The sequence below is a fragment of the Flavihumibacter stibioxidans genome (assembly GCF_014332695.1).
In the GTDB taxonomy this organism is placed as follows: domain Bacteria; phylum Bacteroidota; class Bacteroidia; order Chitinophagales; family Chitinophagaceae; genus Flavihumibacter; species Flavihumibacter stibioxidans.
Genome location: NZ_MBUA01000028.1, coordinates 149542 through 207212 on the forward strand (window position 1 = coordinate 149542; position 57671 = coordinate 207212).

Sequence of the window (57671 nt, forward strand, 5' to 3'; positions counted from 1 at the left end):
TGCGGTAATACTGATCACCTATTTTCTCTACGATAAAATATTGCCTGGTCTCCGGATCATATTCCACTGTCTGCCGGATATTGGAAGGATCTTTCAGGTCGAAGGGATTGCGAACGGGCTGGCTGATGGCATCCCCCCTGCGGTCTTTAAGAGGAAAGCGCATGGTATCCGGCGCGACCGGGCTTGAAGTATCGGCAATAGCCAGCCTCAGGGCTTCGGTAGCCCGGCGACTGGTATCGGTGACGGCCCTGCGTGAGGTATCCTGCTGAAAGCCATTGGCGGCAAGCGGAACTATGCCGGCAAATAAAACAGACAGAATAAAATATGCCAACCGAAAATGCAGATTCAAATAATTGCCCACAGTCTTTTCCCTGGTAATTAGTTAGGTAGAGTTGCAGCTATAGGCTTAGAGGTTTTTTAGTGCTGATTTAATAATATCTTCCACTTTATCAGAACCAGGGTACAGGTTAATCGCTTTCCTTAAGGCCACTTCTGCAGCCGGACGGGCGATACCCAGAGCCAGCAGAGCATTTAACGCATCCGCTTCAACGGTATTGCCCGTTGACACTGAATTATTTATATCAAGAGACTGCCGGGTCATTTTATCCTTCAATTCAAGAATTATCCTCTCTGCAGATTTCTTGCCAATCCCTTTAACAGACTCAAGTTGCCTTGCATTTCCCTGGATAATGGCCTTTGCGATCTCATCCGGTTTCATAGAGGACAACATCATCCTGGCTGTGGCAGCGCCCACACCGTTAACCCCCAGCAAATGCAGGAACATTTCCTTTTCCGCCGGTTCAGCGAATCCATACAGAACATGGGCATCTTCCCTTATTTGAAGGTACGTATACAACTGGCCCTGGGGTTTACCCTGGATGGCCGCATATGTGTTCAATGAAATAAAAACTTCATATCCTACTCCCTGCACATCAATATGCACATAAGTAGGTGTGGTAAGGGCGAAATTACCCCTCAGAAAAGCGATCATGGCTGCAAAATAAACTATTACCCCTAAATTTGTGCCGCTTTTACAATTTAACGCATGATCAATAAAATTACCGCCGCCATCACTGCAGTTGGCGGTTTTGTTCCCGAAGACAGACTGACCAATTTTGACCTGGAGAAGATGGTGGATACTAACGATGAATGGATCAGGACCCGCACCGGCATTTCTGAAAGAAGAATTCTGAAAGGAGAAGGAAAGGGTGTTTCTGAAATGATCGTACCAGCCGTTCTTGAGCTCTGCAAAAAACGCGGCATGGACCCCGCGGAGATAGATTGTATGATTGTGGCAACGGTAACCCCCGACATGGTTTTCCCCGCCACCGCCAATATCGTTTGTGATAAAATAGGGGCAGTGAATGCCTGGGGATATGATATGAGTGCCGCCTGTTCCGGCTTTTTATTTGCCCTCACCACCGGAGCCACCTATATTGAAAGTGGCCGCTACAAAAAAGTGGTGGTGGTAGGAGCTGATAAAATGAGCGCCATCATCGACTATACAGACCGCAATACCTGTGTTATTTTCGGCGACGGTGCCGGTGCTGTTTTGCTCGAACCCAATACAGATGGGTACGGCGTACTGGATAGCATCCTGAAAACCGATGGCAGTGGTCGTCACTACCTGAACATGAAAGCAGGCGGATCTGCCCATCCGGCGAGTATTGAAACAGTTACCAACCGCGAACATTTCGCCTACCAGGAAGGAAAAACGGTATTCAAATTCGCCGTAAAGGGTATGGCTGATGTGAGCGCTGAATTACTGGAGAGAAATAACCTCAAGGGAGATGACATTGCCTGGCTTGTTCCGCACCAGGCTAACCTCCGCATCATTGATGCCACCGCCGAACGTATGGGATTACCTAAGGAAAAAGTGATGATCAATATCCAGCGTTTTGGAAATACTACCGCTGCCACGATTCCTCTCTGCCTTTGGGAGTGGGAAAAACAACTTAAAAAAGACGACAAGCTTGTACTTGCAGCCTTTGGCGGTGGGTTCACCTGGGGTGCAACCCTTATCAGGTGGGCTTATTGACAAAATCAGCCAAAGAAAATACTCATTAAATACCAGCGGGAGCAATGATTCATTCTCCCGCTGGTATTTAACTTTCTTCCTCGTAATAGAGTTTATAATACTTCTTACCGCTTTCTTCATCATATCCCCTCTCAATCAGGTCTCGCCTTCCATGGATATATACATGGAAATTTTTATCCAGCTTCAGCACTGTTTTAAAAACCTTTGCCTGCTTCTTCAGGGCAACCAGGTTGATATCAAAGGACTCATCGATGGCATAGTTGCGGTTGGCTTCATAATTTCTTTTATAATCCATGAACGTATCCACCACGTCCGGGTGATGAATTACCTCCTCAGTAAATTCCTGCAAATTGAATTGCTCTTTTGTCTTAAAATAGTCCATTGATTTATTCAGCAGGTCTATCTGGTCCGATTTTGATACGTCAAATTTCTCTGCGTATTCTTTCTCAATGAACAACTTACAGAGTCCCAGGGCCTGGTTCGTATGATGGTAACTGTCGGTATAGGGCTGTACCTGCAGAAAATCGTTCACCCAATACTGGGCATCCTGTTGTTTATTGGTATTGTCCACCACGCAAACCTTATACCCATCGGACTCATTGGTTCGGAATACCAGGCAACCCTTGTCCAGCTTGTTGATGTTGACACCGTCTTCAGCAGCCACCTCCCAGCCGGCACCATGCGGAAATACTTTCAGGAAGGTTTCCTTGGTTTCGGATTTAAAGATGCCGACCGCTTTTTTCTCTTCCCCTTCAAACGGCACTTTATCAAAGAGAACAACATACAGTTCACCTTCCTTCACCCTGGCGTGCGTCGATTTATTGTACAGCAACTGAGCCAGGAAAACCGACTCCCGGTGAAAATTGGCCGGATCCTCAAAAATATTCCTGACATAAGTATACACTTCATTCATATCAAGGTCGCTGATATGTGTAAAGTGATAACATTCATGTTCATTAAATGGCGCAAGAAAATAACGGGTAAGCAGGCCGCGAACGATCTCGTCATTGAGCGTTAGCGGATTGGCGGATAGTTTTAATTCTTCGCCGCGGGTAGGGTTTCCCACTTTATGTACAATGGCTTTTTCCAGTGATACAGCTTCGATTCCGGTCATGGCACGAAGATAGTCCCTTTGTGTTTTCGTTCCTGCAAAGGACGATGGGCCAGCAATTCCTTATACCGGTCGCGGAACCGGCCGATGGCATCCCACTCCCGGGAAAAGCCGGTTGGTGCCGGCGGCCTGCCCATTGTTATATATTGCCTCAATGAATTTCCCTGGAAAAAGCCGACCGTTCCCCATAAAATCCTGTCTTCCTCAAGTTGGGGATACAGGATTTGATATTGTTCCATGCAAACAACCTGGTCGCGGTCGAGATAATAAACTTCCTGGAATTCGGAAGAATCTATAAAATAGTGGATCTCAAAAATGATGACCCGCTCGTTATGGAGGGTATAATGCCAGGTTTCTCTCACGGGAAGATCATTCCTGATAAATTTATTAAGATAAAATGTCTGCTGGGAATGCATGGAAAGGCTGTCGGCCACCTGAACCAGGTCATCAATCCGGGTTCGCCAGTCATAGCGTTGTGAATAACCCGCGGAAGAAAAAAAGGCAACTACGGCTATCAGCAAAATCATCCGGTTGATATGGCCTGATATGGCAATCATTTTATGTAAGCTTCGCTTCCCCCACTTTTCTTTCAATTTACGAAAATTACACCACTTTGCATCCACACTCCGCCTCCCGGAATGTTCATTCTTTACCACCCTCCACTCTTATCCAGTGCACAAAATCCGTCTGCGGAATGTTTTCTGCGCCCAATGTCCGCATCATGGTTACCAGCTGGCCACGATGATAGGTTCCGTGGTTGACAACATGCATTAAAATATGGCGGCAGGATGTTTGAAAAGCCTGCCCTTTCGAGTTGCTGTAAGAGATGATACGATCAAATCCGTCTGGGGCAGTTTCCTTCGCCCATCTTAACCAGCGTTCATTCTGTTCCAGTAAAAGCTTCACCAGTTCGGGTGTGTCAGTGTTGGAGTCAGGCGGCGCAAAGGGCATGGCCTCATCCTGCACCCGCTGCCACCAGGCGCTGTCCGCCATTTCCATATGCCTGAGTGTCTGGTGAAGGGAAGGAAAACTGCTGACCACTTCTTTGGTCCACCATGCAGGATCAAGTTCAAGGATGCGCGAACAGATCATCCGGTTCGCCCAAAAATGATATTCTGTATACTCCACGAAGGTCTGCTTTATCTATTTACGTTAAATTTGACAATACCCTACTAATTTAAAAGTTGTTAATCGAATGGCGAATAAAAATTTCCACTTAAAAGGCAAGGGCACAGTAGCAGTTCACGGCGGTAACGAACCCGATCCGCAATATGCGCACCTTACGCCTATTTATGCAAGTTCAACTTTTTATTTTGACACGGCACAGCAGGGCATGGAGCGCTTTGCGGGGGCTGATAAAACGAAAATATATTCACGCTGGGGCAATCCAACCCATACGGTGGCGGAACAAAAAATTGCCGCCCTTGAAGCCCATGGACTGACTGATGAAGATGGTTCGCCGCTGCAGTTGAAAGCCTTATTACATTCCAGCGGACAGGCAGCCATGACCACACTATTCATGAGCAATCTTTCTGCCGGCGATAAAATCCTGACGCATTATTCCCTTTATGGCGGCACACAGGAACTGCTGACCAAAGTGCTGGCAGAAAATGGCATCCAAACCATCATTACGGATCTGCGGGACCGTGAACTTGCAGTTGCTGCCATTAAGAACAACCCGGAAATTAAAATGGTGCACATTGAAACACCGGCCAATCCGACTCTGCAATGTGTGGACCTGGAAATGATCACGGTCCTTGCAAAACAACATCGCCTGGTTGTTTCGGTGGACAATACATTTGCCACGCCCTACCTGCAACAACCATTCAGGTATGGGGTAGATTTTGTTTTCCACTCAACCACAAAATTCCTGAATGGGCATGGAACATCCATCGGCGGTGTCCTGCTGGGGCGCGACCTTCAGTTTATGTCCACCAAAGCCTGGAAATGGTATGTGTTACTGGGCGGAAATGCCAATCCATTTGATGCTTTTTTGCTTACCCAGGGAATGCGGACACTTGAATTAAGGATGGACCGTCATTGCAGTAATGCCATGGCTGTAGCCAGGTATCTGGAAAATCACCCTGCCATTGCAAAAGTGATGTATACAGGGCTGGAAAGTCATCCTGATTTTGAAGTGGCAAAGAAACAGATGAAGCACCCGGGAGGCATGCTCAGTTTTGAATTGAAGGGAGGTGTTGAAACCGGCAAGCAATTCATCGACCGCCTGCAGATGTGTACGCGTGCGGTTTCCCTGGGAACGGTTGACACGCTTATTTCTCACCCGGCTTCCATGTCGCATGCCAGCATCCCAAAAGCAGAACGTGAGGGATATGGCATCACTGACGGACTGATCCGCATGAGTGTAGGCATCGAAAACATAGAGGATATCCTCGCCGACCTTACCCAGGCCCTCGCAGAATAAACATTCACCATTCACCATTCACCATTCACTATCTATGTCCCTCCGACGCGCCACCGCCACCGACTGTCCCCGCCTGCTCGAACTGATCAGGGAACTCGCCGAATATGAGAAAGCACCAGAGGAAGTTACCGTTACGCTTGAACATTTTACCAATAGCGGCTTTGGGCCCAATCCGGTATGGTGGGCATTTGTAGCCGAAGTGGATGGCATAGTGCAGGGCTTCGCGCTCTACTATATCCGGTACAGCACCTGGAAGGGGCAGCGTATGTATCTCGAAGACATAATAGTAACAGATGCCATGAGGGGCAAGGGGTTGGGTAAGCAACTTCTGGACCGTCTGATTGAGGAGGCAAAAGAAAAGAACTTCTGCGGTATCACCTGGCAGGTCCTTGAATGGAATGAACCTGCGATTAATTTCTATAAAAAATACAATGCGAAAATGGATCCGGAATGGATCAACTGTTCCATTGAGATCAAAAATCCTTAATCAGAATCCGGCAGCCCCGGCCTAGCTGGCTCCGTTAACAGTTACCGACTTATCAATTTTTGCCACAAGGCCCTGCAAAACTTTACCTGGACCCACTTCGGTGAAGGTAGAAGCGCCGTCCCGTATCATTGATTGAACACTTTGTGTCCAGCGAACTGCACCGGTAAGTTGTTCAATCAGGTTATGCTTGATCTCGTCCTTATCAAGAACAGCCCTTGCCACAACGTTCTGGTAAACCGCACAAACAGGCTGCTGGAATTTCATGCCGTTTATGGCGGCCTTCAATTCTTCGCGTGCAGGTGCCATCAAAGGTGAATGGAATGCCCCGCCCACAGGCAGAACAAGGGCCCTCTTGGCTCCTGCTGCCTTCATCTGTTCACAGGCGATCTCAATTCCCTTTACTGAACCACTGATCACCAGCTGACCGGGACAGTTATAGTTAGCAGGAACAACCACCTCACCGGATTCAGCCTGTACAAGAGCGCAAATTTCTTCCACTTTTGCATCGTCCAGGGCAAGCACAGCGGCCATGGTGGATGGCTGCATTTCGCATGCTTTCTGCATTGCCCGGGCCCTTATAAAAACAAGTTTCAGCGCATCTTCAAAACTAAGCACCCCATTGGCAACCAAAGCGGAGAATTCACCCAGTGAATGGCCAGCGACCATATCGGGATGTGCATGTTCAATGCTTTTATAGGCAATAACGGAATGAAGGAAAACTGCCGGCTGGGTTACATTCGTCTGACGGAGATCTTCGTCGGTTCCCGTAAACATGATATCAGAAATCCTGAAACCTAATATCTCATTTGCCTGTTCGAAAAGTTTTTTCGCAAAGGCACTGTTTTCATAATGGTTTTTACCCATTCCCGGAAACTGGGATCCCTGCCCGGGAAACACATAGGCATGCTTCATATATGCAATTGTATTTACGGGCAAAAATAATCAGATCAACTGAGTTTGGAGGAAATCAATTTTGTAAACTCACTTCTGGTCTCAGCTTTTTCAAACTCTCCCCAGAAAGCAGATGTAGTGGTAACCGAATTCTGTTTCTGCACCCCCCTCATCATCATGCAGAGATGCCTGGCTTCTATGACAACCGCCACACCTATCGGATTCAGCGATTCCTTAATGGCATTTAATATCTGCGTTGTCATACGTTCCTGCACCTGCAAACGGCGACTGAACACATCCACCACACGGGCAATTTTACTTAACCCGGTGATATAACCGTTAGGGATATAGGCTATATGGGCTTTACCAAAAAACGGCAGCATGTGATGTTCACACATACTGTAAAGTTCAATATCCTTCACAAGGATCATTTCACTGACATCCTCGTGAAATTTGGCTGACTCAAGTATGGCTTTGGCATCCATCTGGTACCCCTGTGTAAGGTATTGCATGGCTTTCGCCACCCGCTCAGGAGTTTTCAACAATCCTTCCCTATCCGGATCCTCACCCAGTAAGGCTAGTGTGTCTCGGTAGTTATCAATCAAACCGGAAGTAATCTTGTCTTCATACTGTTCAACCTTATGATATGCCATCTATTTGATTTTAATACTGTTTTTAAAAAAATACCGATTTCCAGTTCACATTCCACCTACCCCTTCGCCATACTCAACAAAATTCCTTTCTGTTTCATACAGCCGTATGCTGAGTTCATGAGTTGGGTCAATATGCGGTCGCAGCAAATCAAAAATCACCACCACAATATTTTCAGCGGTAGGATTCAGATTTCTAAATTCGGCCAGGTCCAGGTTCAGGTTCCTGTGGTCAAAACGGCTGATCACATGGGTATGGATTATGTCCGACAGCTGCTTCATATCCATCACGAAACCGGTTTGCGGATTGGGTTCTCCCGTCACTTTCACCACCAGTTCATAATTATGACCATGGTAATGGGGATAGCTGCACTTTCCAAAAACCTCAAAATTGCGTGCATCATCCCAATCGGGGTGGTGCAAACGATGTGCGGCATTAAAATGCTCTTTCCTGAATACTGCTACTTTTTTTCCCATAATTGAATATTACCATAAACAACCGAAACGGAAGTGTGCCGTTCAAATTGTTTAGCATTTTGTATAAAAAACTTTAACAAGACTGCCGGCAAAAGGTTCAATAAAAGTTAAAAACAGTTTACCAGATCAATACAAAACTACTCAATCCCGATCATTTAACAGGATTGACGACATTTGTCCATAAACCATTTGAAAATGCATTGTTTACTGGTTGCTTCCACAGCGGCTGAAATCGCACCTTTTACCGACCATCTTGGCACCACCGAAAAACTGAACCATATTGATTTTGATGTAGATATACTGATAACCGGGGTTGGCAGCAATGCCGCAACCTATGCACTGACCAGGTACCTGCAGCACAAAAGACCCGAACTAATCATCCAGGCTGGTGTGGCCGGGGCGTTTGACCCGAAAACTGAACTGGGAACTGTATTCGTGGTAAAGCAGGATGTGCTGGCAGACCAGGGGGTCCAGGAAAAAAATGCCTTCCTGGATGTTTTTGACCTGAAGCTAAGCCGGTCCAATGAATTGCCCTATAAGAAAGGTGTTTTACCAAATCCATATCTCAACCTGATGAAGAGAAGCCGGCTGAAAAAAGCATCAGGCATCACTGTAAACGAGATCACCACTTCCAAAAAAAGAGCGGAACATTATGTTTCAAAATACCGTGCCACCCTCGAGTCCATGGAAGGGGCATCCCTGCATTATGTGGCGCTGATGGAAGAAATACCTTTCATGCAGTTGCGCAGTATTTCCAATCATGTGGGAGAAAGGAACAAGAAAAAATGGGACCTGCCCCTGGCCATCAACAGCCTGAACAAAAACCTCATCCGCCTCCTCGAATCCCTCTAACCCATTCACCATTCACCATTCACCATTCACCGTTTATGACCCTCGCTTTTTCCCCCTGCCCAAACGACACTTTCATATTCGACGCCCTCGTCAATGGAAAAATTGAAACGGGAGGGATGAATTTTTCAGTAAGTCTGGAAGATGTACAGACCCTGAACGAATGGGCGCTGGAAGGCAGGATGGATTGTACCAAAATAAGTTACGGCGTACTTCCGCTCATAACCGGCCAATATACTTTGCTCGATTCAGGAGGGGCGCTGGGCACAGGGGTCGGCCCATTGTTGATTGCAAAGAAACCGATACCACTTCCCGACATCAGCAATCTTCGGATAGCCATCCCCGGTAAAAACACCACGGCCCACCTGCTTTTTTCAATGGCTTTCCCGGAGGCAAAAAACAAATCCTTCATGGTCTTTCATGAAATTGAACAGGCAGTGCTGAACGGCTCAGTGGATGCAGGGGTCATCATCCATGAAAACAGGTTTACCTACCAGCAGAAAGGCCTGCACAAACTCATTGACCTCGGCGATTACTGGGAACATCAACTCCATTGCCCGGTACCTCTTGGCGGTATAGTTGTAAAGAAATCCATTCCAGTAGAAACGAGGGAAAAGCTGCAGGAACTCATCCGTAACAGCATTCGCTATAGTTGGTCAAACTACCCTGAACTGTCGGAATACATCCGCTGTAATGCACAGGAAATGAGTGAAGATGTGATGAGACAGCATATCAACCTCTATGTAAACGACTACTCATTGTCCCTGGGAAGCGCAGGCCGCAGAGCAGTTGATCAACTGCTGGAAATATATAACAGGATCAGCAACTGATCCGGGTTCAGCGTTTCAGGGCCGCCTGGTAAACTTCCAGGCACCTTTTTCTTGCCTGTTCATGGATTACTATCGGCGCCGCATAACCGAATCCATCAAATTCGGGTACCCACTTACGGATATATTCCCCCTGCGGGTCAAATTTTTCCGTTTGCAGGTAGGGGTTAAATATCCTGAAATAGGGAGCTGCATCACAACCACTTCCTGCCGCCCACTGCCATCCGCCGTTGTTGGCAGCAAAATCATAATCCAGTAATTTTTCAGCGAAATATGCTTCTCCCCAGCGCCAGTCTATCAGCAAATGTTTGGTCAGGAAGGACGCCACTATCATCCGAACCCTGTTGTGCATATAGCCGGTGGCATTTAGTTCCCGCATTCCCGCATCAACAATCGGATAACCGGTCATGCCTTCACACCAGCGTGTAAACTCCGCTTCATTATTACGCCATTGTATAAAATCGTATTCCGGCTTGAAAGCCCGTCCCCTGCCAACTTCCGGAAAATGCCACAGAATCATATGATAGAAATCCCGCCAGATTAATTCATTCAGAAAGGTTTCATTCAACCGGCTCCCCTTGCGGGCAAGTTCCCGGATGCTGATGGTGCCAAAACGCAGGTGGACCCCCAGCCTGGATGTGCCTGGAATTGCCGGAAAATCACGGTGCGCAGTATACGCTTTTGCCATTTCCTCATCCAGCTGGGCAGATGGGAATTCTGCACCGACAGCCTGAAACCCAAGTGATTCCAGCGAAGGGACCGGCCTTTCCTGCTGCCTGAAGAATCCATCGAAATATTTTTCAGTTGGATAAGACGACAGGTAAAAATCATTCAGCCTGGCCTTCCATCGTTTGCTGTAGGGAGTGAAAACAGTATAAGGTCTGCCGTCATCCTTAACGACCTCCTCCTTTTCAAATATCACCTGGTCCTTAAAGTCCGAAAAAACCGCGCCCTGCCTTTCTGCAAGCTTCCTGACCGCCGCATCCCTTTCAATGGCATAGGGCTCGTAATCATGGTTGGTGAAGATTTTTTCAACTTTGTATTCCTGCATCAGTTGCCTGAAGACCTCCTCCGGGTCTCCGTAGCGAACATCCATGCTACTCCCCATGCCTGCCAACTGGCGCTGCATCTGCTGTAAAGCCAGATGAATGAACTCCACCCGACGGTCTTCCTTAACCCGGAGGTCATCCAGGATATTCCGGTCAAAAACAAAAACAGGCACAACCGGCAATCCGCTCTTCAACGCATGGTAAAGGGCTGCATTGTCATGCAATCGGAGGTCACGGCGAAACCACATCAATGCTACCGGGGAGGGGGGCATGCTGAAAATTTGATTTATCTAACAATCCCCGGCCAACTTGGTTCACCGGGTTGAACAGGAACGGCAATTCCTGCAATGATCAGCGCGACATAAATAACGGGCGGATAATGTCCTCGTAGATAGCCCTGGTTTTTTCAGCCTTATACTTAACCCCGGCGATCATATTTACCCATTTCATACCATAAATGGAATTACTGAGAAAAACCTCATCGGCAGCCATTATTCTTTCAACGGACACAGGCTCTTCTGCAATATCAATTCTCTGCTCCGAAAGACGGGTGACAAGGAACCTGCGCATGATACCTGCAACAGGGCCTTCCTCCAGCGAGGGGGTAATGATCCTGCCGTTTTCAACCAGGAAAATATTGGCAATGGTGGCATCACAGATACGGTCCTCCGTATTCAGGATGATGGCATCATTCCATTTTTCCTTTTTAGCTTCCAGCGCCCCAAGTATGTAGGCGAGATAATTGTTGGTTTTATGGTTTGCCAGCACATCCGGGGCTTTGCGCGCGCCCTTGTGTATACCAACTACCAGGCCGTTTTCATTCCACTGGTGGTTGGTTTCAGGCAGGTTCCAGCTTTGGATAATATGATGGGGATAATGGTTTTCCGGATCGTACAGACCGCCATTCCCGCGGTGCACCATCAACCTGACCCGCGCAAGTTTTGAATGACCGTTACGGTGAACAAGCTGCTTCACCATGTCCAATAAATAACTAGGCGAAAAATAAGAAGGACAATCAAACTGAAGAAGTTTCAGGGCGGCAAATAATCTTTCCATATGCCAGTCGCCAAGTTGAACCTGGCCGGCATTTACCTTCATGGTTTCGAATGCGCCATCACCATAGCGAAGCCCCCGGTTATTGGCGCCAACCAATAATTTATCATCCCGGAAAAACTGTCCGTCCTGGAAAAGTAAATGCGACATCTGATAAGCTGGTTCTTCACCTAAACTTACAATGCATTTACCTCAATGCCCTCATTTTATTTTTAATGATGACAAATAAGATAACACCGATAATCAATAAAACCAGCATGGATAATAATACCGGAAAAATGAAATGCAGCTTTGAAGCCAGGTTTTGCGGAGTCAGCTGAATGAGTATCTGGGTAAACATACAATAAGGTTGAAATGCAAACATAGCACTCCAACTTTACCGTAATATGAAGATTTTCCACCTTCCCTACCCGTATTTTCCCCCTGAGCGGGGTAGGTGTCTGACATGTTTGAAAGGCGTCTGACGTTTAGTATCAACAAATACCGCGGACACAAACGTCTGACGCCTCAAACCCCGTGCAGGAAAGGCGTCTGACGTTTAGGATCAACGAATACCGCGGACGCAAACGTCTGACGCCTCAAACCCCGTGCAGGAAAGGCGTCTGACGTTTAGTATCAACAAATACCGCGGACGCAAACGTCTGACGCCTCAAACCCCGTGCAGGAAAGGCGTCTGACGTTTAGGATCAACGAATACCGCGGACGCAAACGTCAGACGCCCTATAAACATGTCAGACGCCTCCCCCTTAATCCTTAAATTTTTTCTTGAGTTCCATGAGTTTTGACTGGAAGGCATTCGCCGGTTCTGCCTTTTTGGGACCGGATTCACGCCTGGCTGGTCCCTGTTCCCTTTTGCCTTCCGGCTTCTTACCATGTTCCTTCATGGACAATCCTATCCGCTTGCGGGTTACATCCACTTCCGTAACGGTTACCGTTACTTTCTGCTGTAGTTTCACCACCTCTGCAGGATCGCTGACAAAAGTGTTGCTCAACTGCGAAATATGGATCAGACCATCCTGCTTAACACCTATGTCCACAAACACGCCGAACTTGGTAATATTGGTTATGACACCCGGCACCACCATGCCCACTTTCACGTCTTCAATACTTTTGATGGTATCGTCAAAGCGGAATTCTTCAATGGGACCCCGCGGATCGCGACCGGGTTTTTCCAGTTCTTTAAGGATATCCTCAATAGTGAACTCCCCTATCGTTTCTGAAATATATTTTTTCCGGTTGATCTGTTTACGCAGTTCCGCCTTTGCTATCAGGTCTTCCACCGAACAGCCCAGATCCTTAGCCATGGCTTCCACCACATGATAACTTTCCGGATGCACCGCACTGTTATCGAGCGGATTAACAGCGTCGCGTATCCGAAGAAATCCTGCACACTGCTCAAAGGTTTTGGGTCCCATCAGGCTTACTTTTTTCACGTCTTCACGCGACAGGAAGGCGCCGTTCTTAGCCCGGTATTCCACAATATTCTTTGCCAGGGTGGCACTGAGTCCAGACACATACATCAGCAGGTGTTTACTGGCCGTATTCAGATCAACCCCCACATGGTTTACACAGCTCTCAACCACCTTATCCAGGCTGTCCTTCAGTCTTGTCTGGTTAACATCGTGCTGGTATTGTCCAACCCCAATGGACTTGGCATCAATTTTTACCAGTTCACTCAGCGGATCCAGCAGCCGGCGGCCAATGCTCACAGCCCCCCTTACCGTAACATCCTGGTCGGGAAACTCTTCCCTCGCCACTTCCGATGCAGAGTAAATCGAAGCGCCGCTTTCATTCACCTGGAACACGCTTACAGGTTTTCCGAAATCAATGCTGCGCACCAATGTTTCAGTTTCGCGACCTGCGGTTCCATTACCCACGCCAATGGCTTCAATTTCATATTTCGCCACCAGTTGCTTAAGCGTATTCACACTTTGCTGCCAGTCATTCTGTGGCGGGTGCGGGTAGATGGCCGTATTATAGATGAGGTTGCCCTGCGCATCCAGGCAAACCAGTTTACATCCGGTCCGAAAGCCAGGATCCAGGGCCAGTACCCTCCGGTTACCCAGCGGGGACGCCAGCAATAACTGGCGCAGGTTTTCAGCAAATACATGGATGGCTTCCTCATCGGCAGACGTCTTGCTGCTCATGCGGAATTCATTTTCAATGGATGGCTTCAGCAAGCGATCAAAACTATCTGCAATGGCTGTTTTCACTTCAGTTGCCGCTGCTGATCCGTTCTTTATGAAAATCCTTTCCAGCGACTCAATCCCATCTGCTTTGTCTATATTGATATCCATGATCAGGAATCCTTCCTTCTCTCCCCGGCGGATGGCCAGGATCCGGTGCGAAGGGCATTTTTCCAGCGGCTCGCTGAATTCAAAATAATCCCGGTATTTCTGAGCGTCAGCTTCATCTTTTTTGGAACTTAATACCCTTGAAACCAATACCGATGATTCCTGGAATTGCTTCCGTACTGAATTTCTTGCCTGTTCATTTTCTGCCACCCATTCAGCAATGATATCCCTTGCACCCTGCAAGGCTTCTTTTACGTCCTTCACCTCCTCCTTCACAAAAGCCGCAGCTTCTGCTGCCGGATCCAGGCTGCCCTGCTCAAACAACATTTTAGCCAATGGCTCAAGGCCTTTTTCAATAGCCTGCGTGGCCCGGGTTTTACGCTTGGGTTTATAGGGCAGGTAGATATCTTCCAGTTCAGTGGCATCAATACAGTTATCGATACGCGATTTCAGCTCAGGCGTAAGTTTACCCAAACCTTCAATCGTTTTCAGCACAGTGTCCTTCCGTTTATCGAGTTCTGTATAGTACTTTACCTCTTCAACGATATTATTAATGGCCACCTCATCAAGGTTACCAGTCACCTCCTTTCTGTATCGCGCCATAAAAGGAACGGTTGCTCCTTCAGCCTGTAAGTCGTACACATTGTTCACCTGCTTCAGGGTCAATGATAGTTTCTGTGAAATTACCTGGATATACTTCGGTTCCATTTGCTTCAATTTTGGGAGCGCAAATGTAATATTTCCCCCAACACCCTGTTCACTTCTTCTGCACGGTTCATGACCATCAGATGTCCTCCCCCGTTAATCAGGTGTGTTGGGTAAACATATTTCACCGGCAACAAATGGTCTCCCGATCCGTGTATATGAAAAATTCCCGTAGCTGTTGCCATACTTTTCCAATTCAAAATCGCCCCTAAAGCCCACCTGATAAAACCAGGATCACTTTCTGAAATGATCCTGCGCAAAAGGTCCTTGTCTTCCGAAGTTTCTGTGGTAAAAATCCTCCTGGCCAGTGAAGCATTTTTAAAAATCCCTACCGGCAGTATTTTATGCAGGTTTAAAGGTGCCGCCAGTTTATAATATGTAGGTAATTGTGCGGGTGATGTAATACTGGCAATAACAATGGTTGTTTCCGGCTGGTATATGCGGCTGATTTCTGTTGCCAGCATGCCGCCAAATGATAATCCTACCAGGCTCCAGGGGGCTTCCCTGTCTATTTGCGCACCGAGGCGCTCTGCATAATGCGGAAGCGATTCATCCGGCTCGGGGCTAAGCCAGTCAAGATGAACTATTTCATAACCTTCGGGTAACCTGATATGGCTGAAAACCCTTTTATCCGCACCTAACCCGGGAATAAAGTACACTTTCATAATGCCCTCCTCTAAATTCTTACCTTAGCAGCGCTTTAAATGCTGCTATGGATATAAAAAACAACATTCTGGAAACCATCGGCAATACGCCGCTGATCAGACTCAACAAAATTACTAAAGACCTGCCGGGTACCATCCTGGCCAAAGTAGATTATTTTAATCCGGGTAACTCCATCAAGGACCGGATGGCACTCAAAATGGTGGAAGTTGCCGAAAAAGAGGGGAAAATCAAACCCGGGGGAACCATCATCGAATGTACCAGCGGCAATACCGGCATGGGACTGGCGCTGGCGGCTGTGGTGAAAGGGTATAAATGTATTTTCACCACCACCGACAAACAAAGCAAGGAGAAGATGGACATCCTCAAGGCCGTAGGCGCAGAAGTGATCGTATGCCCTACCAATGTGGAACCCGACGACCCGCGCTCCTATTATTCTGTTGCCCAGAGACTTGCCAGGGAAATCCCCAATTCCTATCACTTCAACCAGTACGACAACCTGGCCAACCGCCTGGCACATTATGAAACAACCGGACCTGAGATCTGGCGCCAGACCGATGGTAAAATCACTCACCTTGTTTGCACTGCCGGAACCGGTGGTACAGTTACCGGCACTGCCCAGTTCCTGAAGGAACAAAATCCCGATATCCAGGTATGGGCAATAGATGTATATGGCTCCTTACTCACTAAATTCTTCCGTACCGGCGTAGTTGATATGAATGAAGTACATCCATATATATCTGAAGGTTTCGGTGAAGACTTTGTTCCGAAGAATTATGACATGAGTGTTATTGACCATTTTGAACAGGTTACAGATAAGGATGGCGCCGTAATGGCGAGAAGACTTGCCAAAGAGGAAGGGCTGTTCTGCGGTTACAGCGCAGGATCCTGCATCCAGGGCCTGGTTCAACTGAAAGACAGGTTAAAACCCGATGACATGGTGGTTTGCATTTTCCACGACCATGGCAGCCGTTATGTGGGAAAGATCTACAACGACCAGTGGATGCTGGAGAGAGGATTCCTGGATGTTAAAAGTTTCAGGGACATTGTCAACGGCCGCGGCAGCCGCCAGAAACTGATCACCCTTTCCCCCGAGCAGACAGTGTCTGACGCGGTTGCACTGATGCGGAAATATGATATCGAACATATTCCCGTTATGCGCGGAGAGGAAATACTTGGTTCTATCTCAGAAGGAGGATTATTCCAGAAAGTATTTTCAGACCCCGATATCAAGCATGCGAAACTTGAAAAAGTACTGGAACCAGCTTTCCCGGTTGCTGACTTTATGACCCCGGTTGAAAAGTTAAGCACACTCATCAATAAGGAGAATGGCGCAGTGTTAAGTAAAGATGAAGCGGGAAATTACCACATCGTAACAAAGTATGATGTGATCCAGGCCATGGGAAAATAAACAGTTTAAAACCACCAAATACAGTCCGGTTGCTGCTTACAAGGCAACCGGACTTTTTTTTGCCGATATATTTTAGTAAAACTACGATAAGGAAACGCGTATACTCACGGCAGCCACCATGATAAGCTTACTAGTTTTGCAGTAAATACCGAACTGTTAAAATTGAGCAAATGCGCTCTTGCCCGCGAATGTTACGCCCCCTACTTTTGTATCAGAAGTTGATTGATAGTTCAATCGTTATCCAATATCCGAAAAACGCATCAAGAAATCCAAAATCCAGAAATCCAGAAAGAGGATCCAATACCTAAGAAAGAAACCAGCATCAGAAATCCAATATCAGTCAACTTCCTTTTTTTCCTAAATCCTAAAGAAAAACCAAGACCAGAAATCAGCACCAAATCCTTTGAAAAGCCAAGAGAAAATCTGAAACCTATGTCCAAACCAATGTCCAGTAACCAATCGTCCAAATCTAGTTGTTTACCAAGGTTTCAGAATCCAATTTCCTGGTGAGAGCCAACCAAGTCCTTTAAAACCACTTATCCAATCCTGGCGAATGCCATGTTTGAATCCGGTACCCTCCTGCCCTATTGCCCGTCCAAGCCGTAGTGCAGGAGGCCGAAAGTGGTCCTGGCATTTACTCCTTCAACATTCCTTTCCCTTTATTAGATTGCCGGCAAATTGCCATTATGCCATCCTTTACCGACCAGACCGGTAATACCATCCATCTTGATCATTTACCAAAACGAATTGTTTCACTGGTTCCTTCGCAAACAGAATTGCTGTATGCACTTGGACTGGAAGCAGAAGTCGTGGGTATAACCAAATTTTGTGTCCATCCCAACCACTGGTTCCGGACAAAAAAAAGGATTGGCGGCACCAAAAACATCCATATAGACCAGGTTCTTTCCCTGAAACCCGACCTTGTCATTGCCGGCAAGGAAGAAAATGTACAGGAACAGGTATATGCCCTGGCTGCGCAGGTGCCTGTATGGACAAGTGATATTGCCAACCTTGAGGATGCCCTGGCTATGATCCTTGAAATTGGCCACCTGACCGGGAAAATCCGGGAAGCCCTGAATATTTGCGGGAACATAGAAACAGGATTCAGCAGGCTTAAGAAAATTTCGCCTCCTGTTTCGGCAGTCTACCTGATCTGGAAGGATCCCTATATGACTGCAGGAGGCGACACATTCATACATGACATGCTGGAACGTTGCGGGCTAAGAAACCTGTTTGCCGGTTCGAAACGTTATCCCGCCACCACTATTGCCGGTTTAAGGGAGATGGGATGCCAATTGTTGCTGCTCTCCTCCGAACCTTATCCTTTCGGGGAAAGGGAAATGGCCGATCTGAAGAAGTCCCTTCCGGAGGCCAACATTGAACTGGTTAACGGCGAATACTTCAGCTGGTATGGCAGCCGCTTGCAGGAAGCCCCTGAATATTTCGAACAGTTGCAGGCCAGGTTAACACGTTAAAATTACTGATGTAGGATAACTGATGGAGGAATTCACGGTAGTGCTTAAATTGTGTATATAAACAACCATCCGGTATTCAATCTAATTTCAATCAACCTCCTTGTCGTACAATCCCTTTTCACCAAATAATCAGCCGGGCGAAATCAACAGGCCTTCCAGGAAAAAGCCCATGTTCAAAGTGAATGAACAGTTACGGGCATTTCTTAAGGAGCATGGCAGGGAAGTGCAACTTCCGGTAGCCTACCGCGACCTGAAGCGATTTACCTATGCATTGCCTGTAAAAGACAAGGATGGCAAGGACTCCCAGTGGGAAACCGTCATTTACGACATGCGTGAATGGGATTATATCAGGGATGGATTGGTAAGGATCTATGCCCTGCTGAAGACCGAAGGCGATATGAGTTTCAGCAAGCACCTCGATGTGGCTAGGGTCGATTATTGCGGCTTTGGCAACTCCCAGCCATTCAGGATCAGGATCGTGAATAAGTTTAACGACAACTATGATCACTACTATATAAAAATAGCGGATGCTTCCAGGATTTACGGGTTGGAACTCGAGCACATGTTATCACCCAACCGGATAACATTCCTGACCGACCACCAGACACTGGTGGAAGAACATATCCCAGGCATACCGGGCGATATTTTTATCGATAAATTCCTGTACCAGCAGGATACCAACCAGATCCGGATTGCAAAGGAATTTGTCAAATTCAATGAGCGTTGTTTTGTCCGCCTTCTGGGCGACATGCGCAGTTACAATTTCGTGGTGGACATTACCCCGGATATTTACGATTTTCAATACCGGTTCAGGGCCATTGATTTTGACCAGCAGTCCTATGAGGGAAGGAAAAACCTGTACCTCCCGCAATTCTTCAAGGAAAACAACATGCTGGTGGCTGTAACCCTGAAGCACCTGAACAAGGATTCCATTGAGCAATACCAGACAGAAGAACGTACCATGATGACCTTCAGGCTGGTTGCAGCCAGGTACCGGCTGAAGGAGTTGCTGGACATCATGGGGCGGGATTGTATTTCCACCCAGGAAAAAAACCAGCAGCTTGCCAGGGAGCTGAGTGAGCTCCACAATGGAAATAAAAGCCTCCTGAAATGCCAGAATATGGGGCAACTGGTTAAGCAGCACCTCAAAGTCTGCCTCCGCAAGAACCTGCTGCTGGTTCCCCGCATCAAAAGCCGTTTTGGGGATTAATCATTATATTAGCGTTCCTTTTACGATTGCTCTGCCTGTATTCTCAAGTAAACCAACCAAAAAAACAGATGAAAAAGTACAGTGCCGGCGTTTTATTCGGCGAAGAATTAGAAGCCTTGTATAAAGACGCCAAAGCCAACCAATTTGCCTTGCCAGCCGTTAACACCATCGGCACCGACTCCATTAATGCCACCCTGGAAACAGCCGCCAAAGTAAACTCACCCGTGATCGTTCAGTTTTCGAACGGCGGAGCACAGTTTATTGCAGGGAAAGGTATGCCCAACGACAATCTTCAGGCGAATATAGCCGGAGCGATTTCCGGAGCCCTCCACATTCATAATGTGGCAAAATATTATGGTGTTCCCGTTGTTTTGCATACGGACCATGCCGCCCATAAGTGGTTACCCTGGATTTCCGGCCTGATCGATGCCGGACAGGAATTCCACAAGGAAAAAGGCCGTCCGCTGTTCAGTTCACATATGCTCGATCTTTCCGAAGAAAGCCTGGAAGAAAATATCCAGACCTCTGCACAGTTTTTCAAACGCATGCAGCCCCTGGGCATGGGTATCGAAATTGAACTGGGAGTAACCGGCGGTGAAGAAGACGGTGTTGATAACAGCGGAGTGGAAAACGACAAACTCTATACCCAACCCCAGCACGTAGCCTACGCATACGAAGAACTGGGTAAAATCGGCAACCTGTTTACCGTCGCTGCAGCCTTCGGAAACGTGCACGGAGTGTATAGTCCGGGCAACGTGGAACTCCGCCCCGAAATCCTGCGCAACAGTCAGACCTATATCCAGGAGCAGTACAAGACTGCAGAAAAGCCTGTATATTTCGTATTCCACGGTGGCAGCGGTTCCCCCAAGGCACAAATCCGTGAGGCGCTGGGTTATGGTGTGATCAAAATGAACCTCGACACCGACCTGCAATGGGCATTCTGGGAAGGTGTGTTGAACTATTACAAGAAGAATGAAGGATACCTCCAGGCCCAGTTGGGCAATCCGGAAGGTGCCGACAAACCCAATAAAAAATACTACGACCCACGCGTTTGGCTGAGAAAAGGCCAGGACACTTTTGTAAAGCGACTCGAAGAAGCTTTCGAAGACCTGAACTGTATCAACCGCAACAGCTAGAAAGCTGAAGGTCGATTTTTGAAGGCAGAATTGGGGGGTATCATAACAGGCTCACCCGATTCTGCCTTTTTTTATTCCCCCGCCCGCCACTATCCTCACTCATCTGGCCAGCCCCAACGACCCTTTATAAAATAACAAACATTTGTTAGTTTTGAACATTCCTAATCGATTGCCAAACTAATACACATGCCATCTAAAAAGATTATCGACCTGTTGGGCGACAAAGCATCCTACCTCCTTGAACACCAGTGCAAAACCCTTGAAAAATCCCAATTCACCCTTCCATCACCCTCACATGTGGAAGAAGTATGGATCAACAGTAACCGCAACAACCAGGTGCTGCGCAGTATGCAACAGCTTTTGGGACATGGCCGGCTGGCCGAAACAGGTTATTGTTCCATTTTTCCGGTTGACCAGGGAATAGAACACAGCGGAGGTTCAGCCTTTGCCCCCAATCCTATTTATTTCGACCCCGAAAATATCATCAGACTGGCCATAGAGGGCGGGTGCAGCGGGGTTGCTTCAACCTATGGCGTACTGGGAATACTGAGTCGTAAATATGCACATCGCATTCCCTTCATTGTAAAGATCAACCACAATGAATTCCTCAGTTATCCCAATAAGTACGACCAGACTATGTTCGGCACTGTAAAATCTGCCTGGAATATGGGGGCCGTTGCCGTGGGTGCAACCATTTATTGGGGCAGTGCGGAAAGCAGCCGGCAGCTAAAGGAAGTTGCTGAAGCTTTTGAACTGGCGCATGAACTGGGAATGGCCACCATTCTCTGGTGTTATACCAGGAATAACGCATTTAAAGTGGATGGAATAGACTACCATACTTCAGCAGACCTCACCGGGCAGGCCAACCACCTGGGCGTTACCCTACAGGCTGATATCATCAAACAAAAATTACCGACCAACAATGGCGGTTACCTGGCCACCAAACATGGCAAAACCCACCAACTGGTGTATGAAAAACTTACCACAGACCACCCGATAGACCTTTGCCGCTACCAGCTGGCAAATTGTTATATGGGTAAAATCGGGCTGATCAATTCCGGCGGGGAGAGCAAGGGAGCCAGCGACATGGCCGAAGCAGTGGAAACAGCTGTTATTAATAAAAGGGCAGGCGGCATGGGACTGATATTAGGCAGAAAAGCCTTCCAGCGTCCCTTTGCCCAGGGAGTGGAAATGCTGAATGCCATTCAGGATGTTTACCTGGATAAGGATATTACAATAGCCTAAACAAAAGAGAGGGGTGAGGAAGCAGACTTAATCCCTCCCCCCTCTCCCTCTTCATTTTTCACTCTTTTCCGGCATCAATACAGCGGTGAATATATTCCTGCCGTCAAAGATTTTCCTTGCGGCGTCCTGTATGTCCTTTACGGTCAACTTCTCCACGAGTTGTACATATTGTAGCAAATACTTTGGATCCGCCTGTTCTGATTGCCGGGATAATAATGCCTGCAGCCAGGTAGCATTTTCTTTTATGTCAGTTTTATGATGTTCAAGCCACTGCTTCTTTACCTTATCGAGGTAAGACTGTTCCGGCCCCTTGTTAACCAACTGAAATATTTCAGATTTCACCGCCTTCAGCAAAGTGTCCACTTTTTCAGGTCCGCATGGAAGTTGCAATACAAAGGAATAATTGGCATAGGGATATTTCTCAACCTGCGCATAGACTCCCCCACCATATATACCCTGTATCTTTTCGCGTAATTCTTCAATGATCCTGATGTTCAGTATCTCGGCAACTGCGTCTGCTTTCAACCGGAGTTCCTGGCTGTAGGGAAGTTCCCCGGTATAAAAGGAAAGTATCAGGCTCTTCTGTTCCTTTCCCTTGTTTACCGTTAACTGTTTGACACCCTTAACCGGACGAACCATATTATCCTTTACTGAAAAACGCTGTCCACTGGAAGGAAGACTGCCCAGATAGGTTTCCAGTAATGGAATGATTGAATCAGTCCTGAAACTTCCAACCAGCACAAAATGCATTCCGGAAGCATCACCAATACGTTCCTTATAAATTTCCAGGATCCTGTCAGCGTTCAGCTGATTGAAATACTCTGTTTTGGGAAATACGATCGGTGCAAGCGGGTGCCTGTCATACATCACCTGGTTCATAGTATCGATAAATGCCGCCTGCGGGTTTGATGACAATGCAGCATACTGGGCTATAGAACGTTGTATAAAGGCATTGAACAATGAACTGTCCTTGCGGGGGCTGGTGACATACAGATAAACGAGCTGCAACAGGGTTTCCAGGTCCTTGTTGCCTGCACTTCCATTAAAGCCATCCGTTACATCATTGATCACCGGGGCCAGGTTAACCGTTTTTCCTGCCAGCATCTTTCGCAGGTCTGTGGGACTGAACTCACCCAGACCCATAGCCGAAATAACGGATATGGCAAACTGGACATTATATTTATCAGCCAGGCCATAATAATTCTTCCCGCCATTACGGGTTGCACCCAGAAGTATCTGGTCATTTTTAAAATCAGTTGGTTTCAGCGTTACAGTAACCCCGTTACTTAATGTCAGCTGGGTTGCCCCCATCTGCTGGTCTTCCGAACGTTTCACCACATTACCCTTTTTAGGCAATACAGAAAGCAGGGAGCCTGCAACGGATTTTTCCGCATAAGCAGAAATTTCAGCATTGGATTTGCTCTGAAGAATTGCCAGCAACCCGGCCGGATCAGGCAGGCTTTTTCCTGCAGCTGCTTCAGGGCCGGTAACATATACCAGCACATTTTTATCAGATGTGGCCTGTTTTGCCAATGCATTCACTTCTTCCAGTTGAATGCCCGGCACCATTTCCTTTGTTATGGCATATTCCTTCTCAATTCCGGGCATCAGTTCACCGGTCAGGAAATTGCGGACATATTCATCGACATACAGATCCGACTCAGTTTTATCGCGGTTATTGTATTGCCTTTCCATGCTGCTGATCAGGGATTTTTTTCCGCGTTCAAGTTCAGCACCGGTGAATCCGAAGCGCTTTACCCTTTCAATTTCCTCTGCCAGAGCATTCATCCCCAGTTTAATATCACCAGTTCCGACAATGGCTACGGCCCGGAAATTCTCATGCCCTCTTACGAAATCTCCAAAACCAGCACCTGCTCCCACAAACGGGGGATTGGACTGCTGTGTCAGTTCCTGTAAACGCTGACTCAGGAGACTGCTGAAAATTTGCCTCACCAGCGAATTCCGGTAATCACCAACTGTTTTATCCGCAGCTTTTATCCTGATGGGATAATTGACATTGATGGAATAACCGGTGGCTTCCTTATCAGTGATGATTAAAGCTTCGCTTCCGTTATAAGCGGGAATAAGCACAGACTCGCGCTTTCTTTCATTTACCGGATTCTTGAGTTGGGCAAAATGTTTTTTCACCAGATTCAAAGCATGGTCAGGATCAACATCCCCAACCACCAGCACAGCCATCAGGTTGGGGCGGTACCAGTCCTTATAAAACCGGCGTATTACATCTGGCTTAAAGGTTTTAATAATAGTCTCCGAGCCAATGGGCAAACGTTCCGCGTATTTTGATGCGGCAAATAATTTGGGATAGACCTGGCGCATCATCCGGTCCTGTGCCCCTTTCCCAAGGCGGCTTTCTTCCAGGATAATAGCCCTTTCACTTTCAATATCCTCGTCCAGATAGGTAACCTGGTGCGCCCAGTCTTCCAGCACCTGAAAACCTTTCTCCAGGTTTTCAGGCTTATCGGTTGGAACCGGTAACATGTAAACAGTTTCATCAAAACTGGTATAGGCATTCAGGTCATTCCCGAACCCAACACCAATATCCTGAAGAAAGGATATGATTTCATTTTTCCTGAAGTTTTTAGTGCCGTTGAACGCCATGTGCTCAGCCATATGTGCCAGCCCCTGCTGATCGGCATCCTCATTAATGGACCCCGCGTTCAGGGCCAGCCTCAATTCAACTTTTTGTTCCGGCTTCTTATTCTGCCTGATATAATAGGTCAGGCCGTTTTCAAGCTTACCGATCCTTACAGCAGGATCAGGATCCAATACAGTATTCAATGGCGTTTGAGCCACACTGTTAGCTGCCAGTGCCAGGAACAGGCAGGACAATCCAACCAGCCTGAGTAAAAGGAACTGTTTATTCATAGACCAAGACTATTTTATGATTACTGCGAATGTAGTGCCATTTATAAAAAAAGCCCGGACCAATAAATGGCCCGGGTAATATTACTGGTCAACCATGAAAGGTCATTTCAGGAGTGCTTCGATAGGTTTTCCGACAGTTCCATTGGGCATCTGGATCCGGAGCATGGCCGCTATCGTTGGTGCGATATCGGTCATATACACTTCGCTATTGGACTTGCCTGGTTTTATGTTCCAGCCATACCAAACCAGCGGGATATGTGCATCGTAAGGATTCCACATTCCATGTGTGGTACCGGTAGGTCCGCCATCAATATATTGTGGATACAACACAAACTGTATGTCTCCGCTCCTGTTCGGGTGATAACCGTTTGCGATCATCGATTTTAATTTTTCAGGCAAAGTAGTTTCAGCCAGCTCTTCCAGTTCAAATACCCGCGATACTTCCGGTTGCTTTTTCATCATTCTGATGACTGCATTTGTAATATCCTCTTTATCCAGTTTCAGGCTGTCTATCAGATTGTGGTTCAGGTGCACCTGGTAGTTAAACATACTGATCACCAGGTCCTCCTGGCCGAATTTTTCTTTAAGCTTGCTATTGAGGCTATCCATTACTGCACCATCGTCAAATGTACCCGCAGGAATTTTATTCGCCTTCATAAAACCCGGAATATGTGCCACACCATGATCCGCTGAAAGGAAAAGCAGGTATTGTCCCTGTCCAATTTCCTTATCCAGAAAGTTCAGGAAATCCCCCAGGTCCTTGTCAAGCCTGAGGTAACAGTCTTCCACTTCAATCGAATTCGGTCCAAAAGCATGGCCGATATAGTCGGGTGAAGAAAGACTAACCGTCAACATATCCGTTTCCTTACCTTGCCCCAGCTCTTCGCCTTTAACTGCGGCTTTAGCCATTTCAAGGGTCATGGTATTACCAAATGGAGTGGAGGCCACAACTCCATAATTTTTCCCGATAAAATTTTTAAAGTTATACGGATGAGCCAGGGCTGCTGAACCAAAAGGCTTCGCCTCCCAGGTATTTTCACCCTTGCTGCTGTTTATATATGTTTCAACCGGGTACAAGGTTGACCAGCCGGTTTCGTAATATTTATCGACATGCTTCCCCTGATTGTAACCTGACACCCAGGCCGGAAGGTCATTGCGGTAATAAGTGGAAGTGATCCAGTTACCAGACTTGCTATCATACCAGTAAGCCCCGTTGGCTGAATGCCCTGCAGGCAGGATACCGCCGCGATCCTTAATGGCCACGCCGATCACTTTTGACCTGAAATTGGTCGCCAGGCGGAGTTCATCACCAATAGTGGTGGTATGCATGTTGCGGGGGCTCATCTCACCTGAAGCGGTTGTACTGCCCACCGTTTTTACTGACTTGTCTTCGGTGCAATACATGACTCTCTGTTCGCGCTGGTCATACCATGCGTTTCCCGTAATACCGGAAATGGCCGGAACCGTACCGGTATAAATGGTACTGTGTCCGCAGGCTGTAACCGTGGGCGAATAGGGAATAAAAGTGTTTTCATTGGAAAATCCATGACTGAGCAGTCTTCTGAAGCCACCATCGGGTTTATACCTGTCACTGTATCGATAGAGGAAATCCCACCGCATCTGGTCAACCACCAATCCAACCACTAATTTGGGTTTAACGGTTTCAGCACCGGCTCCGGTTGATTTCTGCTGGGAAAAAGATACTGATAGTGATGCACTGAAAATCAATATCAAAAGAAAACGTAGGCTCATGTATGTCGTTTTTACAAAGATAGCCTTACCGGCCATAAATAGCCGTCTTAACCATTTCATAATAAAGTCCTAAATAAATTACCTTTGCGACAATTTTTAACCAACAATCACATATTTCATATGGCAGATATCTTTGAAAAACTGGTGAAAGATGGCGGTCCTATTGGCCAGCACATGAAGCGCGCGCACGGTTATTTTGCATTTCCAAAACTGGAGGGCGAACTTGGAAGCCGCATGAATTTCCGGGGTAAGGAAAGAATAGTCTGGAGCCTTAATAACTACCTGGGACTCGCAAACCATCCGGAAACCAGGAAAGCCGATACAGAAGCCGCTGCACGCTGGGGAATGGGCTACCCGATGGGAGCAAGAATGATGAGTGGCAACAGTGTTTACCACGAGGAACTGGAGAAAGTGCTGAGCAGTTTCGTAAAAAGAGAAGATGCCATGCTCCTGAATTTCGGCTACCAGGGAATCATGAGTTGTATTGATGCGCTTGTAAACAGGCGTGATATCATCGTTTATGATGCCGAATGCCATGCCTGTATCGTTGACGGGATCCGCATGCACCTGGGCTACAGTTACACCTACAAGCATAATGATGTGGAGGATTGTGAAAAACAATTGCAGCGCGCCGAAAAAATGGCTGAAAAAACGGGTGGCGGCATATTGCTGATTACAGAAGGTGTTTACGGCATGAGCGGTGACCAGGGAAAACTGAAAGAGATTGTTGAGCTGAAGAAAAAATACCAGTTCAGGATCCTGATCGATGATGCGCACGGCTTTGGTGCAATGGGCCCAACCGGCGCAGGCACCGATGAAGAACAGGGTTGCCAGGATGAAATTGACCTGTATTTCTCCACTTTCGTTAAATCAATGGGAAGCATTGGAGCATTCATTGCAGGCCGCAAGGATGTACTGGCTTACCTGCGTTATAATACCCGTTCACAGATTTTCGCCAAAAGTCTGCCCATGATAGTGGTTGAAGGCATGTTGAAGCGCATGGAAATGCTGCAAACCATGCCTGAATTGCGTGAAAAACTCTGGAAAGTAACCAATGCCCTTCAAAACGGATTGCGTTCAAGGGGCTTCGACCTGGGTAAAACGAATACCATGGTTACGCCAGTATATATGAAAGGAGATGTACCTGAAGCTACCGCTATGGTACTCGATCTCCGTGAGAATTACAATATCTTCTGCTCTATTGTAGTGTACCCGGTTATACCTAAGGGACAAATCATTTACCGCCTGATCCCAACCGCAGCTCACACGGAGGAAGATATAGAACTGACCCTGAAAGCGTTCACCGAAACCAAAGCCAAACTGGATGCCGGCGCTTACAAGGTGGCAGAAATTCCTGACATGGCAGAATCCATGTAAAAGTTCGAGGTTTAATAACCTAATCATAACAGCTGTCCTTCGGGACAGCTTTTTTTATGCATTTACTTTGAGGAGGGATAAAAAAAAATCCCGCCTTACGGCGGGATGCACTAATCAAATACCATTAACCATTAAACCTTATCCTATGAAAATTCAAATATAAGATGTAACTGAGGTAAGATTGGTTGCAGGAGCATACTTTTTTTTGGAGAAATCAACAGTTATTGACTGGAATCAATACGGCCTAAGTATTTCCCTAAGATTAAGGGGTAAAGAATAGATATTTTGATGACACAAACCTGACAATTCCCTGTGTAGTGTTGTCAGCAGCGACCGGAAAGGATGGGTACCCCTTAAGTAACCGGGTGTAAGAAACAGGACGGGATAGACATCCCGTCCGAATAATATCCAATATCCTATGAAAAACCTATAGATTAGACGCTTATCCGTGAGTAAACGTTGCAGCCCTGTTAAAAATTAAGACGATTTTAATCCGGAAACTACCAATTTGACTTGAATCGATGCCTGAATTCAGGGAAAGTGGTGGTTTTATAGGCCCCCTCACCATAGTACTTTACAATCAGTTCCAGCTCTTTTGGCGAAAGGTAACCGGGAATCGCCTGTGGGGCCTCTCCCGGGCCCGGAATGATCACGGTGGTCGGATAAGACAATTGTCCTCCGGTAAAGTACAAGGCGATTTCATTGGTCTTATACCGGGTACTAAAAGCATACTGCCTACCCTGCCAGGTGAAAGAAGATTTGGATTCCGCGTCCAGTTTCACCGGATAGAACTTTTCATTCAGGTATCGGACAACTTTTGCATTCCTGTAGGTCCTTTTATCCATCACTTTACACCAGCCACACCAATCTGTGTACAGATCAATAATGACCGGGCGGGGCGATTGCTGACTCGCAATTTCAGCATCCCGTAGATTCATCCAGCGCATATCCCTGCCTGTAGGTTTCTGCGCATGGAGCAGGAAAGAAAGCGTCATCATTATAGCTGTAAGAATAAACTTATGCATGATTACATTTGTTTATTAAAAGTAACGCTTGAATATGCAAAGAATTGTTATAGCCATAACCGGGGCCAGCGGATCCATTTATGCCAGGATATTGCTGGACAAACTGGTAAAGCTTAACAAACAGTGGGCGGAGTTGTCTGTGGTAATGACCGATAATGCGAAATCTGTATGGCACACAGAGTTGGGAAACCACGATTACAGCAATTACCAGGGCATCCGTTTTTATGAAAAAAATGACTTTAATGCCCCTTTTGCGTCTGGTTCGGGCCAGTACAATACCATGATCATAATCCCCTGTTCTATGGGTACCATGGGCAGGATCGCCACAGGAATTTCCAATGACCTGATTACCAGGGCTGCCGATGTCATGCTCAAGGAAAGGGGAAAACTGATCTGCGTTGCCCGTGAAACGCCATACAATCTTGTTCATATCCGTAATATGGAAACCATTACCCTGGCAGGGGGGATTATCTGCCCGGCCACACCATCCTTTTACAGCAAGCCGGCCACTGTGGAAGCATTGGCATCCACGGTAGTGGACAGGGTTCTCGACCTGGCCGGTTTTTCAGTAGAGAGTTACAGATGGGGTAAAGAATAGCAATGTTTTAAGTAATTTGGTATTATAAATACATCGCAATTGTTCAGTTTTGAATATCACTCATATAACTACCGCCAGATCATGAATGAGCTGGCTGAGGCGCTTGGTGTCAGCGTCCGGAATTGTACCATCCATTATCCTGAAAGTTTTGCGAAGGGTTATTCTATTTGCATTGAACTCCCGAATGGTTTACAGGCGATTGTTTCAGACTATACCCTTAATGAAAATTATTTCCTGAAAAGAAACAAGAGTCCCGAAGAATATTATGTCCTGCGGTACGAGGAAATCAAAATCGAAGACGAACTCACACTCAGGATTGATGGGGAAGTACTGTCCACCAGGAACGAACACCACGCAGCCATCTACCTGACCAGCACCCTTTTCGATGTCTCATACCTGGGAAGGAAAGGCAGTGCCTATAAAGGGATCAATATAATTTTTAATAAAGAATGGTTGGCAGAAAACCTGAAAATCACTGACCCGGAAGAAGTACTGACTGCCTACCTGAACCTAAAAACCAGCAGTTTTACCATCGAGCCGATAGACAATGAGTACCGGCGATATTTTAACGAGATACTGAATGCCGACCAGGACAGTCCCTTACTGATCGCCACGATACAAAACCGCATCCTTCTTCTGATTGAAAGGTTCTTCAGCAGGTTGTATGAAAGAAGCCGATCTGTAATTGCCAACCCCAAAATATCCAAGCACGATGTGCACCAGCTGATGCATGTGGAGTCCCTGCTTACCCGTGATGTTCATCACCGCCCTCCTACCATTGACCAGCTGGCAATGGAAGCTGCCATGAGCTCCGCGAAACTGAAGAAACTATTTAAGGAAGTGTACGGCACAAGTATTTATGCATATTACCAGAAGCAACGCATGAACGTTGCCCGTGAAATGTTGCTCAGCGGCGATTTCACCGTTAAGGAAGTTGGCCTCCAGGTGGGTTATTCAAACCTCAGCAATTTCGCAGCGGCCTTTAAAAAGGAGTTTCACCTGTTGCCCAGCGAAATCAGGGCATAAAAAAGCCCGCATTGCTGCGGGCCCATAATTTATTCAGTGCTGACTTTTACCGGAGGTCAATTTCTTCCACACCCGGATATTTTTTCTTGTCGAAAACAAACTGATCATCTCCAATTGCAGCTTTCCCATTGAAGGTATTTATCGTATAGGTGTAAACGTTACCGTTCTTCTCCAACACTTTTGTACTATAAACGGATTTAGCCGCTTTATCTACATACACATATACTTTATGGAAAGCTTTTGACTTGTCTTTGGGAGTCAATTCAATTTCCTGGATAGCTTTTCCTGCAATCTTTTTCTCCCCATTTAATTTGTACAGGAAATCCTTGTCATAAAAGTTGGAGAAAAGTTTCTGTGGGGTCAGGGCATTCTGGCCTTCCATCCTGGTAATTGTTACTTCATTGGCAGCCTTGTCATATGTCCAGATATTACTCCCATCACTGTAAATTTCCTGGCCGGTAATATTCACCCGGTATTTACTCCCCTTCATGAATACAACCCCTTTTTTAACGCCCTGCACCTTGCCTTTGCCATCTTCCACCTGCAAGGTAAAGTTTGATTGAACAGCCTTGAAAGTCTTGAATTTGGCACTAACCCCATCCAGCACCTGCTTTGCAGCAGGGTCGGACTGTGCCCAGCCAGTATTTGCCGTAAAAAAGCCAATAACCAATGCAGAGATCGCTAAAATTTTATTCATACGATTTTTTTAAAGAAGGTGCGAAGATACCATTTAGATGTTTTCTTTGGACCGGCGGTTGTATCGATGGATTAACGGGTATAGACGGTTTAAGTCCCTTTTAACAGTTTCGCACCGGTGGGTTAAAGTCCGGGAGGGCAAAACAATCATTATATGCCGGAGAGAAATTCTTCCAGTTCCGCATCGGTTTTGATGATCACTTCGCGGGCCTTGCTTCCCAGGTTGGGCCCTACCACCCCGGCCGCCTCCAGCTGGTCCATCAGTCTTCCGGCCCTGTTATAACCCAGTTTCATCCGGCGTTGCAGCAGGGAGGTGGAACCTACCTGGTTGGAAACGATCAGCCTGGCCGCTTCCTCGAACAGGGGGTCCCTGTCCCCCAGATCCAATTCCCGGTTATCCATATCTTTTTCGTCCACATATTCCGGAAGCAGGAAGGCCTGCGGGTAACCGCGCTGTTCACCAATGAATTCTGTCACTTCTTCCACTTCCGGCGTATCCACAAAAGCACATTGAAGACGGGTCAGTTCCCCGTTATAGGAAATAAGCATATCGCCCTTGCCAATCAATTGTTCCGCACCGCCTGCATCCAGGATGGTGCGGCTGTCAATTTTGGAAGACACTTTAAAAGCTATTCGTGCCGGGAAGTTTGCCTTGATGGTACCGGTTATAATGTTAACGGAAGGGCGCTGGGTGGCAATGATCAGGTGAATTCCTACGGCCCGCGCCAGCTGGGCAAGCCGGGCAATCGGCATTTCCACTTCTTTTCCCGCTGTCATGATAAGGTCTGCGAACTCATCGATTACCAGAACTATGAATGGCAGAAACTGGTGTCCTTTCTGGGGGTTCAGTTTCCTTTTTACAAACTTCTCATTGTATTCACGGATATTACGCGTTCCGGCTTCCTTCAGTAGGTCGTAGCGGTTGTCCATCTCAATACACAATGCATTAAGCGTATTGATCACTTTTTTGGTATCGGTTATGATGGCTTCCTCTTCACCGGGTAATTTTGCCAGGAAATGTCTTTCAATCGTGCGGTAAAGGCTTAACTCCACTTTTTTTGGATCCACCAGCACGAACTTCAGCTGGGAAGGATGTTTTTTGTACAGCAGCGAAACAAGAATGGCATTCAGACCTACAGACTTACCCTGCCCTGTAGCCCCCGCCATCAGAAGGTGGGGCATGCTGGCCAGGTCGACAATAAAATTCTCGTTGTCTATCCGCTTCCCGATGGCTATGGGCAGGCTGAAATTATTGTTCAGAAATTTGTCTGAATTCAGCAGTGTTTTCATACTCACCACCGTCTTCTTTACATTAGGAACCTCGATACCGATTGTTCCCTTACCGGGTATGGGGGCAATGATCCTGATTCCCAGCGCAGCCAGGCTGAGAGCGATATCATCTTCCAGGTTTTTGATCCGCGAAATACGCACACCCGCAGCAGGCACAATTTCATAAAGGGTTACTGTGGGTCCAACCGTTGCACTGATCTTCTGTATATTAATATCATAATTTTTGAGCGTGCTGATGATCTGGTTTTTATGGGTCTCCAGTTCGGTGGTGTCCTGCACGATCTTTTCACTTCCATGTGTTTCCAGCAGGTCCAGGGGAGGATATTTATAATCCCGCAGATCCAGGGTTGGTTCATAGGGTGGCAACTCTTCCACTTTAAGGCCGGTGCCGCCCCCTTCTTCTTCCAAATCAATGACCGGGGCTGTTTTTATTTCGAGTTCAAGGTCGCTGGCAGGAATAGCTGGTGCTATATAAACCGGTTTTTCCTCATTTTTAAACACCGGGGGAGATGGCATTTCAATATAAGGACGAACTTTCTCATCTTGTTCCTGCTCCGGTTCGGGCAGTGGCTCATGTACAGGCAGTGGCTTCAGTTCAACCAGGGTTTCCGCCTCTGTTTCGGGCTCCTTTTCAATGAGTTCAAGCGGAAAATCTTCTGCACTGATGGCGGGGGGAGTTGCTACCACTCTGCCTTCTTTCTTCAGGCCATTCTTCTTCTCCACGGGTTCCTCAATGATGAGCATGGGGCCGGACATTTCTTCTTCCTCCGTTTCCTCCTCCTTACCAACGGCCGATTTCCTGACAGGGATAGATGGTATTTTGGGGACGTTAAAAACAGGGTTGAACCGCCAGATAAAATATGCCAGTCCGGCAACCATCAAGATAGCCGCAGTACCGATGGTACCCAGGAAACTGGTCATCCAGTCACTGATCATGGTGCCCACTGCACCGCCCCAAGGGAATACGCTGCTGCCGGCAAAAAAAGCCAGCGCCACACTGAAATAGATCAGTCCGACCAGCACATACCGGATATTCCTGGAAACCCTGAATATTTTTTTCCCGAACAACAGGTTAGCCCCCAGCACGAAAAACAGGGTGCAGATAAAATAAGATGCCAGTCCAAATCCTTTGTAAAAAAAGAAATGTGAGGTCCATGCACCCAGCCGGCCCAACAGGTTCGCAACTTTCAGGTCTTCTGCAAAAAGAAAATGACTGCCCCCTTTGAACACTTTATCCTGGTCTTCCTGCCAGGTGAAGAGATAGGAAGTGAACGCTAAAAAAAGGAATATTGCCAGCAGCAATAATACCGCACCGGTTATCTTGATGGTGCGTTCATCTTTCACCAGCGATTGCATGGCCACTTTTTCCTCTTTCTCGGGCCTTAGATCAACCGCTTCGGGTAATGGTTTTTTCCTGGACTTCGTCTTATTCGCCATAAACACAAATATACAGGTAGAGCGGGCTGCAAAAGAAATTGTATTTTGTACCGCAATGCCCCCGTGAATTGCCTCATTATGCCTATTCAAGCCTTATTCCGACGCTCCGGCCGGATACTGTTAATTTCTTTGATCCTCCTCTTGCAGGCCGGCAATCTACTGGCCCAAAAAAAAGCATCCACTGACAGCCTTATCCGACTCAGTTCGATCTGGTTGTCAAAATCTATCGCAGACCAGACGAGCATCTTTATTGACAGTGCCGGCCAGGTGAAAACAGAGTCCTTTCGTGGATTACCCTCCCTTCACCCTATACCCGTATCACTCAGCAGGAAAATTCCGGCCCGCTATGTGAATATGCCAGCCTTTCTTCAGTTCAGCCTGTTGAACGATACCGATTCAGCCCAAAGTATTTTTTTCCTGCCGGGATTCTATTTCAATGATATTGACCTTTACAAATATGACAGCGCAGTAGGCGAATTCAAGCCGGTATCCGGGCAGCCGGGCAACAAGGATTATAACCGGACAAGTGTGGGCCGGATTTACCTGAAACCGGGAGAATCTGCCACATTTATCTGTGAACTCCAGTTCATCAAAACTACCGTCAACAGCATAACCCCGATCCTCTGCAATGAATTCTTTCTGCCCAACCTGCTCGAAGATTTACGAAATGACAGAAGACTCAACAGCATCATCACCTATTTAACATGCGGTGTCATGCTGATGATGATCTTTTATTCACTTGCAGCTTATTTTACCAACTGGAACATTGAATTCCTTTATTACCTGGCATATGCGGCCCTGCTTGGATTCATGTTCTTTTTTAAAGCCTATCTCTACAAGTACCCGGCTGAGGCTAACTTTTTCTTTGAAAGTTATTTTGATTTTATGCTGCAGTGCGCCGGCACGCTTTTCTACTTTCTGTTTCTACGACGGTTCACCAACGCAAAAACCGAATTCCCGGCACTCGAAAAAATGTTACTGGCCCAGCAGGTGATCACCATATCGGGCATGATTGCTTTCACCATCCTGAATTTTTTTGCAGACAATTTCCCCCTGCAGAACATGGTGGAAAATCTTATAAAATACTCCTGGTCGGCCTGTACGATTTTTGTTATCGCATATGCGATTTATACCGGCGAAATGATATTGCGTTACCTGGCAATTGGTCACAGTTTTCTGTTTCTGGGCGGACTGGTTTCATTGTTCCTGATCAATTCTTCCTACAGGTTCAATCCGACACTCAGTTCCCTGATCAATGATTCCTTATTCTGGTATGAAATGGGTATCCTTTTCGAACTGGTATTCTTCCTGATAGCCTTATCTTTTAAAACCAGGCTGGATATTGCAGCCAGGGCACGCGAAAAAGAAAGAATACTCCTGGAATATGAAAAAAGCGCCATTGAAAAACAAATGGCCGTCCTGGCAGCCAAACAGGAAGAACGCAATCGGATTTCTGCGGACATGCACGACGAACTGGGATCAGGGGTTACAGCAATTCGCCTGATGAGTGAACTGGTGAAGACAAAAATGAAAGACAACACTTTACCCGAAATTGAAAAAATCTCCCACTCCGCCAATGACCTTATCGGCAAAATGAATACCATTATCTGGACAATGAAGAGCACCAATGATTCGGTAGACAACATGATCGCCTATGTGCGTTCCTATGCTGCTGAATTCTTTGATAACACAGAAATTGTTTGCAGGGTTGAATCTCCGGACAACCTGCCAGCCATTGACCTGAGTGGAGAAAAAAGGAGGAACAGTTTTTTATGTATCAAGGAAGCGCTGAACAATGTAGTGAAACACTCTCACGCCACTGAAGTTGTCATAAGTTTCAGGATCGGGCCCCACCTGGTCATAAAAATACACGATAACGGGATTGGCCTTAACTACGACAACATCCGGGAATTCAGCAATGGCCTGACAAATATGCGCAAACGAATGGAATCAATTGACGGTCACTTCAGTATCAGGCACCATAATGGAACCATTGTTACATTAAGCATTCCGCTTCAGTAAGCCAAGGAATAAAAACAGCCACCCAAGCACCAGCAATACTCCTCCTACAGGAGTGATCAAACCCAGTTTTGACAAACCAACGGTTTCTGTGGCCTTGAGAAAGGTCAGCAGATATAAAGAACCGCTGAAAAGGAGCATGCCTGCCATAAAACACTGTGCAGCCCAACGAATCTGTTTCACCGGGTACTGGAATGCCAGCAGGCCGGTAGCCAGTAAGGCAAACACATGATAGAAATGATAGCGTACCCCGGTTTCAAAAGTCGCAACCGTTTCCGGCGGCACGATTTGTTTCAGTCCATGCGCACCAAACGCCCCTAAAATCACTGCCAGCGCACCCAGCAGGGCTGCCGAAACCAGTATTGATCTAGCCATTTTCTATTGCCTGTTGAAGTTGTTCAGATGAAAGGGTTTCTTCTTTGAGAATAAGATGGGCCTGTTCGTAATACAGTTTACGGTCGTGCAGTTTCCGCACAATGAATGCCTTCATATCTTCATCGGGAATATCCCTTAAAAGCGGCCGATGGGTCTTTTCCTTCAGCAAACGTTCCACCAGCACATTGGTGGAGGTATTCAGCCAGACGACTTTCCCACGACCTTTCATATAATCTATGTTTCCGAAAAAGCAGGGAGTTCCCCCCCCGCAGGATAGTATCATGTCTTCATTGGTTTCGGTCAGCTGCTCCAGGATATCCTTCTCAAGCCTGCGGAAATACTCCTCTCCTTTTTCTGAAAAAATTTCCGTGATCGGTTTTTGTTCCCGCTGAACGATTTCATCATCAAGGTCAAAAAACGGAACCTTCATGGCGGCTGACAATTTTCGCCCCCAGAATGACTTTCCACTTCCCATGAAACCGATCAGGTAAACACGCATATTAGTTAAATGCATTAAAACCGGTCACATCCATACCGGTAATCAATAAATGGATATCATGCGTTCCCTCGTAGGTAATAACACTTTCAATGTTCATCATGTGGCGCATCACAGGGTACTCGCCGGTAATTCCCATACCACCCAGCATCTGCCGGGCATCACGGGCAACCTTATGTGCTACTTCACAACCATTCCGTTTGGCCATGCTCACCTGGGCAGGTGTCACCTTGCCCTCATTCATCAAAACCGCCACGCGCCAGTTCAGTAATTGCGCTTTCGTGATCTCGGAGATCATTTCCGCCAGTTTCTTCTGCTGCAACTGGAATCCGCCGATGGGCCTTCCGAACTGGATACGTTCTTTTGAATAGCGGAGCGCTGTATCATAACAATCCATCGCTGCGCCAACTGTACCCCATGCAATACCGAAACGTGCCTTGGTAAGGCAACTCAATGGTCCGCGCATGCCTTTCACATTGGGAAGAATATTTTCCTTGGGAACTTTTACATTATCAAAAACCAGTTCACCGGTTGCAGATGCCCTTAAACTCCATTTGTTATGGGTTGTGGGCGTGGTGAATCCTTCCATCCCCCGCTCCAGGATCATTCCCCTTACAACCCCCTCTTCATCTTTGGCCCAAACCACGGCGACCTGGGCAAAAGGTGCATTGCTGATCCACATTTTGGCACCATTCAGGATTACATGATCACCTGCATCCTTGATGTTGGTAAGCATTCCGGCAGGATTGGAACCGTGATTGGGTTCGGTGAGTCCGAAACATCCCAGCCACTCGCCGCTCGCCAGTTTCGGCAGGTATTTACGGCGCTGTTCTTCACTGCCGAATTCATAGATCGGGAACATGACCAGTGATCCCTGTACGGATGCGGTGGAACGAACTCCGCTGTCACCCCTTTCCAATTCCTGCATCATCAGTCCGTAAGAAATATAATCCAGCCCGCCACCCCCATACTCAGCCGGAACGGTGGGACCAAACACACCGAGTTCACCCATCTGTTTAACGATCTGCTGCGGAAATTCAGCCCGCTGGGCATAGTCCTCAATAATGGGAGATATTTCCTGCTTTACATAGTTACGGACAGCATCGCGCACCATAAGATGCTCTTCGGACAATAATTCATCTAGGTTTAAATAATCGGGCGATTGAAATTGATCCCTGGCCATGGCAAACTGAATTTTTAGTTTGCTAAAGTAGGTAGATTTATACTTTACACCCAATAATGAATCAAACTATTAACATACCATGAAACAGCGTGTACTATTCCTGCTTGTTATCCTGATGGCAGGGTTAAACAGCATGGCGCAGGACAATAAAAAACAGCCTGACCCAACAGAACAGATCCGGCAATACTGGTTTGTCATGTTATTGGCAGGGCCAAGCCGAAACCAGGATTCCGCTACAGCCGCAAATATTCAGAAGGGGCATCTTGACAATATTAACCGCCTCTATTATGAAGGGAAAATTAAAGTGGCGGGACCATTTGGAGACCGGGGCAACTGGCTGGGAATATTCATCTTCGATTGTGAAACCAGGCAGGAAGTGGAAAGTCTGTTAAAAACCGACCCAGCCATCAGCAGCGGAAGGCTCACCTATGACATACGCCCCTGGTGGACCGCCCCGACAGGAAGCTTTACCCCCGGCAAACCAAAGTAAGGTGTCTGACTTTTGTGCCAGGGACTGGTGCGGGGACAGGTGTCTGACGTTTAGGATTACTGAATTCACCGGACACAAACGTCAGACACCTACCCCTAAACGTCAGACACCCCAAACATGTCAGACACCTTTAACCTTACAGGTATTGCCCCATTTCAAACTGGTATTGCCTGGCGATAGCGCCGGCTTCTTCCGCGAAGTCTTCTTTTTCTGAAGCATAAATCACAGCCCGGCTGGCGTTGACCAGTAAGCCGCAATCTGCATTCATGGCTTTTTCAGAAATATCTTTCAGGCTGCCACCCTGTGCTCCCACTCCCGGCACGAGAAAAAAATGTTCCGGCAATATCCTGCGGATATTTTCAAAAGCAGACGCCTGGGTGGCCCCTACCACAAACATCAGGTTGGCGGGATTTCCCCAGCCGGCAACGGTCCGTAAAACCTTTTCATACAGGTATTCATCGCCCGTTTTCTGCAGCTCAAAATCCTTCGCACCGGTGTTGGAAGTCAACCCCAGCACAATGGTCCATTTGTCAGCATACTCCAGAAAAGGCCTTACGCTGTCAGAACCCATGTACGGCGCCACGGTTATGGCGTCGAAAGGAAGCGTTTCGAAAAATGCCTTTGCATATTGTGTGCTGGTGTTTCCGATATCTCCTCTCTTGGCATCGGCTATTTTAAAATGGGTATCCGGAATATAATGAACCGTTTCTTCCATGGCTGCCCAGCCTTTCAGGCCCATTGCCTCGTAGAAAGCTGTATTGATCTTGTAACTGACACAATGATCCTTCGTAGCATCGATGATGGCTTTATTGAATGCAATGATGGCATCGGGGCGGGATTGCAGGTGCACCGGAATTTTTGCATGATCGGTATCAAGCCCTACACAGAGATAGGAGTTTTTGGATTTTATCTGTTGAATGAGACGTTGACGATCCATTATAAAAGTTTGTGGGTGTTTATTTCTAGTAGTTGGGCATGCAAAGGAGCAACTGCCTATTCACGGATTGCCTGTTTCAGGGTTTCGGCAAAGCGCCAGACTTCTTCAAAACTATTGTAAAGGGGAACTGGTGCCACCCGTATCACATTGGGTTCGCGCCAGTCGGCAAAAATCCCCTCCCTGAACAATCTGTCAAATACTTCTTTACCACGCCGGTGCATCAGCATGGAAACCTGGCATCCTTTCGATGCCCGGTCCCGCGGCGTAATTACTTCCAGTACCGGAGAGTCCGCAGATTCATTTATCCCATCCAGCAGGAACAACAGGAAATCGCTCAGTGCCTGCCCCTTTTGCTGAAGGTTTTCAAAACCCGCAGCAGCAAATATTTCCAGTGATGCCCGGTGTGCGGCATACATGATAGGGGATGGCGTACTCAGTTGCCAGCCCTCCGCCGTGGGCACCGGCACAAAGCCCTTTTCCATTTTAAACCGGGAGGATTTTTCATACCCCCACCAACCGGCAAACCGTTGCAGGCTGTGATCTTCATGATAACGTTCATGGACATACGCAGCGCCCACTGCGCCGGGGCCGCTGTTCAGGTATTTATAACTGCACCAGCAGGCAAAATCAACCCCCCATTCGTGCAGGCGGAGGTTCACATTACCCGCAGCATGGGCCAGGTCAAAGCCGGCTTTCGCGCCAACTGCATGGGCTGCATCCGTTATCGACTTCATATCGAATACCTGTCCGGTATAATAGTTCAATCCCCCCCAGAGCACCAGGGCTAAATCATCTGCATGCAAACGAATTGCTGACAAAATATCTTCCAGCCGGATGGTATGCTCTCCTTTCCTGGGCGATATTTCCACAATCACCTCCTCCGGATCCAGGCCCATCGCCCTCACATGCGTTTCAAACATATACTGGTCACTGGGAAAGGCCCTGGCTTCACAGATGATCTTGTTGCGCCGGCCTTCGGGGCGATAAAAACTGACCATCATCAGGTGCAGGTTTACCGTGAGCTGGTTCATCACCACCACCTCTGACGGCATAGCTCCTACGATGGCAGCCAGCGGTTTTATGAGATGGTCGTGATAATGCATCCACGGATCCTCACCCAGGAAAAATGCCTCCACTCCATACCGGCTCCATTGCTGCAAAACCTTATCTATAAAGGAGGCAGTTCTTTTCGGTTGCAAACCCAGTGAGTTGCCCAGGAAATACACCTGCTCTTTCCCCTGATCCGAAGGGATAATAAATTCCCGCCTGAACGACCTGAGCGGGTCTTCAGCATCTAACTGGCGGGCATATGCGAGATCGTTTAGCATGTTGGGTTCGCTGATTTATAATTCCTGAATTCTGGAAATTGACTCATGTCCGCCCTCAGATGGATCCGGTTCTTCCGCCATCCACAGGGATGCTGGTACCGTTCACATAAGCAGCAGCCGGGGTGGCCAGGAAGGCTGCCACAGCTGCAATCTCCTCAGCATGTCCAAATCTTTTGGCGGGGACTTCGCCGGCCATAAGGGCCTCCTGCTCTTTCCGGGTGATTCCTCTATTTGAAGCCAGTATGGCCGCAAGGCTTTCCAGCCTTTTGGTACTGGTAAAACCCGGTAAAACATTATTGACCGTAATACCATCTGCCGCCAGCTCATTGGCCAGGGTTTTAGCCCAGGACGCCACTGCCCCGCGTATGGTATTGGAAACGCCCAGGTTGTGCAGCGGTACTTTTACTGAGGTGGAAATGATATTGATGATCCTGCCATAACCATCCTCCTTCATGGTGGGCACCAGCGCCTGCACCAGCAGGTGATTGACCACCAGGTGCTGGCGGAACGCCGATTCAAAGGATTCAACAGGCGCATCAATAACAGGTCCGGCAGCCGGCCCGCCGGTATTATTAACGAGAATGGTTATACGCTTTTTCGATACCAGCTGCGTAACCGCCTGCCCAACGGCATCAGGGTCTGTAAAATCCGCTACTGCATAACTATGCTGCTGCCCCCGGGAACTGTCCAACCCCGAAACGGCTTCCTGTAAAGCAGATTCATTTCGTGCCAGCAATATACATTCCGCTCCCAGTAATGCCAGTTCCTTTGCTGTAGCAAGTCCAATGCCCTGAGTGCTTCCGCATACCAATGCGGTTTTGCCCTGGAGTGAAATATTCATAATTAAATTTAAAACCGGGTTATGGGTCAGGCCACCACTTCAATAACCTGCGAAGGCGCCAGTTTGGCGTTTCGCATGGCGATACTCCGCGCAGCAAGTCCAGCAAACGCTTCAAAAGCTGCCTTAGTGATCTCATCATCGGTCATCATGATGGGAACCCCTTTATCACCGCCTTCGCGGATGCTCTGCACCAACGGAATCTGTCCCAGGAAAGGAATATCATACTCCTCAGCAAGCCTCTTGCCACCCTCCTTTCCAAAAATATAATACCTGTTCTCCGGTAGTTCGGCCGGCGTGAAATAACTCATGTTTTCGACAATACCGATAATGGGCACTTTGATCTGTGCCTGGCCGAACATGGCAATACCTTTTTTGGCATCAGCCAGGGCCACATCCTGTGGGGTGGTAACCACTACTACCCCGGTAACCGGAACAGTTTGCATGAGGGTCAGGTGGATATCACCGGTTCCGGGCGGCATATCGATTACCAGGTAATCCAGTTCATCCCAGAAAACATCTGTAACAAACTGGCGGATGGCGCTGCTGGCCATCGGGCCACGCCAAACCACCGCATTCTTCTCATCCACCAGCAACCCGATACTCATTAGTTTGATGCCATAGCGTTCCAGGGGAACAATCAGACCTTTATCGCCCTCACCACCACTCATCATTTTAGGCCTTTCACCCCGCACCCCAAACATGATCGGAACGCTTGGACCATAAATATCGGCATCCATCAGACCTACTGATGCACCGCCCTGGGCCAGGGCCAGTGCAAGATTGGCTGAAACAGTACTTTTTCCAACGCCCCCCTTACCGCTCACCACCGCGATGATATTTTTTACCTTAGGCAGTACTGCACCGGTATCCTTCCGGAGGGTATTCGTATTCGCAGTAAAATTTACGGTCACATTCGCCTCCTTATTCACCAGCAAACGGATGGCGTTGACAGAGGCGTTCTTCATAAGGTCTTTCATGGGGCAGGCAGGGGTTGTCAGCACAATGGTAAAGCTCACTTCATTGCCATTCACTTCGAGGTCCTTTACCATGTTCAGGCTCACTATATCACTGCCCAGGTCAGGCTCCTGCACATTTCCCAGCGCCTTCAATATTTGTTCTTGTGTCATTATTACGAGGTTGAGAATTAATTTTAGTGCAAAATTAACCAATGCAGGTGGTAATTTGTTGAGGCAGATTTGTTGAAGTCTATATATTTGAACCAATGAAGCGAATTTTACCTTTACTCATAGTAAGTTTTTTCACCATCTGTCAACAGGCAAACGCACAATTTGAGACCATCAAGGATTCTGTGGTTCAATTGTATGGCGTAGTGATGACGGCAGACAGTCTTCAGGGAATCCCCTCAGTCAGCGTCACTATCAAAGGTGGCAGAAGGGGTACTATTACCAATGAACAGGGTGTATTCTCCATCGTGGTATTGAAGGGAGATAAAATAGAATTCACCAGCATAGGGTATAAACCAAAACTGGTAGAAATTCCGCGTAACATGGAAGGCAACCAGTTCAGCATCGTGCAGTTAATGGTTGTAGACACACAATACCTTCCCGCCACGATCATCAGGCCCAGGCCCACCCGCGAGCAGTTTGAACGGGATTTCGTCAACACACAGGTGCCGGATGACGACCTTGAAATTGCAAGGAAAAACACCGACGAACAAACCCGCCGTGCGTTGATGAATATCCTTCCTGCCGATGGCAAGGAAGCAGCCAACTACGCTCTTCGCAAACAGGCACAGCGTTATTCCTATACAGGCACAACCCCGCCGATCAACCTAATGAATCCGATGGCATGGGCCGAATTTATCCGTGCCTGGAAAAGAGGTGATTTCAAAAGCAAGAAGTAGCGCTTATTTTTGTTTCCTAAATGATTTCTATGTTTCAGAAGATTGCTGTCATAGGTGCCGGCACCATGGGTAATGGCATCGCCCACGTTTTTGCCCAATTCGGCTTCCAGGTTCAACTGGTGGATGTTAATACCGAACAACTGATTAAAGCTCTCCAGACCATCCATAAAAACCTCGAAAGGCAGGTTGCCAAAGGAACACTCACTGCAGAGGATCAGGCAGCAGCTTATGGCCGCATCAGCACTTTCAGCTCCATCGAAGAAGGCGTGCGCGATGTTGACCTGGTAGTGGAAGCTGCCACAGAAAACATAGACCTGAAACTGAATATCTTCAAGGCCCTGGATGCCGCAGCCCCCGAGGGTGTGATCCTGGCCAGCAATACATCCTCCATCTCCATTACCCGCATCGCCAGCGTTACCAAACGCCCCGAAAAAGTGATCGGCATGCATTTCATGAACCCGGTGCCGGTGATGAAACTGGTGGAGATCATCAATGGTTATTCAACCGACCCGTTTGTGACCGAATCAATTGTAAACCTTAGCAAACAACTTAACAAAGTCCCCTGCGTGGTCAACGACTACCCGGGTTTCATTGCCAACCGCATCCTGATGCCCATGATCAATGAGGCGATTTACAGCCTGTACGAAGGGGTGGCGGGAGTGGAAGAAATTGACACCATCATGAAACTTGGCATGGCCCACCCGATGGGGCCGCTGCAACTGGCCGATTTTATCGGGCTGGATGTCTGCCATAGCATCCTGAAAGTGATGGAAGACGGTTTTGGCAACCCGAAATATGCCCCCTGCCCTCTGCTTACCAATATGGTTACCGCCCGTAAACTGGGGGTAAAAACCGGCGAAGGCTTTTACAGGTATACCCCCGGAAGCAAGGACCTGGTGGTTAGTGACCGGTTTTTATAAGCAGGCATTTGACATTTAACGCCGTTTTTTGCCGTTTCATGCGGATTTTTCGCCATTTTGTCGGATTGAGATGGTTGCTCAATTGATTGTGATGCATTTTTACATGGTCATAATCAACTGCCGTCAACCATTAAACCTATATCATGAAACTGGCTTCCATTTTACTTGTAATCGCATGTGTCATTTTTGGCACCGGCGTTTTCGCCGGACTCGGACAGGTTGTCTGCAGCCAGCAAATTCCCACTGAAATCGGCAAACTTCATAAAGAAACCCCTGCAGATATTGAAGAGGACGCCGGACCGGATACTGTTTCTGCCTTTACTGTGTTGGTGAACTAAGTACTATCTTTTTGCTTTTGCTGCGGAACGATCCGGTAATCATCGGGACCTATTCCTTTGATGCCGGAAGGGCGTTTCCTTCCTCTTGTGCTATCGGGCTTTATTTTTGAGGGAACCGGTCCGTTCTGTTCCGGAACCACTGTCCCTTTAGCTTCCGTCTCATTGGGAACCGATAAATCCTGCGTTCCGGAAACTGGCGAATCCGCCGGTATTGCCCCCCGTAATAAATCATCTGCACCACCACCCCCGGTTGAATCCTGCGCTGCCGTAAATGACTGCGCCGGCTTGTTCAATGAATCAGCCGGGCTTATTGTTTGCCCTTCCCCTTGTACAACCGGCGGGATCAGCGTATTTGACTGGCTGCCTCCCGGGGGCGACTCCCCTGGTTTACGTACAGGCGCCGGCTCCAGTATGCGGTAATTTGTTTCCGGCTCCCCGACAGAAGCCTTGCGGCCGGAAAAATATCCAGCCCTGTAAATGATCAAAAGGGATACAGCTCCAAGCAGCAATATGATTGACCATCCCTTCCAGCCGGTATCCGGCGAAACCACTGAGCCGCCATCCGGGCCAGACTCAGGGTCATCTCCCCCAAAATCATCGTCATCGGTTGGCATGTCTTCATCCAACCGGACTGATATCCGCAACCAGATCTCATCTGCCATGACCGGTAAAGGCGGCAGCTGCTCCAGCTTTGCAGCTATCAATTGTTCATATGGGGTGATTTGATTCATTAGTTTTTCAACGTCTTCAGTTTTTCCTGTAAGGTCTTCCGGGCTTCACTCAGGTGCCATTTACTGGTCCCCTCGCTGATCTGCAGGTGTTCCGCGATCTCCCGGTGGTTATATCCATCCACTGCGTACAGGACAAAAACAGCATGGGTAGCGGGAGGCAATTGCTGGATGATTGTCATCAGCTCTTTTGCATTCAACTGTTCAATGGCTGCATTATTGATATTGGGAGCCGGCGTGGTTTCCAGTTCCAGTTCAATCTCGCTCCCGAACCGGCTCCTGGCTTTGAAATGATCCAGGCCTTCATTGATAACAATCCTTTTGAGCCAGGTCTTGAAGGCGGCTTTGGACGGATCAAAACTCCTGATGCTTTTAAACACTTTTACAAATGCCTCGCTTACGATATCGGCGGCATCGGCATCATCACGGGAATACCTAAGCGCTATCACCATGGCATACTCATAGTATTGCCGGTAAAGCAGTTCCTGCGCCTTACGGTTATTGGCTATACAGCCATCAAGAATAAATTGTATGTCCAGCGTAGCACTCAATTAGCGATATCCTGTTTCCTCTTTAAAAGTAATGATGAAGAGACGGCTGCAACCACCATTTTATAGGCGGGGTCCATATCGTTGATCATCCAGACCTGGTTATCGAGCACATCTACCACGCCTATGAGTCCACCGTCAATCTTCAATTCATAGCCCGCAAACATCGGTCCGCCGGCCACTTTCACATTCTTTCCTTTGGGATTGGTATAGGAACGTATTCTCAGGGGATTTATTGAAATGGTAATATCCCCATTGGTGGCATAACCTTCTTCTTCCGTTACCGACTGCGCATCCTGGCGGTGAACCATTACCATTTGCCAGGGCTCGGGCTTTTTGTCTGCCAGCAACACAATGGCAGCGGAGAAAGCATATTGCAGGTTGCGCGTATGGGTGAGCTCGCCCCAGCGGGGTTGGTTCGTTTTAAACACCAGTTGTTTCTCACTGAATTTCTCCATCGCAAACACGGCTGCCTGTTGCCCGCCATTCTGTACTGTGTACTGCATTTTATTTTTCTCTGATATGGTACGGTTATCCGTATTGATATTAAACACTTTCACAACCTGGTCTTCCAAACGGAAACTGATGCGACTGTGTTGCATGACGGAAGAAAAATCCCACCCCCTTTTTACGGGGGTGGTATGATATGATCCGAATGTCAATTGCTGGTTGAGCATCCATCCGTTCAGGCCGGTAACTTTCATGGAACTGGCGGCCGATCCAAACTGGTCGGGAACAGACACTTTCGCTGCTGTGCAGGAAACCAGGAATAAAGCGGCTATAATGATGATTCGCATGGTTTGAAATTAATAGGTGAAGGTTGTTTTTGTGCGGTAAAGGTCAAGGCCTGTCATGCCCGATTTATAATATTTGATGAGTGTTACCGGGTAACCATCTGCGTCATAAGTATATTCAAACTTATAGGGAACAGATGATGGAATTGCCCCGGTATAGCCTTTCTGCTGCGAACTCAAATTATTTTTTGAAGAACGGCTCAGGTAGAGGTCGGGGAACATTATCTGCTGGTATGGGTTGATATTTGTATCATATCCATAAGTTCCACCTTCCTGGCCGCCTTTTGAACTGATTGCCTTGTCTGCAATTTTATTGCCGCCCAGGTATGTCATGGAGTAGTGCATGGTTGAACCATTGTCAAAGAGATAGTAAATTTCTGTCTGCTGCCGGCCATTTTCCACCCCCTGTTCAATAGCTCCATGAATGGTTACATCATAGGATTGATTACTCACATGGGTGATTTTACCTGCGCCGTCAAACTCATACCAGGTCTTACCAACCTGTACCTGCCGGTCGTCATAACGCAATACCCCTGTCAGCCTGTTTCCGCTGTAAACACCCTTATCGGTATAAGTGGCCTGAAGGTCCTGGTATTGAGGTTTTTTCTGGTAATACTGCACCCTGTCGAGGTCACCATCGGCACGATAGGAAAATATGCTATTCCCCTTCAGCTGCCATTGGCCCTCCACTTCAAGGTAATCCATCTCCATCCGCAGCCTTTTAATGTCACGTTCCGCAGCCAATACCAGCAATCCGTTTTCCTGCACTTCTTCAGGTGTAATCACCCTTTCAGCCACCGTATTCCACTGTTTCATCACCAGCCTGTGTTGAACCGCCTGCCGGGCAACGGGGATCAGGTTGGCGCCGGGCACAAGTGCGAACTGCGCCTTGTATTCCTGGCCATTCGCAAGGGTGCTGATTAGTTCCAGACTGGCAGGAATGCTGTCGTACATGACATTGCCTACCTTAACAGAAGCCCTTACCAGAATATCCATCGCGTTGGATTGAAAAGCATGGGCGGGATAACCGAATGCGGCGGGACCATCCACAGGCCCAATTGGCAGCACCTGCGGGTGCAGGCTGGCTCCCGAAGCTGTTACACCAACTGATACCGGCAATGCCTGTTGCACACCTGCGGCCCTTACAGAACCCGCAACAGGCGCCACACTGATCAGCTCCTCACCATTTTTCAGCATAAAAGCAGTGAGCTTATATTGCCCCTGGGGTAATTCCATCGGTGCAGACACCCATTGGCTATTCTGTTTACCCAGGCGGATATGCTTCCTCACCCATATAGCCTGGCCTGAAGACAGGGAAAGATCGGCCACCGCATCTATACTGTCTGCGTCAACGGCTGTTTCCAATTCAACGGCAAACTGTAATTTGCCGGCAACCGGTGCAGGGATGGGCTGAGGGATAGACTCCGGCACTTCATTTTCTTTTTTACATGCTGCAAAAAATAAAACACTTAAAAGGAAAAGGTTTAATACTTGTTTCATATACTGTTTGATTTATCTACTGACTATACCTCCTGCAGTGACAAAAGGGTTGGGTACAGATCTTGTGATTTAGAAAACTTTAACAAGCGGCTTATATTTACCTATGCAATTCGTTATTTCCAAGCTGGTCACTGCGACACTTTCACCATCCAACTGGTTACTGCTACTGGTGTTAATGTATCTGTTAATTCATTCTCCCCGCTGGAAACGGACAGCCGGGATCCTGGCCCTGGCAGTTGCGCTGCTGGCTACCAATCCGGCTTTGTACAGGCTTGCTGTCCTTGCCTGGCAGCCCAAACCTGCAATGGTTCATGAAAAGTTCACTGCGGCCATACTACCGGGTGGCGTGGCCGGATTCGACCACAACAATCGGGGCTATTTCGGGTATGCGGCAGACAGGTTTATTCAAACCGCCCGGCTGTATCATCAACAGCAGGCTCAATACATCATTGTTACAGGGGGGAACGGTTTCCTCGACAGAAGTATCCCGCCGGAAGCTTTTTTCCTGAAAGAGGAACTGGTAAAACATGGTATCCCGGCAGACAGGATCATAACGGAAGCAGAAAGCAGGAATACCCGGCAGAATGCCCAATTCACCAAAAGGATTATCGACAGTCTGGGATTGCATGGACCATTTGCGCTGGTTACATCAGCCATACATATGCGCAGATGCAGCCAGGATTTCAAAAATGCGGGCATATCCACTACCGGTATTCCGGCCAATTACGATTTGTTTGACAGGAAGCAGGATTGGCAGGACATGATCTGGCCGGATTTTTCCCTTTTCGACCGCTGGGGAAGGCTGATAAAAGAATGGGTGGGATGGCTGGTCAGCACCTGGTAGTCTCCACCGTATGCAGGTCTTTCAGCCGGTACAGCACTTCATCCTGGCGGTTCACGGGCACACCAATGGTGAACAGGCAGAACAACTGGATATCCTGCTTAAGCACGCTGCAATTGAACTGTTTGATGATCATCATCACTTCGTTCATCGTAGTATAATCAAACTGCAGCCGGTAGCATACCTCTATGGGCTTCTGTACAAACGGGAGCGTTTGCAATACAACCGTGGCAGTTGTTTTGTAGGCATTGATCAAACCGGGTACACCCAGCAGGGAACCTCCGAAATAACGCACTACCACCACACCTACATTGGTCAGTTCCTTGCTGTCGATCTGCCCCAGGATGGGTTTGCCGGCAGAACCGGATGGCTCCCCGTCATCATTCACCCTGAAATTATTCCCATCCAGACCAATACGGTAGGCAAAACAATGATGGGTTGCTTTGGGGTGTTCTTTCCTGATAGCGTTCAGCTTTTCTTTGAACTCCTCAACGGAAGCCACCGGGAATGCATAACCGATGAACTTGCTGCCCCGGTCGCGGAATTCGGCAGTGCCCGACTTCTCTATGGTGGTATAAAATGTCTTTGTTTCCATGGTTGCCCGGAATTCCGGGGCTGCGAAGGTAAGATTATTGCACGGAGGAATGTTTCCGGTAAATATGTACAAGGTCTGTCCCTGACGTCAGGCTTTCCTGCAGTTCCCCTTCCCGGAGGATGGGTCCTTTATAACCACCGGGAATGACCAGGGCCGGATTGGTGATGATCCGGGCCTCATCCCAGCACCCCGCATCTATGAATGACTGAAGTAACAGACTGCCGCCTTCTATAATTACCGACAGCATGCCGAATCCATACAGCACACGAGTCATCTGCTCAACTACCGGCTCATCCTGCGTCAGTTTTACATATTGAACATGATCCTGTTTGTCTTCCCGGTGGTAATTCAGGACAATCGTGTCGGCCTCATCTGACAATACCGCATTGGTGGAAGGAACTTTCAATTCTTTATCCAGCAATATTCTTACAGGATTGGGGCCGCTGACATGGCGGGTGGTGAGGGAAGGATTATCTATCAACGCAGTTGCCGTGCCTATTGCAATTGCCTGCTCTTCACTGCGCCACCGATGAACCAGTCTGTTGGTCAAATCCTGGCTTATTCCTACCCCCTCTTTTTCAGGCCCGGCAATGCAACCATTGGCCGATTGCGCCCACTTCAGAATGATATAGGGGCGCTGCTTTGTATGGAAAGTAAAAAATCTTTTGTTCAGTTCACGGCATTCATTTTCCAGCACTCCCGTGATCACTTCTATGCCCGCGGCCTGCATTTTTTCAATTCCTTTTCCATCCACTGCCTTAAAGGGATCACGACTGCCTACCACCACCTTTGGTATCCTGTGGAGGATGACCAGGTCTGCGCAGGGAGGTGTTTTACCGAAATGCGCACAGGGTTCCAGTGAAACATACAGGGTACTTGCAGCAATCAGTTGCCGGTCAGCTGCTTTCACTGAATCAAGGCAGTTAACTTCTGCATGAGCTTTTCCATATAACTGGTGATAGCCTTCTCCTATGATCCTGTTTTTGTGTACCAGGACCGCACCAACCATGGGATTGGGCGCTACATAACCGGCTCCCAGGCGGGCCAGTTGCAGGCAACGGTGCATGTATTCAGAATGATCCCTCATGATTTTATCTGACCGAAATTACTTTAGAATCCGCATACGGTAGGCATTCATTGCGGTAAGCCCCAGTTTCCTTACCAGCCGGTAATTGACCACGATACCAACAGGCGCCCCGATAACAGGTATCAACTGGGCCATCTTCGCGATATCAAGATAATCGCGGTACTCCTGCTGGAAACTGCGCCAGTCAAACAGGTGGATATCATCCGGCATCTGCCGGCTTTTTTCAGCCCAGTCAACCATTTTCAGGTAAACATTCCGCCGGTGTTCGTGGCTGGAAAAAGCCAGTTCAAAAATATGCAGCAGGTAAACCCTTTCCTTATAGTCATTTACATCAAACCCATAGAGGCTGGCGATCTCAAACAGCAGTTTTATTTTCAGTCCCAGCAAAATAGGAAAATCAGCCAGTCCCAGCAGCAATCCCCCTGCCCCTGTCACTCCCCCCTCCACCGCAGCAGTATTGCGGTAAAATTCTATTCTTTCCCTAACGGCCATTTCCCTCACCCACAGGGAATCAGTCTGTAACGGTGCGGAAGTTGTATGACGTGCACCAAACAATACCCCACGGATCATTTGTTTGATGGTTGAGGTGATGGCCTGGTGAATCTTTTCAGGTATCCACGAATTAACCTTCACCTGCAGTCGTTTGGAAAGCGCATTAAAAAAACCTGGCCTCTGCTGCATTTTCTGCTGCCAGTGCCAGAGTTCTTTATCTATTTTCTGTAGGTAGTCCTGCATGGATGAGATTCACATCTTTACAGATTCCCTTTTTTCATGCTGGTTACCGCATAATCAACCGCGCGGGCCGTTAATGCCATGTAGGTCAGGGAAGGATTCTGTGTGGAAGTGGAAGTCATGCAGGCACCATCTGTTACAAAAACATTTTTACAATGGTGCAACTGGTTCCATTTATTGAGCAGGGATGTCTTTGGATCATGCCCCATGCGCACGCCGCCCATTTCGTGAATATCAAGTCCCGGCGCCTGTTTTGAATCATTGGTAGTAATATTGGTAAACCCTGCCATCCGGAACATTTCACTTGTCTGCTCCAGGTAGTCAGCTACCATTTTTTCATCATTGTCATCATAGGCAATATTGATATGCATCAGGGGCATATCCCAGGCATCCTTCTTCGAGGGATCAAGGCTTACGGTGTTTGTTTCCTTGGGAATGGTTTCACCCATCATATGTGAACCTACCTGCCAGTTGCCGGGTGTCGGATTCAGCAGGCCTTTTTTAAGGTCTTCCCCCCAGCCTTTAGCCGGCATAGTTGAACGGTAGCCGCCAAACCCCGCGGCATACCCGCGCAGAAAATCCGTCTCCTGTTTGTACACATTCCTGAACCGGGGAATGTAGCCGCTGTTGGGCCTTCTGCCGCCTGACTGTGTAGAGTCGGCAAGACCTTCGTATTCGGCGCTTACACGTGCCCGATAATTATGAAAAGCCACGTATTTACCCAGGAGCCCGCTGTCATTTCCCAGTCCGTTCGGAAAGCGGCCGGATGTGGAGTTCAACAAGATGAGGTTGGTATTAAGGGCTGCAGCGTTGACAAAGATCACCGGTGCAAAATATTCAGTCACCGCCTTACTAACGGCATCCACTACACGCACCCCGGTTGCCTTCTGCTGCCTGTCATCAAATATGATGGAATGCACCACCGAATTGGGTTGCAGCGTCAGCTTGCCGGTCTTCAGTGCCCATGGAATGGTGGATGAATTGCTGCTGAAATAACCACCGAAGGGGCATCCTCTCTGGCAGAGGTTGCGGTTCTGGCATTGCGCACGGCCCTGTTCGAGGTGAATGGGCTGCGGAACAGTGAGATGGGCTGCACGGCCAATGATCACATGCCTGTCTTTATACGTTTCAGCCACTTTACCGGAGAAATATTTTTCCACGCAGTTCATTTCCATCGCGGGCAGGAATTCACCATCGGGTAAAGTATCCAGCCCGTCTTTATTGCCTGAAATACCGGCAAACTTTTCCACATAACTATACCAGGGTGCCAGGTCTTTATAACGTATCGGCCAGTCCACCGCAAAACCATCGCGGGCCGGACCTTCAAAATCAAATTCACTCCAGCGCTGGGTTTGCCTGGCCCAAAGCAATGATTTCCCACCTACCTGGTATCCGCGGATCCAGTCAAACGGTTTGTCCTGCGCATAAGGATGATCTTTATCCTTCACAAAAAAGTGCATGGCATCTTCGCGGAAAGCATAACACTTGCTTATGACCGGGTTGGCTTCGATGATTTCCCGGGTAAGTTGTCCCCGGTGCTCAAATTCCCAGGGCATCATATTGGTCGTCGGATAGTCTTTGAGGTGCCTCACATCCGGCCCGCGTTCAAGCATAAGGGTTTTTAATCCTTTTTCGGTAAACTCCTTGGCAGCCCAGCCACCACTGATGCCTGATCCAATGACAATAGCATCGTAGGTTCTTTCAGCCACACCTTTAGTATTCAGATAGCCCATAATTAAGATTTAGCAGGTAGAGATTTTACAGGTACACATCCATAATATTTCCCGGGAACAAGCTGGTATGGCAACAGGTTGGTCATTACATATTCAGACATGGTATACCCCTGTACCACCAGGCGGCGGTAATCTTTCAGAAAAGCAAGTTGCTCCTTGTTATCAGCCGCTTCCGCCGCGGTCATTAGTTTGGCAGGATCAGGTTCCTCTGCCTGCAATGATTTCAGTCCGGCCATAAATGCGTCCTGGCTTTCCTTTGTCATACAGTCATCTACCATTTTCAGCGCAAACAGGTGGGCGCCCAATTCCGTTGCACCGGGTGTATCGGTTGCCGGTATGATGGCGGCGGCCAATGCCGTAAGGAATTTTTCCTGCTTCGGATTGATCTGTATTTTTTTCAACTGGATAGACACCTGGTCCTGCTTGTACACACAGGAAGGTAAAAAAGCGATACCCGCTCCCATCCAGATCATATGGCTGATAACCTCGCGACGGTTCATGTATTAATTAATTAATCTTTGACAATATACTTTCACAAGGCTTTGAAGTTATGGAATATTAAAATCTTCTTTGACAGGTTATTAATTATTTGATAACTTCTGCTAAAATCATCTCGGATGAAAGCATTTCCATGGCTTCTCCTGCTGCTTCTTTTTGGAGGCTCATCAACATTTGCCCGTTTTATTGCGGCCAATGACCCTGAAACGCTTGCAATCGGAGCCCCGGCCCCTGACTTCAAACTGCCGGGCACTGACGGCAAAACATGGACACTCGCAGCTTTTAAAAATGCAAAAATACTGGTGGTGGTTTTTACCTGTAACCATTGTCCTACTGCACAAGCATATGAAGACAGGCTGATCAGGCTGACCAGCGATTACAGTGACCGTGGCGTGGCGGTGGTGGCCATCTCCCCCAATGACCCCAGGGCAATCCGCCTGAATGAACTCGACTATACCGATCTGAACGACAGCTTTGAAGAAATGAAGATCAGGGCCGACCGGAAAAAATACAATTTCCCTTACCTGTATGACGGTGATAACCAGCAGGTATCCAGGTCTTACGGTCCGGTTGCCACCCCACACGTGTTTGTATTTGATTCGGAAAGAAAACTAAGGTTCCAGGGCAGGATCGACAACATGGAAAAGCCATCCAAAACCCCAACGGTGCAGGATACCCGAAATGCGATCGAAGCATTACTGAATAACCTGCCCGTTGCAGTATCCACCACCAAGGTCTTTGGATGTTCCGTCAAATGGGCTGAAAAAACCGACTGGCTGGAAAAAGCAAAAGTTGAATGGGCAAAAGAACCGGTTGAACTCAGCACAATTTCCACTGCCGGCATAAAAGACCTGCTGAAAAACAATTCGGGAAAATTAAGACTGATCAATGTATGGGCCACCTGGTGCGGTCCCTGTACCAGGGAATTTCCCGATTTCATTACCATCAACCGGATGTACCGCGGACGCGATTTCGAATTCATCAGTATCAGTGCAGACGATCCTGCCAACAGGGAAAAAGTGCTGTCGTTCCTGAAAAAACAGCAAGCCTCCGTGGCCAATTACCTGTTCGATACTGATGACAAATATGCATTGATTGAGGCCATTGATCCCAACTGGCAGGGAGCCCTGCCTTATACCATACTGGTTGAACCCGGCGGGAAAATAGTATATGCCAGGCAGGGGGCGATTGATGCTTCCGCCATGAAAACCACTATTGTGGACCATCCCCTGATCGGGCGTTATTTCAGATAACGGCAGTTCTGACCTATTTTTGCGGGATAAATTACCTGATTTGAGCGTTTCTGTTTACCTGGTTACTCCCCCTTTCACGCAATTGAATACGCCCTACCCGGCAACTGCCTATCTGAAAGGGTTCCTGAATACGAAGGGAATCAGCGCATTCCAGTCTGACCTTGGCATTGAAGTGACCCTGGCTTTATTTTCGGAAGAAGGCATCAGCAGGATGTTCGCCTCCATAGAAACAGACAACAGCACATTTTCAGAAAATGCCCGGCGCATGATTGCGCTTAAAGAGGACTATATCCGCTCCATCGACGAAGTGATCCGCTTTTTACAGGGAAAAAATCCAACTCTTGCACACCTGATCTGCAAGCGCGATTTTCTTCCCGAAGCCAGCCGCTTTGAACAATTGGATGACCTTACCTGGGCCTTCGGCAGCATGGGTACCCAGGACAAGGCCAAACACCTTGCCACCATGTACCTGGAGGACCTCTCCGATCTGATCAGGGAATGTGTGGACGAACATTTTGGCTTCAGCAGGTACGCAGAAAAACTGGCCCGTTCTGCCAATAGTTTTGATGGGTTGTATAAAGCACTGCACCAGGAATATAGTTTTACGGACCAGTTAATGCTGGATATTTTCAGGGAGAGAGTAGAAACAGTACAACCCCGGATGGTTGCTTTTTCGGTTCCCTTCCCCGGCAACCTGTATACCGCGCTGCGTTGCGGACAGTGGCTTAAAAAACATCACCCCACGGTAAAGATCGCCATGGGCGGTGGATTCCCGAATACAGAGCTGAGGTCACTCTCTGACCCCAGGGTTTTCGAGTTCCTTGATTTCATTACCCTCGATGACGGTGAAGCCCCCATGGAACAACTCGTCAGGCATATTGAACAGGACCTGCCAACCGAGGCATTGAAAAGAACATTTATCCTGCGTGATGGCACTGTAACCTATATCAATAACGCAGGCTGTTCCGATTACAAACAGGCACAGGTCGGCACACCCGACTACAGCGACTTCTGGCTCAACAGTTATATCCACGCCATTGAGATCATGAATCCCATGCACAGCCTCTGGAGCGATGGCCGCTGGAACAAACTGACCATGGCACATGGCTGCTACTGGGGCAAATGCACTTTCTGTGATATCTCTCTCGATTACATTCGGCTATACGAGCCCGTTACCGCAACATTGTTATGCGACAGGATGGAGGAAATGATGGCACAAACGGGCACCAATGGATTCCATTTTGTGGATGAAGCCGCCCCCCCTGCCCTGATGCGGGCGCTGGCACTGGAGATCATCCGGCGCAAACTGGTGGTTAGCTGGTGGACCAATATCCGCTTTGAAAAAAGTTTCACCAGGGACCTATGCCTGCTGTTGAAAGCAGCGGGCTGTATTGGCGTATCAGGCGGACTGGAAGTGGCTTCAGACCGCTTGCTGACAATGATTCAAAAAGGCATTACGGTGGCACAGGTGGCCCGGGTGAATAAGCATTTTACCGAAGCGGGAATCATGGTGCACGCTTACCTGATGTATGGTTTCCCCACCCAAACGGCGCAGGAAACAATCGACTCACTCGAGATGGTGCGCCAGATGTTCCAGGCAGGCATATTGCAAAGCGCTTTCTGGCACCAGTTTACCATGACTGCGCACAGTCCGGTTGGAATCGACCCCGAAAAATACAAAGTGGAAGCAATGAGGGCGGCTGATATCAGCTTTGCCGATAACGATGTCGAGCACCTTGATCCTACGGGAGCTGACCATTCCAGCTTTGCATTCGGCCTGAAAAAATCCCTGCTCAATTTTATGCACGGCGCCTGCCTGGATTACCCCTTGCACAAATGGTTTGATTTCAAAACACCCAGGACATCCGTGCCGCCGGATTATATTGTGAAGGCCCTGGAAGAGGAAGATTTCAGCCAGGTTAAACCCACGGCAAAAATCATTTTCCTGGGACATCCGCCCGTACTTGAAATCGTAAGTCGTTCCAAAAAAGGACAGCAATGGGAGAATGCTGAACTAACTTTCCAGAACAAACGGGGGAAAAGTACTATCAGGCTGGACGTGGAGGAAGGTAAATGGATGGCAGCCCTGCTTCCCAAGCTAGGCCTGGGCAATAATAAGACCTGGACCCGCCAGGAAATTAAAGCTGATTATGAAGCGGCGGGGCTGCCGGATTTTGAATTATTCTGGGACAACAAACCGGTGAACGGCTTATACAAAGCCGGACTGCTTAGTTTGTAGGTGGCTGATTGCCGGGCTTCGACTTTCCCTGCAGCGCTCTCTGTTCCCTTCTGGTGGCGCGTTCCCTCATGCTCCTTTCTTTTTTAATTCTCCGTTCGGCCTTTTTTAATTTCTTCTCCTGCCGCTTTAATTGTTTTGCCGCTTTTTTGGCTTTTTTCTGCGCCCGCTCCACTTTTGCCTGCTGCTTCTTCATCTCCTTATCCGACACCTGCGCAAAACCGGCATGGGCCAGCAACAGCATGGGGATCA

General features: G+C 47.9%; 56 protein-coding genes (2 of these 56 only partly in view). 21 read left to right on the forward strand and 35 right to left on the reverse strand.

The features are described from left to right. Both sov and ruvA read right to left on the reverse strand, forming a co-directional pair. Nucleotides 1-331: the 5' end (the start) of a T9SS outer membrane translocon Sov/SprA gene (gene sov, locus BC349_RS16275; RefSeq protein ID WP_246457008.1), read on the reverse strand. The gene continues 6917 nt to the left of window position 1, outside the view; 331 of the gene's 7248 nt are visible here — the first part of the coding sequence; it begins with the start codon at nt 329-331; its stop codon lies beyond the left edge, outside the window. A gap of 75 nt (nt 332-406) precedes the next feature. Beyond that, nucleotides 407-991: a Holliday junction branch migration protein RuvA gene (ruvA, locus tag BC349_RS16280; RefSeq protein ID WP_187257846.1), complete on the reverse strand. Its 585-nt coding sequence runs from the start codon at nt 989-991 to the stop codon at nt 407-409. A 54-nt stretch (nt 992-1045) separates the two neighbouring features. On the opposite strand from ruvA, the gene BC349_RS16285 reads away from it, so the two are divergent. Further along, nucleotides 1046-2038, forward strand: a complete 993-nt coding sequence (locus tag BC349_RS16285; protein WP_222840208.1) for a beta-ketoacyl-ACP synthase III — start codon at nt 1046-1048, stop codon at nt 2036-2038. A gap of 67 nt (nt 2039-2105) precedes the next feature. Here the strand turns inward: BC349_RS16285 and BC349_RS16290 are convergent, their stop codons facing one another. The 3 genes from BC349_RS16290 to BC349_RS16300 all read right to left on the reverse strand — a co-directional run bounded on the left by BC349_RS16290 (nt 2106) and on the right by BC349_RS16300 (nt 4277). Continuing rightward, on the reverse strand, nt 2106-3152 hold the full coding sequence (locus tag BC349_RS16290) for a nucleoid-associated protein (protein ID WP_187257847.1): 1047 nt from the start codon (nt 3150-3152) through the stop codon (nt 2106-2108). Next, complete coding sequence (locus BC349_RS16295; RefSeq protein ID WP_187257848.1) at nt 3149-3706, reverse strand: hypothetical protein; 558 nt, start codon at nt 3704-3706, stop codon at nt 3149-3151. Before BC349_RS16295 ends, BC349_RS16290 begins: the two co-directional genes overlap by 4 nt. Before the next feature lie 85 nt (nt 3707-3791). Beyond that, the gene (locus BC349_RS16300; protein ID WP_187257849.1) at nt 3792-4277 is read right to left on the reverse strand and encodes a DinB family protein; all 486 of its coding nucleotides are present in this window, start codon (nt 4275-4277) and stop codon (nt 3792-3794) included. 67 nt (nt 4278-4344) lie between these two features. Between BC349_RS16300 and BC349_RS16305 the strand changes: the two genes are divergently transcribed. After that, nucleotides 4345-5574, forward strand: a complete 1230-nt coding sequence (locus BC349_RS16305; RefSeq protein WP_187257850.1) for a trans-sulfuration enzyme family protein — start codon at nt 4345-4347, stop codon at nt 5572-5574. A 34-nt stretch (nt 5575-5608) separates the two neighbouring features. Further along, entirely contained in the window at nt 5609-6061 is a 453-nt protein-coding gene (locus BC349_RS16310; protein WP_187257851.1) for a GNAT family N-acetyltransferase, read from the forward strand. A gap of 21 nt (nt 6062-6082) precedes the next feature. Here BC349_RS16310 and fabD read toward each other — a convergent pair whose 3' ends face one another. Genes fabD through BC349_RS16325 form a run of 3 tightly spaced genes read right to left on the reverse strand, consistent with a single transcriptional unit; the run spans nt 6083 to nt 8079 of the window. Continuing rightward, complete coding sequence (gene fabD / locus BC349_RS16315; protein WP_187257852.1) at nt 6083-6973, reverse strand: ACP S-malonyltransferase; 891 nt, start codon at nt 6971-6973, stop codon at nt 6083-6085. 35 nt (nt 6974-7008) lie between these two features. Then, nucleotides 7009-7605: a GTP cyclohydrolase I FolE gene (gene folE, locus BC349_RS16320; protein WP_187257853.1), complete on the reverse strand. Its 597-nt coding sequence runs from the start codon at nt 7603-7605 to the stop codon at nt 7009-7011. A 45-nt stretch (nt 7606-7650) separates the two neighbouring features. Further along, nucleotides 7651-8079: a 6-pyruvoyl trahydropterin synthase family protein gene (locus tag BC349_RS16325; protein ID WP_187257854.1), complete on the reverse strand. Its 429-nt coding sequence runs from the start codon at nt 8077-8079 to the stop codon at nt 7651-7653. Between the two features lie 195 nt (nt 8080-8274). Here BC349_RS16325 and mqnB point away from each other — a divergent pair, with 195 nt between their 5' ends. Then, complete coding sequence (gene mqnB, locus BC349_RS16330; RefSeq protein ID WP_187257855.1) at nt 8275-8931, forward strand: futalosine hydrolase; 657 nt, start codon at nt 8275-8277, stop codon at nt 8929-8931. 35 nt (nt 8932-8966) lie between these two features. Further along, complete coding sequence (locus BC349_RS16335) at nt 8967-9758, forward strand: 1,4-dihydroxy-6-naphtoate synthase (RefSeq protein ID WP_187257856.1); 792 nt, start codon at nt 8967-8969, stop codon at nt 9756-9758. Nucleotides 9759-9765: 7 nt separating this feature from the next. On the opposite strand, the gene BC349_RS16340 is transcribed toward BC349_RS16335, so the two are convergent. The 4 genes from BC349_RS16340 to BC349_RS16355 form a co-directional block, all read right to left on the reverse strand. Then, nucleotides 9766-11076 carry a cryptochrome/photolyase family protein gene (locus BC349_RS16340; protein WP_187257857.1) on the reverse strand — a complete coding sequence of 437 codons (1311 nt, stop codon included), beginning with the start codon at nt 11074-11076 and terminating at the stop codon, nt 9766-9768. Between the two features lie 79 nt (nt 11077-11155). Next, nucleotides 11156-12007, reverse strand: a complete 852-nt coding sequence (locus BC349_RS16345) for an aminotransferase class IV (protein ID WP_187257858.1) — start codon at nt 12005-12007, stop codon at nt 11156-11158. 596 nt (nt 12008-12603) lie between these two features. Then, nucleotides 12604-14859, reverse strand: coding sequence for a Tex family protein (locus BC349_RS16350; protein WP_187257859.1), 2256 nt, complete (start codon nt 14857-14859; stop codon nt 12604-12606). 5 nt (nt 14860-14864) lie between these two features. Beyond that, complete coding sequence (locus tag BC349_RS16355) at nt 14865-15521, reverse strand: alpha/beta fold hydrolase (protein ID WP_187257860.1); 657 nt, start codon at nt 15519-15521, stop codon at nt 14865-14867. A 47-nt stretch (nt 15522-15568) separates the two neighbouring features. On the opposite strand from BC349_RS16355, the gene BC349_RS16360 reads away from it, so the two are divergent. After that, complete coding sequence (locus tag BC349_RS16360) at nt 15569-16930, forward strand: pyridoxal-phosphate dependent enzyme (RefSeq protein WP_187257861.1); 1362 nt, start codon at nt 15569-15571, stop codon at nt 16928-16930. Between the two features lie 260 nt (nt 16931-17190). On the opposite strand, the gene BC349_RS16365 is transcribed toward BC349_RS16360, so the two are convergent. After that, on the reverse strand, nt 17191-17397 hold the full coding sequence (locus tag BC349_RS16365; protein ID WP_187257862.1) for a hypothetical protein: 207 nt from the start codon (nt 17395-17397) through the stop codon (nt 17191-17193). Nucleotides 17398-17616: 219 nt separating this feature from the next. On the opposite strand from BC349_RS16365, the gene BC349_RS16370 reads away from it, so the two are divergent. The 4 genes from BC349_RS16370 (at nt 17617) to BC349_RS16385 (ending at nt 21996) form a co-directional block, all read left to right on the forward strand. Next, entirely contained in the window at nt 17617-18405 is a 789-nt protein-coding gene (locus tag BC349_RS16370; protein ID WP_187257863.1) for a helical backbone metal receptor, read from the forward strand. Between the two features lie 100 nt (nt 18406-18505). Then, the gene (locus tag BC349_RS16375; protein ID WP_222840209.1) at nt 18506-19615 is read left to right on the forward strand and encodes a hypothetical protein; all 1110 of its coding nucleotides are present in this window, start codon (nt 18506-18508) and stop codon (nt 19613-19615) included. A 68-nt stretch (nt 19616-19683) separates the two neighbouring features. Then, nucleotides 19684-20751, forward strand: a complete 1068-nt coding sequence (gene fbaA / locus BC349_RS16380) for a class II fructose-bisphosphate aldolase (protein WP_187257864.1) — start codon at nt 19684-19686, stop codon at nt 20749-20751. Between the two features lie 186 nt (nt 20752-20937). Further along, on the forward strand, nt 20938-21996 hold the full coding sequence (locus tag BC349_RS16385) for a class I fructose-bisphosphate aldolase (protein WP_187257865.1): 1059 nt from the start codon (nt 20938-20940) through the stop codon (nt 21994-21996). 51 nt (nt 21997-22047) lie between these two features. Here BC349_RS16385 and BC349_RS16390 read toward each other — a convergent pair whose 3' ends face one another. Together BC349_RS16390 and pafA are read right to left on the reverse strand one after the other, a co-directional pair. Beyond that, nucleotides 22048-24882, reverse strand: a complete 2835-nt coding sequence (locus BC349_RS16390) for a M16 family metallopeptidase (protein WP_187257866.1) — start codon at nt 24880-24882, stop codon at nt 22048-22050. Between the two features lie 102 nt (nt 24883-24984). Further along, nucleotides 24985-26634, reverse strand: coding sequence for an alkaline phosphatase PafA (gene pafA, locus BC349_RS16395; protein WP_187257867.1), 1650 nt, complete (start codon nt 26632-26634; stop codon nt 24985-24987). Between the two features lie 120 nt (nt 26635-26754). On the opposite strand from pafA, the gene BC349_RS16400 reads away from it, so the two are divergent. Next, nucleotides 26755-28011 (forward strand): aminotransferase class I/II-fold pyridoxal phosphate-dependent enzyme, encoded by a 1257-nt coding sequence (locus BC349_RS16400; protein ID WP_187257868.1) that lies wholly within the window; start codon nt 26755-26757, stop codon nt 28009-28011. Between the two features lie 500 nt (nt 28012-28511). Here the strand turns inward: BC349_RS16400 and BC349_RS16405 are convergent, their stop codons facing one another. Continuing rightward, the gene (locus tag BC349_RS16405) at nt 28512-29036 is read right to left on the reverse strand and encodes a thioredoxin family protein (RefSeq protein ID WP_187257869.1); all 525 of its coding nucleotides are present in this window, start codon (nt 29034-29036) and stop codon (nt 28512-28514) included. Between the two features lie 34 nt (nt 29037-29070). Between BC349_RS16405 and BC349_RS16410 the strand changes: the two genes are divergently transcribed. Together BC349_RS16410 and BC349_RS16415 are read left to right on the forward strand one after the other, a co-directional pair. Next, entirely contained in the window at nt 29071-29634 is a 564-nt protein-coding gene (locus BC349_RS16410) for a UbiX family flavin prenyltransferase (RefSeq protein WP_187257870.1), read from the forward strand. A 39-nt stretch (nt 29635-29673) separates the two neighbouring features. Next, the gene (locus BC349_RS16415; RefSeq protein ID WP_187257871.1) at nt 29674-30660 is read left to right on the forward strand and encodes an AraC family transcriptional regulator; all 987 of its coding nucleotides are present in this window, start codon (nt 29674-29676) and stop codon (nt 30658-30660) included. 46 nt (nt 30661-30706) lie between these two features. Here the strand turns inward: BC349_RS16415 and lolA1 are convergent, their stop codons facing one another. After that, complete coding sequence (gene lolA1 / locus BC349_RS16420; protein WP_187257872.1) at nt 30707-31357, reverse strand: outer membrane lipoprotein periplasmic chaperone LolA1; 651 nt, start codon at nt 31355-31357, stop codon at nt 30707-30709. Nucleotides 31358-31506: 149 nt separating this feature from the next. Next, the gene (locus BC349_RS16425; RefSeq protein WP_187257873.1) at nt 31507-34083 is read right to left on the reverse strand and encodes a DNA translocase FtsK; all 2577 of its coding nucleotides are present in this window, start codon (nt 34081-34083) and stop codon (nt 31507-31509) included. Between the two features lie 129 nt (nt 34084-34212). Between BC349_RS16425 and BC349_RS16430 the strand changes: the two genes are divergently transcribed. Beyond that, nucleotides 34213-36105 (forward strand): sensor histidine kinase, encoded by a 1893-nt coding sequence (locus BC349_RS16430; RefSeq protein WP_187257874.1) that lies wholly within the window; start codon nt 34213-34215, stop codon nt 36103-36105. Here BC349_RS16430 and BC349_RS16435 read toward each other — a convergent pair. Genes BC349_RS16435 through BC349_RS16445 form a run of 3 tightly spaced genes read right to left on the reverse strand, consistent with a single transcriptional unit; the run spans nt 36085 to nt 38156 of the window. Beyond that, entirely contained in the window at nt 36085-36477 is a 393-nt protein-coding gene (locus BC349_RS16435) for a DUF423 domain-containing protein (RefSeq protein WP_187257875.1), read from the reverse strand. The two genes, BC349_RS16430 and BC349_RS16435, sit on opposite strands and share 21 nt — an antisense overlap. Continuing rightward, nucleotides 36470-36976, reverse strand: a complete 507-nt coding sequence (locus BC349_RS16440) for a shikimate kinase (protein ID WP_187257876.1) — start codon at nt 36974-36976, stop codon at nt 36470-36472. Before BC349_RS16440 ends, BC349_RS16435 begins: the two co-directional genes overlap by 8 nt. A 1-nt stretch (nt 36977) precedes the next feature. Continuing rightward, nucleotides 36978-38156: an acyl-CoA dehydrogenase family protein gene (locus BC349_RS16445; protein ID WP_187257877.1), complete on the reverse strand. Its 1179-nt coding sequence runs from the start codon at nt 38154-38156 to the stop codon at nt 36978-36980. A 79-nt stretch (nt 38157-38235) separates the two neighbouring features. Here BC349_RS16445 and BC349_RS16450 point away from each other — a divergent pair, with 79 nt between their 5' ends. Next, complete coding sequence (locus BC349_RS16450) at nt 38236-38646, forward strand: YciI family protein (RefSeq protein ID WP_187257878.1); 411 nt, start codon at nt 38236-38238, stop codon at nt 38644-38646. Nucleotides 38647-38782: 136 nt separating this feature from the next. On the opposite strand, the gene pyrF is transcribed toward BC349_RS16450, so the two are convergent. The 4 genes from pyrF to BC349_RS16470 are packed head-to-tail and all read right to left on the reverse strand — an operon-like array spanning nt 38783 to nt 42879. After that, a complete protein-coding gene (gene pyrF, locus BC349_RS16455) occupies nt 38783-39583 on the reverse strand; it encodes an orotidine-5'-phosphate decarboxylase (RefSeq protein ID WP_187257879.1) in 801 nt (266 codons plus the stop codon). A gap of 56 nt (nt 39584-39639) precedes the next feature. Beyond that, nucleotides 39640-40911, reverse strand: a complete 1272-nt coding sequence (gene kynU / locus BC349_RS16460) for a kynureninase (RefSeq protein WP_187257880.1) — start codon at nt 40909-40911, stop codon at nt 39640-39642. 55 nt (nt 40912-40966) lie between these two features. Continuing rightward, on the reverse strand, nt 40967-41752 hold the full coding sequence (locus BC349_RS16465) for an SDR family oxidoreductase (protein ID WP_187257881.1): 786 nt from the start codon (nt 41750-41752) through the stop codon (nt 40967-40969). A 26-nt stretch (nt 41753-41778) separates the two neighbouring features. Beyond that, nucleotides 41779-42879 (reverse strand): Mrp/NBP35 family ATP-binding protein, encoded by a 1101-nt coding sequence (locus BC349_RS16470; protein ID WP_187257882.1) that lies wholly within the window; start codon nt 42877-42879, stop codon nt 41779-41781. Between the two features lie 95 nt (nt 42880-42974). Between BC349_RS16470 and BC349_RS16475 the strand changes: the two genes are divergently transcribed. The 3 genes from BC349_RS16475 to BC349_RS16485 all read left to right on the forward strand — a co-directional run bounded on the left by BC349_RS16475 (nt 42975) and on the right by BC349_RS16485 (nt 44874). Continuing rightward, nucleotides 42975-43616 carry a carboxypeptidase-like regulatory domain-containing protein gene (locus tag BC349_RS16475; RefSeq protein ID WP_187257883.1) on the forward strand — a complete coding sequence of 214 codons (642 nt, stop codon included), beginning with the start codon at nt 42975-42977 and terminating at the stop codon, nt 43614-43616. A gap of 29 nt (nt 43617-43645) precedes the next feature. Beyond that, on the forward strand, nt 43646-44536 hold the full coding sequence (locus tag BC349_RS16480; protein WP_187257884.1) for a 3-hydroxyacyl-CoA dehydrogenase family protein: 891 nt from the start codon (nt 43646-43648) through the stop codon (nt 44534-44536). Between the two features lie 143 nt (nt 44537-44679). Then, on the forward strand, nt 44680-44874 hold the full coding sequence (locus tag BC349_RS16485) for a hypothetical protein (protein WP_187257885.1): 195 nt from the start codon (nt 44680-44682) through the stop codon (nt 44872-44874). Here BC349_RS16485 and BC349_RS16490 read toward each other — a convergent pair. Genes BC349_RS16490 through BC349_RS16505 form a run of 4 tightly spaced genes read right to left on the reverse strand, consistent with a single transcriptional unit; the run spans nt 44871 to nt 48444 of the window. Then, nucleotides 44871-45605 (reverse strand): hypothetical protein, encoded by a 735-nt coding sequence (locus BC349_RS16490; protein WP_187257886.1) that lies wholly within the window; start codon nt 45603-45605, stop codon nt 44871-44873. The two genes, BC349_RS16485 and BC349_RS16490, sit on opposite strands and share 4 nt — an antisense overlap. Beyond that, nucleotides 45605-46153 carry an RNA polymerase sigma factor gene (locus BC349_RS16495; protein WP_246457009.1) on the reverse strand — a complete coding sequence of 183 codons (549 nt, stop codon included), beginning with the start codon at nt 46151-46153 and terminating at the stop codon, nt 45605-45607. The genes BC349_RS16490 and BC349_RS16495 overlap by 1 nt, the downstream gene beginning before the upstream one ends. After that, nucleotides 46150-46947, reverse strand: a complete 798-nt coding sequence (locus BC349_RS16500; protein ID WP_187257887.1) for a hypothetical protein — start codon at nt 46945-46947, stop codon at nt 46150-46152. Before BC349_RS16500 ends, BC349_RS16495 begins: the two co-directional genes overlap by 4 nt. A gap of 9 nt (nt 46948-46956) precedes the next feature. After that, the gene (locus BC349_RS16505) at nt 46957-48444 is read right to left on the reverse strand and encodes a hypothetical protein (protein ID WP_187257888.1); all 1488 of its coding nucleotides are present in this window, start codon (nt 48442-48444) and stop codon (nt 46957-46959) included. Nucleotides 48445-48547: 103 nt separating this feature from the next. Between BC349_RS16505 and BC349_RS16510 the strand changes: the two genes are divergently transcribed. Further along, a complete protein-coding gene (locus BC349_RS16510; protein WP_187257889.1) occupies nt 48548-49288 on the forward strand; it encodes a YdcF family protein in 741 nt (246 codons plus the stop codon). Here the strand turns inward: BC349_RS16510 and BC349_RS16515 are convergent. Genes BC349_RS16515 through BC349_RS16535 form a run of 5 tightly spaced genes read right to left on the reverse strand, consistent with a single transcriptional unit; the run spans nt 49275 to nt 53932 of the window. After that, nucleotides 49275-49880 carry an IMPACT family protein gene (locus tag BC349_RS16515; protein ID WP_187257890.1) on the reverse strand — a complete coding sequence of 202 codons (606 nt, stop codon included), beginning with the start codon at nt 49878-49880 and terminating at the stop codon, nt 49275-49277. The two genes, BC349_RS16510 and BC349_RS16515, sit on opposite strands and share 14 nt — an antisense overlap. A 34-nt stretch (nt 49881-49914) precedes the next feature. Next, nucleotides 49915-50967 carry a bifunctional diaminohydroxyphosphoribosylaminopyrimidine deaminase/5-amino-6-(5-phosphoribosylamino)uracil reductase RibD gene (gene ribD, locus BC349_RS16520; RefSeq protein ID WP_187257891.1) on the reverse strand — a complete coding sequence of 351 codons (1053 nt, stop codon included), beginning with the start codon at nt 50965-50967 and terminating at the stop codon, nt 49915-49917. A gap of 18 nt (nt 50968-50985) precedes the next feature. Continuing rightward, nucleotides 50986-51702 carry an EcsC family protein gene (locus tag BC349_RS16525; protein ID WP_187257892.1) on the reverse strand — a complete coding sequence of 239 codons (717 nt, stop codon included), beginning with the start codon at nt 51700-51702 and terminating at the stop codon, nt 50986-50988. Nucleotides 51703-51719: 17 nt separating this feature from the next. Further along, nucleotides 51720-53432, reverse strand: a complete 1713-nt coding sequence (locus BC349_RS16530; protein WP_187257893.1) for a GMC oxidoreductase — start codon at nt 53430-53432, stop codon at nt 51720-51722. Between the two features lie 2 nt (nt 53433-53434). Beyond that, a complete protein-coding gene (locus BC349_RS16535) occupies nt 53435-53932 on the reverse strand; it encodes a gluconate 2-dehydrogenase subunit 3 family protein (protein WP_187257894.1) in 498 nt (165 codons plus the stop codon). A 117-nt stretch (nt 53933-54049) separates the two neighbouring features. On the opposite strand from BC349_RS16535, the gene BC349_RS16540 reads away from it, so the two are divergent. Beyond that, entirely contained in the window at nt 54050-55183 is a 1134-nt protein-coding gene (locus tag BC349_RS16540; protein ID WP_187257895.1) for a redoxin domain-containing protein, read from the forward strand. A gap of 40 nt (nt 55184-55223) precedes the next feature. Further along, nucleotides 55224-57422 (forward strand): B12-binding domain-containing radical SAM protein, encoded by a 2199-nt coding sequence (locus BC349_RS16545; protein WP_187257896.1) that lies wholly within the window; start codon nt 55224-55226, stop codon nt 57420-57422. Here BC349_RS16545 and BC349_RS16550 read toward each other — a convergent pair. Then, nucleotides 57412-57671, reverse strand: partial view of a hypothetical protein gene (locus tag BC349_RS16550; RefSeq protein WP_187257897.1) — the 3' portion only. Its footprint extends 25 nt past the window's final position; the window shows 260 of its 285 coding nt (coding positions 26-285); its start codon lies beyond the right edge, outside the window; its stop codon occupies nt 57412-57414. The two genes, BC349_RS16545 and BC349_RS16550, sit on opposite strands and share 11 nt — an antisense overlap.

What these genes read in the sequence shown, in the direction of transcription:
- BC349_RS16540 (WP_187257895.1), top strand. Translation starts at nt 54,050, where the DNA reads ATGAAAGCATTTCCATGGCTTCTCCTGCTGCTTCTTTTTGGAGGCTCA.
- BC349_RS16500 (WP_187257887.1), bottom strand. Translation starts at nt 46,947, where the DNA reads ATGCGAATCATCATTATAGCCGCTTTATTCCTGGTTTCCTGCACAGCA.
- BC349_RS16355 (WP_187257860.1), bottom strand. Translation starts at nt 15,521, where the DNA reads ATGAAAGTGTACTTTATTCCCGGGTTAGGTGCGGATAAAAGGGTTTTC.
- BC349_RS16450 (WP_187257878.1), top strand. Translation starts at nt 38,236, where the DNA reads ATGAAACAGCGTGTACTATTCCTGCTTGTTATCCTGATGGCAGGGTTA.
- pyrF (WP_187257879.1), bottom strand. Translation starts at nt 39,583, where the DNA reads ATGGATCGTCAACGTCTCATTCAACAGATAAAATCCAAAAACTCCTAT.
- BC349_RS16490 (WP_187257886.1), bottom strand. Translation starts at nt 45,605, where the DNA reads ATGAATCAAATCACCCCATATGAACAATTGATAGCTGCAAAGCTGGAG.
- BC349_RS16360 (WP_187257861.1), top strand. Translation starts at nt 15,569, where the DNA reads ATGGATATAAAAAACAACATTCTGGAAACCATCGGCAATACGCCGCTG.
- fbaA (WP_187257864.1), top strand. Translation starts at nt 19,684, where the DNA reads ATGAAAAAGTACAGTGCCGGCGTTTTATTCGGCGAAGAATTAGAAGCC.
- pafA (WP_187257867.1), bottom strand. Translation starts at nt 26,634, where the DNA reads ATGAGCCTACGTTTTCTTTTGATATTGATTTTCAGTGCATCACTATCA.
- BC349_RS16340 (WP_187257857.1), bottom strand. Translation starts at nt 11,076, where the DNA reads ATGCCCCCCTCCCCGGTAGCATTGATGTGGTTTCGCCGTGACCTCCGA.
- BC349_RS16485 (WP_187257885.1), top strand. Translation starts at nt 44,680, where the DNA reads ATGAAACTGGCTTCCATTTTACTTGTAATCGCATGTGTCATTTTTGGC.
- BC349_RS16370 (WP_187257863.1), top strand. Translation starts at nt 17,617, where the DNA reads ATGCCATCCTTTACCGACCAGACCGGTAATACCATCCATCTTGATCAT.
- BC349_RS16410 (WP_187257870.1), top strand. Translation starts at nt 29,071, where the DNA reads ATGCAAAGAATTGTTATAGCCATAACCGGGGCCAGCGGATCCATTTAT.
- BC349_RS16385 (WP_187257865.1), top strand. Translation starts at nt 20,938, where the DNA reads ATGCCATCTAAAAAGATTATCGACCTGTTGGGCGACAAAGCATCCTAC.
- BC349_RS16525 (WP_187257892.1), bottom strand. Translation starts at nt 51,702, where the DNA reads ATGCAGGACTACCTACAGAAAATAGATAAAGAACTCTGGCACTGGCAG.
- lolA1 (WP_187257872.1), bottom strand. Translation starts at nt 31,357, where the DNA reads ATGAATAAAATTTTAGCGATCTCTGCATTGGTTATTGGCTTTTTTACG.
- BC349_RS16350 (WP_187257859.1), bottom strand. Translation starts at nt 14,859, where the DNA reads ATGGAACCGAAGTATATCCAGGTAATTTCACAGAAACTATCATTGACC.
- BC349_RS16285 (WP_222840208.1), top strand. Translation starts at nt 1,046, where the DNA reads ATGATCAATAAAATTACCGCCGCCATCACTGCAGTTGGCGGTTTTGTT.
- BC349_RS16535 (WP_187257894.1), bottom strand. Translation starts at nt 53,932, where the DNA reads ATGAACCGTCGCGAGGTTATCAGCCATATGATCTGGATGGGAGCGGGT.
- BC349_RS16345 (WP_187257858.1), bottom strand. Translation starts at nt 12,007, where the DNA reads ATGTCGCATTTACTTTTCCAGGACGGACAGTTTTTCCGGGATGATAAA.
- BC349_RS16335 (WP_187257856.1), top strand. Translation starts at nt 8,967, where the DNA reads ATGACCCTCGCTTTTTCCCCCTGCCCAAACGACACTTTCATATTCGAC.
- BC349_RS16475 (WP_187257883.1), top strand. Translation starts at nt 42,975, where the DNA reads ATGAAGCGAATTTTACCTTTACTCATAGTAAGTTTTTTCACCATCTGT.
- mqnB (WP_187257855.1), top strand. Translation starts at nt 8,275, where the DNA reads ATGCATTGTTTACTGGTTGCTTCCACAGCGGCTGAAATCGCACCTTTT.
- kynU (WP_187257880.1), bottom strand. Translation starts at nt 40,911, where the DNA reads ATGCTAAACGATCTCGCATATGCCCGCCAGTTAGATGCTGAAGACCCG.
- BC349_RS16425 (WP_187257873.1), bottom strand. Translation starts at nt 34,083, where the DNA reads ATGGCGAATAAGACGAAGTCCAGGAAAAAACCATTACCCGAAGCGGTT.
- BC349_RS16290 (WP_187257847.1), bottom strand. Translation starts at nt 3,152, where the DNA reads ATGACCGGAATCGAAGCTGTATCACTGGAAAAAGCCATTGTACATAAA.
- BC349_RS16515 (WP_187257890.1), bottom strand. Translation starts at nt 49,880, where the DNA reads ATGGAAACAAAGACATTTTATACCACCATAGAGAAGTCGGGCACTGCC.
- ruvA (WP_187257846.1), bottom strand. Translation starts at nt 991, where the DNA reads ATGATCGCTTTTCTGAGGGGTAATTTCGCCCTTACCACACCTACTTAT.
- BC349_RS16465 (WP_187257881.1), bottom strand. Translation starts at nt 41,752, where the DNA reads ATGAATATTTCACTCCAGGGCAAAACCGCATTGGTATGCGGAAGCACT.
- BC349_RS16505 (WP_187257888.1), bottom strand. Translation starts at nt 48,444, where the DNA reads ATGAAACAAGTATTAAACCTTTTCCTTTTAAGTGTTTTATTTTTTGCA.
- BC349_RS16305 (WP_187257850.1), top strand. Translation starts at nt 4,345, where the DNA reads ATGGCGAATAAAAATTTCCACTTAAAAGGCAAGGGCACAGTAGCAGTT.
- BC349_RS16310 (WP_187257851.1), top strand. Translation starts at nt 5,609, where the DNA reads ATGTCCCTCCGACGCGCCACCGCCACCGACTGTCCCCGCCTGCTCGAA.
- BC349_RS16440 (WP_187257876.1), bottom strand. Translation starts at nt 36,976, where the DNA reads ATGCGTGTTTACCTGATCGGTTTCATGGGAAGTGGAAAGTCATTCTGG.
- BC349_RS16325 (WP_187257854.1), bottom strand. Translation starts at nt 8,079, where the DNA reads ATGGGAAAAAAAGTAGCAGTATTCAGGAAAGAGCATTTTAATGCCGCA.
- BC349_RS16405 (WP_187257869.1), bottom strand. Translation starts at nt 29,036, where the DNA reads ATGCATAAGTTTATTCTTACAGCTATAATGATGACGCTTTCTTTCCTG.
- BC349_RS16445 (WP_187257877.1), bottom strand. Translation starts at nt 38,156, where the DNA reads ATGGCCAGGGATCAATTTCAATCGCCCGATTATTTAAACCTAGATGAA.
- BC349_RS16530 (WP_187257893.1), bottom strand. Translation starts at nt 53,432, where the DNA reads ATGGGCTATCTGAATACTAAAGGTGTGGCTGAAAGAACCTACGATGCT.
- BC349_RS16470 (WP_187257882.1), bottom strand. Translation starts at nt 42,879, where the DNA reads ATGACACAAGAACAAATATTGAAGGCGCTGGGAAATGTGCAGGAGCCT.
- BC349_RS16510 (WP_187257889.1), top strand. Translation starts at nt 48,548, where the DNA reads ATGCAATTCGTTATTTCCAAGCTGGTCACTGCGACACTTTCACCATCC.
- fabD (WP_187257852.1), bottom strand. Translation starts at nt 6,973, where the DNA reads ATGAAGCATGCCTATGTGTTTCCCGGGCAGGGATCCCAGTTTCCGGGA.
- folE (WP_187257853.1), bottom strand. Translation starts at nt 7,605, where the DNA reads ATGGCATATCATAAGGTTGAACAGTATGAAGACAAGATTACTTCCGGT.
- BC349_RS16390 (WP_187257866.1), bottom strand. Translation starts at nt 24,882, where the DNA reads ATGAATAAACAGTTCCTTTTACTCAGGCTGGTTGGATTGTCCTGCCTG.
- BC349_RS16400 (WP_187257868.1), top strand. Translation starts at nt 26,755, where the DNA reads ATGGCAGATATCTTTGAAAAACTGGTGAAAGATGGCGGTCCTATTGGC.
- BC349_RS16480 (WP_187257884.1), top strand. Translation starts at nt 43,646, where the DNA reads ATGTTTCAGAAGATTGCTGTCATAGGTGCCGGCACCATGGGTAATGGC.
- BC349_RS16295 (WP_187257848.1), bottom strand. Translation starts at nt 3,706, where the DNA reads ATGATTGCCATATCAGGCCATATCAACCGGATGATTTTGCTGATAGCC.
- BC349_RS16435 (WP_187257875.1), bottom strand. Translation starts at nt 36,477, where the DNA reads ATGGCTAGATCAATACTGGTTTCGGCAGCCCTGCTGGGTGCGCTGGCA.
- ribD (WP_187257891.1), bottom strand. Translation starts at nt 50,967, where the DNA reads ATGAGGGATCATTCTGAATACATGCACCGTTGCCTGCAACTGGCCCGC.